We start from the raw sequence: 56834 nt of genomic DNA, 5'->3' as shown, positions 1-56834 counted from the left end.
GATGGGGATGACGTAGTCGAACCTGCCGTGGCGCAGGAACGCGGTGTCCAGGGCGCGGATGAAGTTGGTGGCACAGACCAGGAGCCGGCCCGGTTGTTCGCGGAACGCAGGGATGATCTTGAGGAGCTCGTTGGTGACGCCCTGCAACGGCGACGGCGGATCTCCTGCGCGCTGGGACGCAATTTCTTCCACCTCGTCGATGAACACCACGGCATGTTCCAGCTCGGCAATTTCCAGGAAGGTCTCCCGCAGCGCGCCCGCGAGTCCCTTGGGGTCGGCGGCCAAGCGGGACGGGAACACTTCCACGAACGGCCACTCCAGCCGCGACGCGATGGCCTTGGCAAACGTGGTCTTTCCCGTACCCGGAGGCCCGAACAGCACCACGGCGCGCGGGGGCACCACGCCATATTCGTCGGCGAGGTCGGCCTCGGCCAAGGGCAGGACCAGCCGGCGTTCCAGCAGTTCCTTCTCGCGGCGCATGCCGGCCACGTTCTCCCAGAGATCGCGGGCAAGGATGCGCCCGCCCAAGAGCCCCAATGCTCCGAGTTCCTGCCGCTGCACGGGGATGGTCCGTTCGAAATACCGCAGGTTCTTCTTGACCACGAAACCCCGGCCAAGGAAAGCTTCCACGCGAGTTTCGGTCTCCGGCATGAGTGCCGAGAGTTTGTTGAGGCCATGCGGTGCCATGCGGTTCTCGACGGCGGACAGCAGCGAGGTGCCGATGCCGCGGCCCCGGAACTCGGTGAGCGTGGCAAGGAAGACGATCCAGCCTTGGTCGTGTGCGGCCCGTCCGACGGCGGCACCCACCACTTGCTCGCCCTGGACCGCAACCACCGCATGGTCCTTCTCGCAGGACGCCAGGACTTCGGACAACGCGTAGACCGGTTCCACGCCGTCGGCTTTGAGTGACTCCCAGAGGTGCAGGATGCCGTCGAGGTCGGACGAATGGAAGTCCCTGATGCGCCAGTTGCTCATGGGTGATGCTCCTGAGGTTGCTAAGTGAGTCGCCGTTGATCTCTAGGAGTGAGCATAGGCGAAGCACCGCTGCAGGAGGTTGCGGGTCCGTTGCGTTACGAAACGTCCTACTGAACGGCGCCCTACTGAACGGGACGCAGCCGCAGGCCCTGCATGCCGCCGTCGACCGCCAGTGAGGTTCCCGAGGTCGAACCGGACAGAGGGCTGGCAAGGTACGCGACGGCGCCGGCCACCTCTGCGGCATCCACCAGCCTGCCGTGGGGCTGCCGGGCGTTGAGGGCGGCGCGCTCGGCGGCAGGGTCGGCAGCGGAGTCCAACAACCGTCCCACCCACGGCGTGTCCGCGGTGCCGGGGTTCACGCAGTTGACTCGGATGCCTTCACGGATGTGGTCGGCCGCCATTGCGAGCGTCAGGGACAGCACCGCACCTTTCGACGCTGAGTACAGCGCACGCTGCGGCAATCCCGCCGTTGCCGCAATGGAGCAGGTGTTCACGATCGCGGCTGCCGGCGACTCACGCAGGTAGGGCAACGCGGCGCGGCTGACCCGGGCGATTCCCACTACGTTGACGTTGAGGACACGCAGCCACTCGGCGTCGTCGTTCGCAGCGATGTCACCTTGGGCGCCGACGCCGGCGTTGTTGACCACGATGTCCAGACGGCCGAAATGCTTAACGGCAGTTTCGACGGCGGCGCGCACCGACGCGTCATCGGCCACGTCGCACTGGACAGCCAAGTGGGGGCTGGTTTCCGGTGCGAGGTCCAGGACGGCCACCTTCGCACCGCCGGATGCGAGGCGGTCCGCGATGGCCGCCCCGATTCCGGAGTCACCGCCGGTTACCAAGGCTGCGAGGCCCTCAAATTCGTTGCCCACGTCCATGTACCTAGGCGTTGGTTCCGGCGAAGGAAGCGGCCTCGGCAGCGCCGCCCTGGACTGCCGTTCGCGTTGTGGCCCGGAAGTACTCCTGGCGCTGGCGTCCCAAGCCGTCAATTTCCAGTTCCACCACGTCACCAGGCTGGATGAAGGGGAACCGCCCGGACATTGCCACTCCTTCGGGCGTGCCGGTGATGATGACGTCGCCGGGTTCCAGGACCATGTACTGGCTGAGGTGATGAACGATCGTGGCGGGGTCGAAAATCATGTCCGAGGTACTGGAATCCTGGCGCGGCGCACCGTTGACCAAGGTCTGGAGGCGCAGGTTGCCGGCATCGATGTCAGAGGCCGGAACCAGCCACGGGCCAAGGGGAGTGGATCCGGGGAGGGATTTTCCCTTGGTCCACTGTCCCGCGGCTCCGGGGATTTGGTATTCGCGCTCGGAGAGGTCGTTGGCCACTGCGTAGCCGGCGATGCAGCCTCGGGCTTCTTCGGCGGAGGAAAGGTATGACGCTTCCCGGCCGATCACGATCGCCAATTCCACTTCCCAGTCGTACTTTTCCGACGACGGCGGGATGGGCGCGGCGTCGAAAGGTCCGGCGATGGTGTTGGTGGGCTTGAGGAAGACCACGGGAACCTCGGGTGGCGTCGCGCCGGATTCGGCGGCGTGGGCGGTGTAGTTCAGGCCGACGGCCACCACTGCGCCCGGGCGGGCAACCGGGGCACCGACGCGCAGGCCCCCGGGGGAGATTTCGGGAAGATCGCCGTTTTCAAGGGCTTGGCGGGTGCGCTCGATACCGTCCGAGGCGAGGAAAGCGCCGTCGATGTCCTGCGTCAAAGGCGTGAGGCTGAAGTACTTTTCAGCACCCTGGGCGTCCTGGGCGATGACGGCCGGTTGTTCGTTTCCGGCCGTGCCCAGCCTGGCGAATTTCAAGGTCATGGCTTCCTCCGTGTTCGGGACTAACATCCGAGCTCTAGTGTGGTGTTTTCCCCCATAATACGGAAATGTGACCCATTGACAAGGGAGACATCGGATGTTTAGGCTCGGTGAAGAATCGTGACGCACTTTCAGGAGCCGCATGAGCACCATTACCGCCGTGGATACGTTCGATATCCGCTTCCCCACATCCCTTGAGCTGGACGGCTCTGACGCCATGAATCCGGACCCTGATTACTCCGCGGCCTATCTGATCATTGGCACGGACGCAGAGGACGGGCATGAGGGCCACGGCTTCGTGTTCACCATTGGACGCGGCAACGAGGTCGAAACGGCGGCAATCAACGCCCTTCGGGATCACCTCCTCGGCGCTGATGTTGAGGATCTGCTCGCTGACATGGGCGCCACGTGGAAGCTGCTGGCCCACGATTCGCAGCTGCGTTGGCTGGGGCCGGAGAAGGGTGTGATGCACATGGCGATCGGCGCCGTGGTCAATGCCCTCTGGGATCTGAAGGCCAAACGTGCCGGGCTGCCCCTCTGGGAGTTACTCGCCGGAATGAGCCCGGAGGAGCTCGTGGCACTGGTGGACTTCCGCTACCTCACCGACGCCCTCACCCCAGGGGAAGCGCTGGACATTCTTCGCGCCGCCGAACCCGGAAGGGAAGCGCGGAAGGCGGCACTTCGGGCCGAGGGTTACCCTGCGTACACCACGACGCCGGGCTGGCTGGGATACAGCGACGCGAAACTGACGCGGCTGGCCAAGGAAGCTGTGGCCGACGGTTTCACCCAGATCAAGTTGAAGGTGGGGGCCTCCCTGGATGACGACGTCCGCCGCGTCAAGGCTGCCCGCGCAGCCGTTGGCCCGGATATCAAGATCGCAGTGGACGCCAACCAACGCTGGGATGTCCAGGAAGCCATCGACTGGATGGCCCACTTGGCCCCCTATGACATTGCCTGGATCGAGGAGCCCACCAGCCCGGACGACATCCTGGGCCACGCCGCCATCGCCCGCGGGGTAGCCCCGATTCCCGTGGCCACCGGAGAGCACGTCCAGAACCGGGTGGTATTCAAGCAGATGTTGCAGGCAGGGTCCCTCCAGGTCCTGCAGATCGACGCCGCCCGCGTAGCAGGAGTCAACGAGAACATCGCCATCCTCCTGCTCGCCGCAAAATTCGGGGTCAGGGTGTGTCCGCACGCCGGGGGTGTTGGACTGTGCGAGGCTGTGCAGCACCTGTCGATGTTCGACTTCGTTGCGCTGTCCGGCAGCAAGGAAGGCAGGACCATCGAGTTCGTGGACCACCTCCATGAACACTTCCTCACACCCGTGGACGTCCACGACGGCGCCTACTGGCCGCCGTCGAGCCCTGGCGCCGGAAACGAAATGCTCCGTGAAACACTGGCCGCGTACAGCTTTCCGAACGGCCCCGTATGGAAGGAATCCCGTTGATCCAGCACGCACCCTGGTTCGAGGAGGCACGCTTTGGCATGTTCGTGCATTGGGGCATCTATGCCCTGCCGGCACGCCACGAGTGGGTGATGAACAAGGAGGAAACAACGGTGGAGGAGTACGCCAAGTACTTCCGCCGTTTTGATCCGGACCTCTACGACCCCCGGGAATGGGCCCGGGCTGCACGTAACGCCGGGATGAAATACGTGGTCCTCACCACCAAGCACCACGACGGCTTCTGCCTGTGGGATTCCGCCCTGACGGACTACAAAGCCACCAATACGCCCGCGGGCCGGGATTTGATCGCCCCTTATGTGGAGGCACTCCGGGACGAAGGGCTCAAGGTTGGTTTCTACCACTCCCTCATCGACTGGCACCACCCCGACTTCACTGTGGACGGGGTGCATCCCCAACGGAACGCGGCCGACGTCGAAAGCTTGAATGCAGGCAGGGATATGGACCGCTACCGCGAGTACCTGCATGGCCAGGTGCGCGAGCTCCTGAGTAACTACGGCACCATCGACTACCTGTTCTTCGACTTCTCCTACACAGGCGGACACCACGAAGAATATTGGGGTGGGAAAGGACGGAAAGACTGGGACTCCGAGGCCCTGCTTGCCATGGTGCGGGAACTCCAACCCACCATTGTGGTCAACGACCGGTTGGAAATCCCCGGAGACCTCGTCACGCCCGAGCAGTACCAGCCCGCCGGCCCCATGATGGTCGACGGCGAACCCGTCACCTGGGAGGCCTGCCAGACGTTGAACGGCAGCTGGGGCTATGACAGGGACAACCTGAACTACAAGCCCGTTGACCTGCTGATCCGCATGCTGGTGGATGGTGTCTCCAAGGGCGGCAACCTGTTGCTCAACGTAGGCCCCACTGGGAGGGGGAACCTGGACCCGAGGGCGCTGGATTCGCTGGAGGGCATTGGCGAATGGATGAAGCTGCACTCGCGCGCCATCGACGGTGCCGGTGCCTCGACCTTCACAGCGCCAACGGACACCCGCTACACGCAGCGCGGCGACAGGCTGTACGTCCACCTCTTTGCCTGGCCGTTCGAATACGTCCACCTGCCCGGCCTCGCCGGCAAGGTGGAATATGCCCAGCTGCTCAATGACGCCTCGGAGGTGTTCCTGCGGGAACTGGACCCCGCGCAGCAGGCCATGAACATGACACCCGGCGGCCAGCCGCTCGGGACGCTGACCATCAAGCTGCCCGTCCAAAAACCCGACGTCGCCGTGCCCGTGCTGGAACTGTTCCTCAAGCCATCTGCCGGTGGGGCAGAGGCCGTCCATGGCTGAAAGCATTGCCCTTCACACCAAGCTCAAGCCGGGAACTGAAGCGGAGTACGCCGACGCACACGCGCACATCCCGCCCGAGCTGGTGGCGGCCCTCAAAGAAGCCGGTGTGACGAACTGGCGGATCTGGCGCAGCGGACTCGATCTCTTCCATGTGGTGGATGTAGAAAACTACCAAGCCATGCGGCATGCGCTCGCCGAGCACCCCGCCAACGTGCCGTGGCAGGCCCGGATGGCTGAACTTTTGGAGGTCCAGGACGATTACTCAGGGGAGGATGCGGGTATCCAGAAGGTATGGGAGCTGCCATGAACTCACTTGACCCCCGCACACCGCCGTTGAGCCTCGGCAGGCTTGGCTTCGGCGGAGCAGGCATAGGAAACCTGTACCGGGCCATCCCGGACGGGCAAGCGCTCGCCACGGTTCTCGCCGCATGGGATGCCGGCATCCGCTACTTCGACACCGCGCCGCACTATGGGCTGGGACTTTCCGAACAAAGGCTTGGCGCGGTCCTCCGGGATAAGCCGCGGGATGAATTTGTCATCTCCACCAAAGTGGGCCGTGTGTTGGAACCGGACTCCGGCGGCGGCCAGGACCCCGAGGGCTTCGACGTTCCGGCTACCAGCCGACGGGTATGGGACTTCTCCGAGGGCGGCATCCGGCGCAGCATCGAGGACTCCCTGGAACGGCTGGGCCTGGACCACGTTGACATCGCCTACCTGCACGACCCCGATGTCCACGATCTCCAAGCCGGCATCTCCGAAGCCTTGCCTGTGCTCGAAAAGCTGCGGGCCGAAGGGCTGGTCAAGGCCATAGGTGTGGGCATCAACTCCGCCGAAGCGGCCCTGGAATGCGTCGAAGCTGCCGATCTGGACCTCGTGATGCTGGCAGGCCGCTACACCTTGCTTGAGCAGCCCGACGTTCCGCTGCTTGACCGCTGCCTGGAGCGAAGCACCGGCGTCGTCAGCGTTGGCGCCTACAACTCCGGCCTCCTGGCCCGGCCCGACGTCCCCGAAGACGCCCACTACAACTACGATCAGGCGCCGCCGGAGGTGCTGGAGCGGGCGCGGGCGCTCGCGGCCCTCTGCCGCGACTTCGGTGTGGAACTTCCGACGGCGGCCCTCCAGTTTCCGCTGCGGCATCCCGCCGTGGTGAACGTGACAGCCGGTGCCACCTCCCCTGAACAGGTGGCCACCAACGCAGCACGCATGGAGGCGCCCGTGCCCGGGGAGCTCTGGGCAGCCTTGGAGGAACGCCGGGCGTGATTGACTCGCACCTGCACGTGTGGACCCTGGACACCTTTGTTACCGGGGGAGTGCGCCCCTATGGATGGCTGGGGCCGCAGCACGGTGCGCTCTTCCGGAGTTTCGGCGAAGACGAGGCGCGTGAGAGGTTGGAGGCAGCCGGGGTCCGGGGAGCGGTGCTGGTCCAGGCCGACGATACCGTTGCCGACACCGAGAGTATGTTGGCTGTGGCCTCGCGGAATCCCTGGGTTCTTGGCGTGGTGGGCTGGATCCGCCTGGACGCGCCTTCCGAAGCCGCAGCGCAGTTGCACCGCTTCACGGCCCACCCGGTTTTCAAGGGAGTGCGGCACCTGATCCACGATGATCCCCGAAGCGACTTCCTGGATCTTCCGAATGTTCGGGAGTCCCTGGCATTGCTGGCCCGGCGGGGGCTTACCTTCGACATTCCCGATGCCTTCCCACGGCATCTGGGTTCTGCGGTTCGCCTGGCCCGTGAGATGCCGGAATTGACGGTTGTGCTGGATCACTTGGGGAAGCCGCCGCTGGCTGATCCTGGGCTTATGGAGTCCTGGAGCGCCGATTTCCGGGCGCTGGGGCGGGAACCGAATTCGGTGGCCAAACTTTCCGGGCTGCATTTGCCGGGCGTTGAGTACACGGCGGATGCGTTGCGCCCGCTCTTCGAATCAGCGTTGGAGGTTTTCGGGCCCCAGCGTTTGATGATCGGCTGCGACTGGCCGGTCAGCATCCTCGGGGCTCCTTATGGCAGGACGCTGGAGGTGTTGCTGGAGCTGGTGTCTTCGCTGAGCCCGGCGGAGCAGGATGCCGTGCTGGAAGGGACTGCCATTCGAACCTACGGCTTGGCAGCAACGCCTTTGGCCGATGGTTAGAGGGCCTGCCGCAGCCAGTTCTCCACGCCGCTGATGTGTACCGTCACCAGTGCCCGGACCAGCTCAGCATCTCCCCGTTCCAAGGCGTCCGCAATTGCGTGGTGCTCGGCCAGTGTATGCGCCACGGCCTTTTCCTGTGTCAGCCCGCGCCAGATCCGTGCCCGGACCGTGCTGCTGGAAAGGGCCTCCAGGAGGCTTCCGAGGTAGTCGTTTCCGGCGGCTTCGGTGATGATGCTGTGGAACTCCAGGTCATGGGCGACGAGTTCCTCGACTTCGGTGTTCTCGTCGATGCCGTCCATGGTGCTTCGCAGGGCCAGGAGCTCGCCGGGGGTGATTTTTCCCGCCGCCAAATGTGCCGTGGCCGGTTCCAGGATTCGTCGGACCTCAAAGAGTTCCAGGATGGACCGGTCCTGGTGCAGGTCCACCACGAATGCCACGGCTTCATTGAGCAGCTTCGCGTCGAGGCTTGTCACGTAGGTGCCGTCGCCGCGGCGCACGTCCAGCACGCGGATCAGTTCGAGCGCCTTCACCGCCTCGCGCAGGGAACTCCGCGACAGGCCGAGCCGCTCGCTCAGTTCCTTCTCCGGCGGAAGACGATCGCCGGCTTTGAGTTCTCCGCGGATCAGCATGTCTTTGATCTTGCTGATCGCCTCGTCTGTGACAGCCATGGACCAATAGTAGCCACGAATGATCCGATGTCTGCCTCCGCCGCGACCCCACCCACCTGAGCCGCAGTTGAGGCGGTTTTCAGCGCTGGGAACTACGTCATCTGGTACTGGGTTGGGGTCGTTAACGCACGACGGCGGCACCTGGGTTCCGATTGTTACGGAACCGGCGGTGCCGCCGTCGTGCGCTGTCTGGTACGGCTGTTACTTGTCGCCGCCGGGAAGCGGGCGGTTGGCGATGACCGGCGCGCTGCCGGTGTAGCCGTCGCGGGTGGCTGCAAGCTCATGGATCTGCTTGCGGCACAGGAACCAACCCCAGACCATGAGCCCGCAGGCGATGGCGGTGACCAGCATGGTCAGCGGGGATTCAATGAACACCATAATCAGCACGCCGAGCAGGAAGACCAAGGACAGCCAACCTGTGTACGGAGCACCGAACAACCGGAAGGAGGGGCGTTTCACCCAGCCCTTGTCCGACCAGCGCTTCAGCTGCATCTGGCAGAGGACGATGGTGGCCCAGGTGACGATGATGCCCACGGATGCGACGTTGAGGACGATTTCGAAGGCGTCGGACGGGACCAGGTAGTTCAGCGGAACACCGAGCAGGGAAACGCCGGCGGTGATGGCGATGCCACCGTAAGGGACACCTGCCTTGTTCATGCGCTGGGCGAACTTGGGGGCAGAACCGGCTACGGACATGGAGCGGAGGATACGGCCGGTGGAGTAGAGGCCGGCGTTCAGTGACGACAACGCTGCGGTCAGCACCACGAGGTTCATGATCACATCCACGCCCTCCACGCCAATGGAACCGAAGAACGTCACGAACGGGCTGACGCCCTTCTCGTAAGAGGTGTAGGGGAGCAGCAGTGCCAGCAGGATGACCGAGCCAACGTAGAAGACGGCGATGCGGAAGACCACGGAGTTGATGGCCTTGGGCATGATCTTTTCCGGGTTGGCGGTTTCACCGGCAGCGGTACCCACGAGCTCGATCGAGGCGTAAGCGAAGAGCACGCCCTGCATCAGGATGATCATGGGCAGGATGCCGTTCGGGAAGATGCCGCCGTTATCGGAGATGAGGCTGAAGCCGACTTCCTGGCCTTCCACCGGGGTGCCGAAGATGACGAAGTAGGTGCCCACAAGGAGGAACGCCACCAGTGCGGCCACCTTGATCAAAGCAAACCAGAACTCCATTTCGCCGAAGACCTTCACGGAAACCAGGTTCAGGCAGAGGACCACTACCAGGGCAATGAGCGCCCAGGCCCACTGCGGAACGGCGCCCATCCAAGCGATGTACTTGCCGAAGAAGTTCATGTACAGGGCCACTGCGGTGATATCGACAATGGTGGTGGTGGCCCAGTTGATCCAGTAGAACCAGCCGGAAATGAAGGCAGCCTTCTCGCCGTAGAACTCACGGGCGTAGGAGACGAACGATCCCGACGAGGGGCGGTGCAGCACCAGTTCGCCCAGTGCGCGGAGGATCAGGAAAGCGAAGAAGCCACAGACGGCGTAGGCGATGACGAGCGACGGACCGGCCGCGTTCAGCCGGCCACCGGCGCCCAGGAACAGGCCGGTACCGATTGCGCCGCCGATCGCGATCATCTGGATCTGGCGGGGCTTGAGGTCCTTGTGGTAGCCGGAGTCCTCTTTGTGGAGGGCTTTCTCGCTGGCGTGCGACTGGGCCGGGACCGTGTGGTCCGTGATGGGGTTGGTCATTGGAATCCTTAGGAGTGTCCTGTTGGGGGGTGTCCTTGGCGTGTCCGGCTCGGGGGATCCGGGCACACGGAACAGCGCCTCGTGGGGGTATGCCTCATCGGGCGGAACGGCTGACTGTAGCCGTTGGCTTACTGGCCAGTTTCGGCCTATTTGCTCAGATTTGCCAGACGTTCAGGGCTGAGCAGTTCCTCAAGCTGGGCGGCGGTCAAGAGACCATGTTCCAGCACGAGTTCTGCCACACCCTTGCCTGTTGCCAGCGCCTCCTGGGCGATAGCGGTGGCGGAGGCGTAACCGATATGGGGGTTCAATGCCGTGACAAGACCGATCGACTGCTCCACGGTAAGCCGTAGCCGTTCGGTGTTTGCGGTAATGCCCCGGACGCAGCGTGCCGTAAGGGTGCGGCACGCTGCTTCCAGGTGGGAGATGCTCTTGTGCAGGCTGTGCACAATGATCGGTTCGAAGGCGTTCAGCTGAAGCTGGCCCGCCTCCGCGGCCATGGTGACGGTGACATCGTTGCCGATGACTTCGTAGGCCACCTGGCTGACCACTTCCGGGATCACCGGATTGATCTTTCCGGGCATGATCGACGAACCGGACTGAACGGCCGGAAGGTTGATCTCGCCCAAACCCGCACGCGGTCCGGAGGACAGCAGGCGGAGGTCGTTGCAAATCTTGGAAAGCTTCACTGCCACGCGCTTCAGGACGCCGGACAGGTGCACGAAGGCGCCAACATCCTGGGTGGCCTCAATGAGGTCCGCGGCAGTGAGCAAGGGAAGGCCGGTGATCTCTGCCAAATGGCGGCAGGCGGCTTCGGCGTATCCGGCCGGGGCATTCAGTCCCGTGCCGATGGCTGTCGCGCCGAGGTTGATCTCGTGGATCAGCATGTGGGACTCGTCCAGGCGTGCCCGGTCCTCGCCAATGGTCACGGCGTAGCCGCCGAACTCCTGGCCCAAGGTCATCGGAACAGCGTCCTGGAGCTGGGTGCGTCCCATCTTCACGACGGTCCGGAACTCCCGGCCCTTCTCGGCAAAGGCCAGCTCGAGTTCCTCGAGGGCTTCAAGGAGTTCCTTTACGGAGAAGATCGTGGCGAGATTGACGGCGGTCGGGTAGACGTCGTTGGTGGACTGGCTCAGGTTCACGTGGTCATTGGGGTGCAACTTGGAGTAATCGCCCTTGGGGTGGCCAAGGATCTCCAGGGCGCGGTTGGCGATGACCTCGTTGGCGTTCATGTTGGAACTGGTTCCCGCGCCGCCCTGGATGACATCCACCATGAACTGCTCGTGGAGCATGCCGTCCATGACGTCCTGGCAAGCCTGCACAATGGCATCCGCCTTTTCGGCGTCAAGCAGGCCAAGCTCATGGTTGGTGCGGGCCGCAGCCTGCTTCACCGCGGCCAGGCCCCTGACCAGGTGCTTGTTGGTGGAGAGAGGCTGCCCTGTGATGGGGAAGTTCTCAATGGCACGGAGGGTATGGACGCCCCAGTAGGCATCCGCAGGTACATCGCGGTCGCCCAGAAGGTCGTGTTCGGAACGGAGGGGGATCGCCTGATCGACGGTGGTCATAGCTGTCCTTGGTTTAGTTGCTGAAAATGTGGGCTGCGCGGATCTCGCCGACCGGAAGGCCGCCGCCCAGCACAGGTGGGCTCTGAAGCGTGTCCAAGCTGCCGCCGTCGACGCCCAACCGGCGAAGGACCTCAACGGTGACGGGCATGCGGGCGCGATCGCCGCCGTCGGAAATCTTGACGGCCACACCGGTGCCGTCCGGGAGGCCCACCAGCTGGAGGCCTTCAAAGCCGTCCTTCGCGAGCAGGCCGGGAACGGCGCGCATGAGGGCGGTGACGTCGCGGCCCTCGCCGGCCACCATCTCCGGGAAGCGGCGCATGGCGTGGGCAACCTTGCCTTCGTTGGTGTTTTCGTCCGCGGCGGCGATGCGGCCATAGGCGCGGGCCATGCCATGCAGGGAGTGAGCGAAGAGCGGTGTCCCGCAGCCGTCCGTGCTGACCGCAGCGGCTTCCTCACCGGTAAGTTCCGTGATGGTTTCCCGCACCAGGACCTGCAACGGGTGCTCGGGGTGCAAGTATCCCTCCACAGGCCAGCCGTTGATGACGCAGACGGCCGTCATGGAAGCGTGCTTGCCGGAGCAATTCTGCGCAATCTGCGTGGGGCCGTTGCCGGCGCGGAGCCATTCTTCGCGTTCAGCCACGCCGTAAGGGAGGTCCGTGCTGTTGCCCAGGTTTGATTCGTTGAGGCCATGCAGCTTCAGGATTTCCTCAGCGCCGCTGCGGTGCATCTGCGCGCCGGAGTGGCTGGCCGCGGTGAGTGCCAGGAGATTTTGCGGGATATCCAGGCCGGCCTTGAGCAGGGCTACAGCCTGCAACGGCTTCAGGCTCGACCGCGGGTACATCGGGGCGTCCGGTTCGCCGGCTTCAAGCGCCGTGCTGTTATCTGCGGTGAGCGCGATCAGCGATCCGTAGTGGATGCTCTCCACCAGGCCGTCGCGGGTCAGTTCGACGAGGGGGACGTGGTGGGGCGTCTTTGCCGCCAGTTCCGGCTGGCTGGCGGTTGTTGCGGGGGCGGGCATGGTGTCCTTTGAGTGGGTCATTTGCTGAGGATCCTGTCCAGTGCAACGCTGACGGCCTGCAGGTGGGCGGCCATCGCATTGCTTGCGGCTTCGGAGTCGCCGGCCTCGATCGCGTTGAGTACGGCCACGTGTTCTTCGTCGGAGCGGTGTTGCCGGTCAGCGACGAGGTTAAGGGTTTCGGACTGGTGCGCCAGGGCCTCGCGGATGTCCGAAACGACGCTGGCGAATACCCGGTTTCCGCTGGCGCGGGCCACTGCGGAGTGGAAGCTCGCGTCCAGGTTCACCCAGGCTTCGGGATCGGTCTCGTTGAGCATTTCCTGAACGATGTCCTTGAGGTGCTCAAGTTCCTCGTCCGTCCTTCTTTGCGCGGCGAGCCCGGCTGCGGGGATTTCGATATGGGGACGTGCTTCGTTGAGGTCGCGTGCACTGTACTGACCCAAGGTAAGGTCATTAGCAACCTTGTTGGCCACAATGAACGTGCCCTTGCCCGTTTTGGTCACTGTGAGGCCCAAGGTGTTGCAGGATCGCAGTGCTTCCCGGATGACCGAGCGGCTCACGCCGTACTGGCCCGCGAGCGTAGCTTCCGAGCTCAGCTTGGTGCCGATATCGAACTGCCCGCCCTCGATGGCTCGCCGGAGTGCCGCGAAGACCGCTTCCGCTGCGGAAATGCGCGAGATGGGCATATGCCCACCCTGGGGATCTTGCTGTCCGGCTGTCCGGCTGTCTGACAGGTTCACGCTTCGAATATGGCACGGGTCACAAGGGGCTGTCAACGCTGAAAGGCTTGCTTCAGGGTTTGAACGTTCCCGTGCAGCGGTGCTAGTTCCTGTTGAGGCCGAATTTCCGGGTCATGAGGGCAGCTTTGTAGTGGGATTCCGCAGCATTGACCTCGAATGAGGGAGTACTCGGTCCGAAGACCCGGAGAAGACTGAAAACAAAATGACGTGCATGGTCCGTTCGCACGCTCTGGTTCCCGGCGCCGACACTTTCGTAGGCGAGTTCCCTGAGTGCCACATTGCCACCGTGGCCGTCACGGGCATATGTCTGCCAACGACCCAAAATTCGCTCTGAACCATCTGCCTTGCCGACGTACTGTTTGCCGTTACTCGAATCAGTGATCAAGTAGATGCCCTGAACTTCAGAAAGCGCGGCCTGCCAGTCCGCGTAGCGCCGGTCCTCCACCATTTCCTGCAGGAGGTGGTAACTCAGCAGGACGCCGTCAAAGCCTGGGAAAGGAACTTTGTCACGGTCTGCTATCTCCACCACCTGCATTCGGGCAGTGCTGGCCGAACTGCCGCTGCGGTGCCAACTGCGCGGATTGTCCCAGTCGATGACGAGGCGATCCCGGAGCGGAGACAGGAAGTCACTCACCGTGAGCTCGAAGTATCGGCATGACGCCGTACGCTCACCAGCGACCTCCCCGTGGTTTTCAAAAGTTCCCCAAAGCCTTGAGCGGTTTTTCCCATCCGCTATGAAGATGACCCAGAAGCGGGGAGGATCGGCCGGAAAACGACGTGGAGAGATGTCCTGTTCGCGGGTGTACCTGAGCACTTTGTCCAGCGTCAGGTCCTCCGGCCCACGAAGCGCCGTCCCGTCATTCGGCCTGAAAGAATGACGTATTACGTGGACATCGCTGAGGGAAACCGGCTGTTCCTGCTCAGCACCGACACCGGCCAAGACGTGGGCAAGTGTAAGTGAAAGGATCGTGTTCGGTTGGGATGCAGAAACCGCCGGTGCCCCTCCTGAGCCTATGAAATCCAGCGCCAGCTCCATGCTCAGCTCACCTTTGCGTGGTTCTCTATGGAGCGGAGGATGCTGACCAGCTGCCCGATCTTGTCATCACCGAACAGCGCATCCGGGCCGGACGGAGCCAGCTCGTTATATGGGGAGTGGAACAAGGCTTTAGGGCTGACCTTTCCATTTTCCATCAGGTGATTGGTCAGAACCTTAAGGAAGTTGAGCTGCTGGGCCGTGAGCGTAGTACCAGCCACAAACTCTGACAAGGCTTCCTCGACGGCTTCGCGGTCCAAACCAATCAAGGAACGGACAAAGAGACCGAGCCCATCATTGGCGGCACGGTTCAAGTCTTCGAGTGAACCCAGCCCGCTTTCGAGGAGAATGCGTTCAAGCTCGGCCAGGTCCAAGGCCGTGAGTTGTTTGTTACGTCGGAGCCGTTGGATGGTTGCGTGCTCCTCGTATTGCGCCAAGTACGAGCGCATCTTCTCTTTGTAACGAGGAAGGTCCACGAAGCCATTTGTTGCCCCCACCAGTTCGACTTCTTCAAGCACGCCGAGCTCGTCCTGGAAATTCGTGTAGACCACCTTGCGTTTCCGCTTCTCGATGAGATGGACCAAGCCCCGTAGCCGGCGTCGGATGTCTTCCAGCCATTCCAATGAAACGGATTCCCATTCCTCGTCGTGGAGGATGGTATCCAACAATGGCAATTGGGCGGCGATGGCCGGGATGCTCTGTTGGTCCTGCAGTGCGGACGCGATTGCCTGGATCTTTATCCGGAACGGTCCGACCGCCGATCCTTGCAGCGATGCCAACTCTGTTTGGAGCATGAGGTAGTCGAAGCGCTTGGCCTCTTCCGTGTCAGTGGGCGCACCGATGGAAGCGAGCCTGGCGATCTCTGTTTGCAAAGCTTGGTAGTCCTCCGCAGCCAAGGATTTCCACGTAGCTTCCTCGGTGAACCGGTCCACCCATTTGCGAGCCGGCTTAACGAGGAAGTTGTCGAGCGGAAGCCGGTCAACTGTGTGCTTCAGGGTTTGCCGGAGATCGGCAACGACAGGCGCTTGAGGATCCCATTGGAGGTCGGTGAAAGTCCGCAGGAGCTGCACGCGCGCCGCAAAAGTGGTCTCTGCGAGTGACTTGCCCAAGGACCCCTCGTTGCTGGGCATACCTGCATTGAAAAACTCGGCATTGCGGCAGAGGTCGAAGATGAAGAAGTCGTTTTTGTCCTCACCCGGCCCGTACAGTTCCGGGCGAAGACGGGTACCGCGTCCCACCATCTGCCAGAACTTGGTCTTGGACCTGACCATTTTGAAGAAGACCAGATTGACGACATCCGGCACGTCCACGCCGGTGTCCAGCATGTCCACCGAGATGGCGATATGTGGGTCGCTCTCGGTAGTCGAAAACTGGTCAATGAGATTCTGGGCGTAGTTCACTTGATATGTGATCACGCGAGCGAACTGGCCTTTGTAGGCCGGGTAATTCTTGTCGAAGCGTTCGGCGATGTACTCGGCATGCCGGTTGTTCTTTGCGAAGATGATGGTTTTACCCAGTCTGTCCCCGCCGGCAACCTTGTGGCCACGCGTCATGAGGACTTCCAAGGCCTTGTCCACTGTGTCTGCGTTGAAGAGCCAGGTGTTGATCGCGGTGGCGTCCACGGAATCCGGGATTTCGCCGTCTTCATCCCACTCGAGCTCGTCCCACTCTTCTTTGGCAGCTTCAGAAAGGTCCTCGTACGAGATGCCTTGGTCGGGAAACTTCAGCGGAACCGGCACGACCCGCGGCGGAACGAGATATCCGGCCTCGATGGCCTCACTGAGCTCATAGGCGAACGTGGGAACGTTGTCCTCGATGCCGAAAAGGCTGTAGGTGTTACGGTCTACCTCTGATTGTGGCGTGGCCGTCAGCCCGATGAGGAATGAATCAAAGTACTGGAAGATGGCCCGGTACTTCTGGTAGACCGACCGGTGGGCTTCGTCGACGATGATGAGGTCATAGTGGCCAATGCCAAAGGTCCGCTGGCCCAGTTTTCCCTCAGTCCTGTTGATGAGGTTCAACATGGTCGGATACGTAGCCAGATGGATGCGGCTGTCCGCCTCTTCGCCCGAGCCCAGGATGACAGGGCTTGAGCCCGGCAGGTGGGACTTGAATGCATTGGCCGCTTGCTTGACCAAGGCAACGCGGTCGGCCAGGAACAGAACGCGCTTGGCCCAGTTGGCTTCCTGCAGGAGCTTTGCGAGTGCGACGACGGTACGCGTCTTGCCCGTGCCGGTCGCCATGACTACAAGCGCCTTGCGTTCGAAGTCCTTCTCGTAGGCTTCCGTGACGGCCCGAATGGCGTTGTGCTGGTAGGGGCGTTCGACGATTGAGTTGTCGATTGCCTCTTCAGCCAGTGGCTTTCGGCTCTGCCTGCGGTTGACGAGCAGTTGCAGTTGATCGCGCGTGTGGAAACCCTGCAGCGCGCGCTCCGGGTACATGGTGTCGTCCCAAATCCACGTCTCGTAACCGGAGGTGTAGTAGATGATGGGGCGCCGACCGTATCGACGTTCCAGGCAGTCGGCGTACAGCTTGGCTTGTTGCTTCCCTACGTGGGGATCCTTGGTGGTCCGCTTCGCTTCGACCACTGCGAGAGGCAGTCCGTCAGCGCCCCACAACACGTAGTCCGCGTAGCCGACACCGCTGAGCGTGCCGCTTGCCGTGGGCATTGTGTCTACCTTGAACTCGCGGTCTTCTGTGTTGCTGAGCGGCCAGCCTGCCTCGTTCAGCTCAAGATCGATGAGGTGCCTGCGAGTCAGGGCCTCGTCATAGTCGTGGTGGTCGGGGACCGTCTGATTCTGCTTCTTCGCCTCGGCGACTTCGGCTTGCAGAATTTCCAGCTGCGCCTTGAGGTCCGCGGAGTCGGCAGCTGCCTGTGCAAGGGCCTCATTCTTCGCTTTGAGCTGGCTCTCGAGTGTCTGGAGTTCCTCGGGCGACTGTTGCTGGACCGCGGTTTTCGGCTTTGGTGTCAGGGCCGCGGCATCGAAAACCAGCGACGGCGGCAGCTGGTGACCGGTTTTGGCGTAGTTTCTCGCGAGCCAATAGCAAACGTGGTGCAGCTCGCGAAGCACGAGTTCGGCACCTTGAATGGTTGGGCCGACGGAGTTGTGGACCGCGTTGTTGCCGGCCTTGCGAATGATGGTGAGCTTGTTGGCAATAGGACCGCCCACAAGGTTCTTGAAGGTGGGCTCGTTCAGGAGGGCGTTGAGGTCATCCTTATAGGGGGTCGCCAACCCTGGCTCCACTTGGTACAGCCACTCGACAATGCGTTCGATGGTGTAGCGGGCGTAGAACACGGAAGCGCGGGGATCCACCCGGGCGAATTGTTCGGCCCGTCGTGCTTGCTGGGCCAACTCGGGCCACTCGCCCAGCATGAACCCAAAGTTGCTGGTAACTGCCCCCATGCAGCCGTCTCCGATCCGTTGTTCCGATGTCCTGGAAGTAGTCAATCATGAGACTGCGACTGTTTAAGTTTCATTTCAGATTGGTGGCCTCGACCAACGGCAGCAATCGTATTTTTGCGACGGTGTCATTGGCTATTTTCGGCAGGGATCCCAGTTGGGATTTCAGCTCTTCACTGGCAGCTTCGAATGCTTCTACGATGCCCCCACAATAGTGTTCAATTATTTCTCTGGCAGCTTCTGCGTCGACGCCGAATTGTGTGCTTGTTGATGCCAGCATCTGCTTGCTGATTTTCTGAAGCCTGTATTCGCCCTTCACACTCATGGCCAAGTCGATGTTCGACTCCCCATCCCAATACGGGGCGTAGGTGGCGAGGTCGTAGAGCGGGGACAACTGGGCCCTGCTGCCGTTAAGGAGCACGGAGTAGTTTTTCGCATGCGCGTCGGTACAACCCGCCACTGTGTTGAAAACGAGGGCCCGGTATAGTCCTTCTCCTGCTGCCCGGCGGTCTGGTTCAAAAGGAAGTGACCGGACAAGGGCGGCCATATCGCTTGCCCCCGGCCCGCCGTCACGGTGCTGGTACTTCCTGGCTGGAGAAACACTCAACGCCTGGCAGAAGTCTTCTTGATGGATGCGGCGCCAGGTTCCGTCCACTTCCTGCCGGTCATAGCGACGTGTCACAAAAACGTCCCAGTCACCGATGCGGCTGAGTTCGGAGTTGGCCACTTCGAGCCCTAGAAAAGCTGCAGCCCTCATGGTCATCTGCTCCACAACATCCAAGCGACTGAAGGTGCCAGCTGCCGGTTTGAGGATGTGCGTCGTGGGAGTAGCGTCTTGGGGTACCGCCCAAGAGCCGTTCGAAAGCTGGTGCAGCGCGATTTTCGGCTGCGCCCCGGCAAGGCTGAAACGTCCTGCCGAATCATCGTAGGGCGTTCCGTCGTTGTATTCAGTCACAACATGATCCAGCATCTCTGCCACGTCTGAGTCCGAAACCGGCTTCACAGTTGTTCTGGAGAGGGCACCATCTGAAGAACCGGTGCCGGGCGCCATGAATTGCAGCGCGCCCGCGACGTCGGCCCCGATATGTTCAAGGATTGCGAAGGGGTTCGAGGGGGACACCCTGAACCGTCGGGCGATAGTCTGGAGGGCACCTTCACTGTCGGGCAGGAGCCCTTGCAGAAAGGGGAGCACACTGCGTTTCTTGTGCAGAGTGGCTGCCAGCGGCATGGACAGCGAAAGCGGCGTCGCGTTCTGGACGGCCTGGTATTCCGGATCGTAGCGGAATGTCAGATTTCCCGACGGCGACTGTTCAACGCGGCCGCAGAGCGTCCCATCCATAAAGACATCAAGAGCGCGGGCATTCACCAACGTACCGCGCCCGTTTCGCTCTCGCGTATGGCGATCTCGAAACCGAGGGCTTGGAAAACGTCCATGAACTTCGACGTCTCCACCGACGCTTTACCGGATTCAAGATCGATGACAAAGGTGCGTGAGACGCTGGCTCGACGGGCCAATTCTGCCTGGGACCACGCTCGCTCTTCACGCAGCTCACGTACAAGGGGTGCAGCCTCGCGGACTGTGCGCACTAGAAGCTCCTGTCGCCGTACGGCAACTTCTGTAAATGTCGCCGTACGCCGACTTTAGCATTTGTTGCCGTACGGCGACAGATCTGTGTGGGCGCTGGGCTCCGGCTTAAAGTTCGCCCTTGAACGCGCGGCTCTGCAGCGAAGAAAACAGCGCGTCCAGTTCCACCAAGTGCTTGCGGTGGGTCTCCTTCAAGCGCTCGACGGCGGCGACTCGCGTTGCGAAGGTCTGCTGCAGTTCCAAAGAAGGGACAGGAATTCGGACCGTTGCGAGCTTGCTCTTAGAAATGTTCGACATTGAGGCCGCGGATCCCCCGGCCAAACGCTGAACGGATGCTCTTTTAGTTGGGTAAGCCATCACGGCCCCAAGGTACTCAGGATCCAGCACCGTCCGATCTCGAATGTTCAACCTGAACACAAGATCCGGAAGCAGGAGCTTAGGTCGCGTGTGACGAACGATGGCCACCGCAGCAATCAATTTGGGCGTGTTCTTTCTAGTAAACAGCACATCACCCGCATGAACCTCGTTATTTGCATTCGGTTCTGAATTGACTAGAGCTTTATTTTCGGAGGCGATATATGTCTGAGTAGTGACAGCGCTGACCTTGAGAATGCCCCATTCGTCGGGTGCCGCGGGACGATCCTCCGAGACCGGACTGGTTCCGCTGTCGATCGATGCCAAAAGTTCTTCTAGGCGGCGACCGCCTTCAGCTTTGCTGGGATCACCAAACATTGAGTGGAAGATCGACTGGGTGAGCGCGTCGAGGTGGGCGACGGCTTGGCGGCGCTTGGCGCGCAGCTCGTCGGCCTTGTCCAGAATCGCCGCAATCCGCCGCTGCTCCAACAAGGACAACATTGGGATTTGGATCGTTGCCAAAGAAGTGGGGCTGACTCGGGGCAAGTTGGCGCCGGCAGCCAAGCCGTTCGCCTGCTCGACAACATGTGACTGGCGCAGGTAGTGGGCAACGAACATCTTGTCCATGTCTTGACCCACTCGGATCGGAAGGATATCGGTGCTGCAGACACCATCGAAATCTGGCACAGCGATTTTTGCCAGATATGGGCGTAATTTCCCATAGAGAATGTGGTCCTGACTGAAAACAAACTTGCTGCTGGCCAAGTCGCCGTTGGCTACAGTGCCAACCGAAGTCAGATCCCCGCCAGAAACGATGTTTTCCAAACCGACGTAAATCGTTCCATCGCAGATATCTTCGGGACGGACGCTCCTGCGTTCGATTGTTGCGATTTCCCCGAGGCTTGCAAACTTCACTTCAGCAGCTCCCGCAGCTCGTTCATGCCCTCCGTGATCTCAGCTTCGAGCTCGTCGAGCGCAGCCAAGATTTCCTCCGGGGCAGAATGCTCGACCTCTTCGTACTCAATCTCCTTGTACCGGTTCAGTGAAAGGTCGTAGTCGTTTGCCTCGATCTCGGAAAATGGAACACAGAACGACTGATCCGTGCGCGCCCGCTCAAGTTCCGTCGTCGTGCGCTGATTCCAACGCGAGAGGACGTCCTCAAGGTCGGAAGAGCCGAGTGGCGTGCGCTTGTCGTCGAGGCTGAAGCCGTCCGACTTTACGTCGTAGAACCAGACGTTGTCCGTGCCGCCGGAGTTCGTCTTCGTGAAGAAGAGGATGGCGGTGGAGACGCCGGCGTAGGGCTTGAAGACGCCCGACGGGAGTTTGACGACGGCGTCGAGCTTGTGCCCTTCGACCAGTGTCTTGCGGAGGGATTTGTGGGCTCCGGTGGAGCCGAAGAGAACGCCATCGGGCACGATAACTGCAGCTCGGCCACCCGGCTTGAGCAACTTGATAAACAGTGCCAGGAAAAGGAGTTCGGTCTTCTTCGTCTTGACGACGTTAAGGAGCTCCTTCGACACGTTCTCGTAGTCCAAGCTGCCCGCAAACGGAGGATTGGCGAGGATGACGTTGTACTTTTCTTCCTCGACGGAGTGCAAGTCGGCAAGTGAATCCCGGTAGGAGACGTCCGGGTTCTCGACACCGTGGAGGAGCATGTTCATAGAACCGATCCGAAGCATGGTGGAGTCGAAGTCGAAGCCATGGAACTGCTCGTGGTGGAAGAACTTACTGGTCTCGTCATTGGTGAGGAGATTGCTGTTGTTCTTACGGAGGTATTCCCCGGCCTGAACTAGGAAGCCGCAGGTGCCGGCCGCCGGGTCGCAGATGGCTTCGAGCGGCTGGGGTGCTGTCATCGCGACCATGAGGTCGATGATGTGCCGCGGGGTTCGGAACTGTCCGTTGGTACCGGCCGAGGCCAGCTTGGAGAGCATGTACTCGTAGAGATCGCCCTTGGTGTCGCGTCCCTCCATATTGATGGAGTCGATGACATCCACCACCTGCTTCAAGACACCCGCGTTCGGGATCTTGAACTGCGCATCCTTCATGTGGTGGCTATACGTGGAATCTTCACCGTTGGACTGCTTGGTCAGTTCAGTGCGGAGGAACGGGAAGATGCTCTGCTGGAAGACCGTAAACATCTCTGTTTGGCCGAAGTCCCTGAACTTCGACCAGCGGAGGTCCGAGTAGGGGCGGCCCTGAGGGTCAAGACCTTCGGGGAACACTGCGTTCTCAATCGGCTCGCCCAAGAGATTGGCCTGTGCCTCAGCCCGAGTGTGGTTCTCGTCCAGGCGCTTGAGAAACAGAAGGTAAGTGATCTGTTCGATGACTTCCAGAGGGTTGGAGATACCGCCGCTCCAGAACGTATTCCAGACTTTGTCTACTTGGGACTTGATTTCACCTGTGATCACTCATGCGAGTTTAGTAGGTCGTCAACTGGGGCCGGCCCACCGACAAGAAAACCTGGTACCCCTCTGCGGGGGTACCAGGCCTTCAGGCAAGCTGATTGTCAGCAGGGACGCCAGGACTTGCCGCCGGGAGCGTAGCAGCGGGGACCCGTGTACCCGGGGTAGGGATTCGATTGGACGGGCGGCGCCGGCGGTACGTAATTTTGGGCAGGGGGAACGTACTGCTGGGCCGGCGGCACATAGGGTGCCGGCACGGGGAGGTTTCGTATCCGCTCAGCTTCGGCTGCTGCCGCGGCCTGTTCTGCTGCTGCGGCCTCATCAGCAGCCTTTTTTGCAGCGGCAGCGGCTTCCTCAGCTGCCTTCTTCTCAGCCGCCGCACGCGCAGCGGCGGCCACCCGTTCCTCCTCAGCCTTCTTCTCGGCTGCGGCGAGCGACTTTTCTTGATCCTTGAGCTGGTTGTGGGCAGACTCAGCCTTGGATATCACTGCTGTCAAAGCGGTCAACTTGGCTGCTGATTCGCTGGCAGAGTAGGCCGCCCACAGGATCGAGTTCTCTGTGTCCCTCGCAGCGGATAGCAGGTCCTTGGCGGTCTTCGCAGAGGCGATGGCAGTCGCAAGCCCAGCGGCCGATGCTCCTGCACCCGCCGATGTCGTGGCCGGCGCCGCGCTTTGGGCTGCTGCTAACGCTTCTGTAGCAGCTGTCAGTTGCGCGGGGAGGGTGCATTCGATGTCCTCTGCGAAAAGCCCCGCCTTGGCAGTACGCGCTTCTTCGTAGGCAGCCTCGACCGGCGGCAGGAACTTTCGGTTCTCGCCTACAACCATCGGAACCCCCAGCCCGCGGCGGGCGATCTCGGCGTTGACGAGCTGGTTCTTGGCATTGAAGACACCAGCCAGAGTGCGCCCGTATTTGTCGTGGCGTTCGACGTCGAACTCCAACCGAACCTTGCTGCCCACCGGTAGCACTTCCTCCAAGTGGTTCGTCGCTTCCGGGCCGAGGCATTCGGTGGGTTTATTCGGATCCTTCGTTTCCGGCGTGTTGATGTTCAGCAGTCGGATCGTCTGATCGTTGTTGTTGATGGAAACCACCACGGTGTCTCCGTCAACCACGCGAACGACGGTGCCCGAGTCAGCGTTCGCGGCGGCGGCCGCAATTAGCGAGCCGGTCACGACGGCCAAAGCGGCCGTAGCACCAATAACTAGTTTCCGCATGGTGCCGCACCTCTCGCGACCGAGAAGGTGAGTGGACAGTGGCTGTGGGGCAGCCGGATTTGGGCGCGCAAATAGTCCCCCTATTATGCGATTGGAGTGATGAAGTGGCCGCTGGGCAGCCGAGAAACACTTTAAGCTACAACGCACAATTCCGATGCTTCCCCTGCAGTGCGGCGATATTGTGACTTCTGATTGACACAATGGACCATGCTCTTCACCAAAAAGTCACTCATGCAGGACGGGTTCACCGGCTTCCGGCCGCTCGACGAACTCGATCCCATGAGGATTCCCCAAGGCCCCGGCATCTTCGCCATCCTGTGCCCCGCGGATTTTGACCCCGTGTTCCTCAGCAAGAGCACCGCAGGCACGTTCAAGAAAAAGGACCCTTCGCTCAAGCGTGAAGCGTTGGAAACCGAGTGGATAGCGGAAGCTTCCGTACTTTACCTGGGCAAAGCCAGCGCCGGCAGCCAAGGTAACCGGGGGCTGCGCAAACAGATCCAGGAGTTCATGGATTACGGCCGCGGACGTCCCACTGTTGTCTGGGACGCGCGGTTCATCTGGCAGCTGCGTGATGCTTTGGACTTGGTGGTTGCGTGGAAGGAACTCCCCGCCTCCGAGCTGAACGCGGCCGAGGCTGCCTACCACTCCGACTTCGTGGCGGCCCACGGGCGGCTTCCGTTCGCCAACCTCGTCCAGGCCCGTCCCAAGAAGTAGCGAACAAGGCTCGACGGCGTCAGGCGAGTACCGCCGTCGGCCTCCCACTCGCTGGGCGTTCGGCGCATAATGGCAACCATGACGGCCAGCAACCCCACTGGAAGCAAACCGCATGGACCTCGCATCACGGTTGAGGTACCCGTTCTGCGCATCGGCGCGGGACCTGCTGACTATGACGGCTTATCCCGGTATGTGGATTCGCTCCGAAATCCGCCGGGACTGCACCTGACCCTGCTCCACGTTGGAATACTCGATGAACTTGGCAAGGACATCGCAGCCTGGACCAAGGGATTGTCGTCACCTGCACAGACGCTTCCGGAGATCGCCAGTTGGTTGACCGAGCTGCCGGTGTTGCAGGGCTTTCTGGGGAAGGCGGAAAAGTTGATTCCTTTGGGCGGTGGCCGCCTGATGGGGCTCGAGGTGGATGTGCCACAGGAAGTGCACGACTATCAGGCACTTTTGGTGCAAGGGCTCCACACACTTCTGGACGACCTGGGCCTGGACAACATTGACGACTTCATCCTGAGCTCACCTGCGCTGGGCTACAGGTCGCCCCGCTGGTTGCCTCACGTCGCCGTCGGCAAAGCCCGGACACGGCACGAACCTGAGATGGAGATCGCGCCCGTTGCCATCGAGTTTGGCGATTCCCGTATCCGGAACCGGCAGGCACTGCCCTCGGCAAAGTGAAGTGTTGTTGGTAGGTGACGCACGGGAAGTTCTACAGCCGGTAAAATACGAGGTGTCTCCCGTTTCCTACCTGAGGACTTCCATGCAGCCCCGCACTTTGTTCCGCACCGTAGCTTTTGCCGAGGCCGTGACTTGGACGCTGCTGCTGATCGGGTTGTTCCTTAAGTACGTCACGCGCACCACCGACGTCGGAGTGAGCATCGCTGGAGGTATTCACGGCTTCGTGTTCCTTTGCTACGCCGCGACGGCCGCCTTCACCTGGATCAACCAGAGGTGGTCAACACGAACCGGTCTCCTTGCCATCGGTTCAGCCGTGATCCCGTACGCCACCATTCCCATGGAGAAGTCGCTGGACCGCCGTGGCCTCCTCGCAGGTGACTGGCGCTTGGCCGCTGGGGGAGATTCGCCTCAAGGTGGGTTCGAGAAAGCCCAGGCGTGGGTCCTGCGAAACCCCATTCTGGCCGTCGTCGTCACGTTGGTGGCTGTGGGTGCCGTGTTCAGCTTCCTGTTGTTCATGGGTCCTCCAGGTACCTGGTTCTCCTAGAATTCAGCCATCGGAAAGCACCGTTCTTCGGAACTGGTGCTTTCTTCTTTTTGGCGTGCCCGTTCCGCGGGCCGCCGCCACCGACTTTTCCGCGGGCCGCCGCCACCCACTTTGAGTCTTGAATGGCACGACGCGCCATCTGCACGGTAAATCGATGGGTTGTTCGCCTTCGAAGTGGGTGTTTGCGGTTCGTGATGCGGGCGAAGGCCCAAGGTGAGTCGCCACCTATTTCGGTTTTGCGCCGGGGCAGCCCCAGGAGTTGGGGTTTTCCTGGCAGGTGTCGGCGACGAGTGCTCTTTGTGTTTTCCAGACTTGGATGGTTTGGGCTGGTGTGGTGAGGTTCAGGGTTCCGTTGATGGGTAGGGGTGGGCCGTTGTTGACGGAGTAGGTGCCGGTGAAGCTGGTGGTGAGGGTGGCCTGGTAGTTGCCGGTTTCTGTGTAGCTGTGGCTGGTGCGCGTTTGGGTGTTGAGCCATTCGGTTTCCGGGATGGGGTAGCCGGCTGCTGGTGTTGGTCCGAGGCTGGTGCCGTCACCGAAGGCGTAGGTGTAGTTTGCCGGTGTTGCGGTGAGGTGGACTGCTTGGCCGAGGATGCTGACGTCGAAGTCTTGCTCGCTGGCGGTGGTGTAGAAGTTGGTGGGTGCGCCTTTGAGGGTGTGGGGGAAGGGTTGGGCTTGGAGGGTTCCGGGGTTGATGGGTAGTTGTTGGAAGTCGTTGAGGATCCGGGCTGCGATGTTGTCCAGGACGTTCTCGGGTTGGGGGTCGTAGAGGCAGGTGGGTCCGGTGACGGGGATCCAGTCGGTCCAGCCTGGGTTGGTGATGGCTTTGGGGGCTTCCTTCCAGATGACCGGGGTGCCTGCTTCGGTGTTGGTTTCGGTGGCGGGGCATTCGAGGGCATCGCAACCGGGGTCCTTGGTGTCGGGCCCATCGGCGCGGCAGTGCGTGTCGGCCATGTACTGGTTGGGATCGGCGGCGGCGGTGGACGAGCTGTTGACGTTGGGAATGAACTCGCCAGTGACTGGGTCCCTGGTCCACTGAGTGCCAGTAAGTTGCAGCCCGTTCTCGACGTAGCCGATGTCAATTCTCGGCTCCTTCGCGTGGGCAGGTACGCATTGAAGCGCGACCATCAAGCAGGCAGTACTTACGAGAACGCTGACGCTCTGGGTGAATTTCTGCATGAACTAACGAATCAGACCAAGGTCGACGAGCAGCCAGCGCTGATCATCAAAGGTCATAGCCGCACGACTCGCGGAGTTCGTTGCGCCTGTTGGGTCTTGATATAGGGAACCGTCTCTATCCCTAATTTCGATTGGTTCCTGGATAACCTGAATGGCGGCGACCTGCGTAGACGCGGATGGATCAAAAGTAGCTTCAACTGTCGCCGACCTGATTGTGGCTCCGGCGATCCACTTCCCGTCTTTCCAGCTGGCCTCGATACCTTTGCGGAGAGAAGTACATAACGCGCAGGTGGGACTACTAAGGGGAAGCAATTTTTCAGTTGTCCCAGTTTCGTAGGCATAGCTCAACGTCGCGTAGTAGTACCCAATAAACGCCTCCAACCCCGCCTTCGAGTTTTCCTTCGCCAGCTCGGGCATCACGGGAACGGGCACATTTTCAGCCTTCCCCTTCGCATCCGCGGGCTTGTACACGGCGGGCGCTGAAGGAGTAGCCGAAGCGGTCGGGACCGGAGCGCTGGTGGCGGGCGACGCCGTCGTCGAGCTTGATTCGGACGGTTGCGTGCTGGGTGCGGGGCCGCCCTGACAGCCACTCAGAAGCACCGCCATAGTGAGAGCCATGACCGCCGTCCAAGGCCGGACAGAAGAAAAAGTGGCAGACGAAAGGCATGACATGACAGGCTCCCCAGCAGCTGTTTGGCGTTGTGCCGGTCAGTCTAGGTCGGGAGGGAAGCCAGATTCACGTCAGAAATTGCGGCTTGTGGATAAGTGCCCCGCCGCGTCCGAATATCCCCCTACCCGCGCAGCTTGTCCATATCCCTGCGGTCCTTCTTGGTGGGCCGTCCGGCGCCGCGGTCGCGCTGGGGGAGGCCGAGCTTAGGTGCAACGGGGCGTGGGGGAGTGTGGTCGGTGAAGCAGTGTGAGGCGGCTTCGGCGCCGACACGCTTCGCGATGAGTCGCCGCACTTCGAGTATCCGTTCCCAGCCCGATTCACGGACCCGGATGGTGTCGCCGATGATCACGCTCTGTGATGCCTTGACCGGGTTTCCGTTGATGCGGATGTGGCCGGCACGGCAGGCAGCGGTGGCGGCCGAGCGGGTCTTGTAGGCACGAATCGCCCAAAGCCAGGCGTCGACTCGGACGTTTGCCGGTGAAGATGACGGGATACTCATGATTGGGAAGAGTCTAACCGGGCCTCGCAAGCCCTGCGGGAACGCAAGAAGCAGCGAGGTCGTGGGAGGCCAGCCAAAACCCCCGGAAAGTTCCGGCGATCCCGCAGCATTCCCGCGATCTCGACGATCTCGGCGGGAGGACGGGCGGCAGCCAGGAGGGGCGCAGCCTGGAGACCCAACTACCGCACCGTCACCTCAACCACCTGCGCCATGTTGTTTCCGATGCCCTGGTAATTCCACACCTGCTCCGTGGGCTGCAGCGCGCCGGACGTATCCATCGCCCGGCACCGCAGTACGTGCTCACCCGGGCCCGCGACCCACACCATGGACCACGACCTCCACGCGAAATCACCCAAGGGCGGATCCACATGGGCAGGCATCCACTCGCCGTCGATCCCCACCTCCACCCGTTCAACCTCGCCGTGCCCGGACCACGCGCGGCCGTGCAGCATGACCGGACCGGCGTCCACAATCCGGCGTCGCGTGAAGAATTCCGGAATCCCGGGGGGAATCATGAGCGAACGGACACGGATGTGCGTCACGGGCAGCCCGGGACCGTCGGGACCTTGCAGGTAGTGATAGGCAACAGCCTGTTGGAATCCCATGAACCGCGACGTCACGGCCTCGATCGACGTCAACCATTTCACGCTCGCCATGCCGTACCAACCGGGCACCAACAGCCGCAGGGGGAATCCGTGTTGCAACGGTAAGGGACTGCCGTTCATGGCGTAGGCCAGCATGACTTCCGGATGCATGGCTTCCGCCACGGACAGGCTGCGCGCGTAGGGCTCTTCGACGCCGCCCTGGACTCCGGCGTCCGCACCCGTAAAGACAAGTTCGACGGCGTCACTCGCCAAACCTGCCTCCTCCAGCAGGGGTGCCAAGGGAGTCCCGGTCCACTCGGCCGTACCCACTGCACCCATGACCCAAGGCTGGCTTAGCGGACGCGGTTGCAGGAGGGAGCGGCCATTTCCGGCGCACTCAAGCGTTACGGGCATGGTGACGGAGGGTCTGGCCTTGATTTCGTCCAGGCTCAGCTCAAAGCTGCGGTCAACAGCCCCACCCAGCCGCAGTCGCCATGTATCAGCAGGGACGTGGGGGATGTCGAAATGGATGAGCAGGTAGTGGAGCCCGGCCGGCGTGATGTCGTCGTGCAGGGCCTCCAACGGCATGGAATGGTTGCGGCCGGAGAGCTGCAGTTCCTCATGGGTCAGGGGACCCTCGGTCGGCTGACCGGCGGTGGCGGCTTTCGCAGCCCTTTGCTTTACATGGTGCTTGGACATGGGACGGCGGCGTTCTACTGGAAGCTAAACGCTGCGGAGTGCCGCAGCACTTAGGACAAGGATCACGCCCCTGCCCAAGCCCGTCAATAGCCAGTTGTGAGGCCCGCTCTGCGCCATTAGGGAAGACCAAAGCGCGCAAAGCGGGCCTCGCAACGCAAGGGTGGCTACCGGCGTCGCAGTTCCGGGTACTCAAGGTGTGGGGCAACAGTGCCGGCGTCGCGCTCCAGGAAGTTGACCGCCGGGGCAACGATGTCGTCAATTTCGTCAAGGATCGACTCGCTCAACACCACGTCGGCAGCCTTCAGGTAGTCCGTCAGGTGGTCCTCGGTACGGGGCCCGATCACCACGCTCGTCACAGCCGGGTGGTTCAGGGCAAAGGCCACGGCAAGCTGGATGAGGGTCAGACCATGCCTGGCTGCGAGCTGAGCCAAGGCGTCCGCCGCATGCAGTTTGCCCTGGTTGAAAGGGGCGTTTACGTCGAAACGGCCCGGAAGTGCGCCCGATCGCGAGCTTTCGGGCTGTCCCGCACCCACCCGGTATCCGCCGGCCAGCCAGCCGCCGTCGAGCGGTCCGTAACTCAGAACCCCGACGCCGTACTGCTGGGTGATGGGGAAAACATCACGTTCGTTGGCACGCACCAAAAGCGAATAGGGAACCTGGTCAACCACGGGTGGGGTCAGATGGTTGGTGTTCGCGATCCACTGCGCCTCCACAAGCTGGGCCGGACTGAACACGGACGTGCCGTAGTAGAGGATCTTGCCTTGCCGGATGAGGTCGTTGAGCGCAGTGATGGTCTCCAGGAGATCGGTGTTGTAGTCCGGACGGTGCGCCTGGTAGAGATCGATCCGGTCCGTGTTCAACCGCCGCAAGCTGTCCTCCACAGCCCGGACGATCCACCGGCGGGAGTTGCCGGCATGTGCCGGGTTGGAACCCATCTGTCCGTGGAACTTGGTGGCGAGGAAGACGTCGTCACGCCGGCTGTGGATGGCTTGGCCAACCACGGTTTCTGCCTCTCCCTGGGAGTAGATGTCCGCGGTGTCGACGCTGGTGATGCCGGCATCCAGTGCCGCCTTGATGATACGGATGCTCTCTGCGGGACCCGTGGGTGCGGCGCCGGTACCGAAGTTCAGGGTGCCCAGCGTGAGCGGGCTGATCAGGGCGCCAGTGCGTCCAAGCGTTCGTAGCTCGTTGAGGCTCATGTCGGCTTCCTGTGGTGGGACTGTGCTGATGGGGCGGTCCTGATGTCCAGGGATTGGCCGTGGACCGGATGTTCAATCGAGGCTACACACGGCCGCCGGAGGCATAAACGCAAGCGGTAGAACTTCTTCGTTTTTCGTCTTGCGAGGTAATGGAAGAGGCCTTACTTCGCGATATTTCTTGACACGCGGCAACACAAATGTCTTTCGGATCAACAAATATTGCCGTTCCCGGAAGCAGGTGAATTATGGGAAAGGAACTCAGGCAACGCGATAGGGGATACCGGAATGACTCAGACCACAGTGGAAGAAACGGCGGCCATCAAGGCGGCCTTTGCGCAATTCCCGTCGGGAGTTGCGGCGTTCAGTGCGATGGTGGATTTCACTCCGGAAGCCCTGGTGGCATCGTCCTTCACTGTGGGGGTTTCCCTGGAGCCGCCGCTGGTGATGTTCGCCGTGCAGAACTCCTCCACCACGTGGCCCAAGCTGCGCCAGGCCAGACGCCTGGGTGTATCAGTACTCGCCGAGGGCCAGGAGGCTACGGCACTACAGTTGGCTTCGAAAACGCGGGACCGTTTCGCCGGGCTGGCCACAAGCGTGGGTGATTCAGGCGCCGTCCTGATTGATGGCGCCGTGCTGGGCTTTGAATGCGAAGTCGTTTCGGAGACGCCCGCCGGTGATCACGCGATCGTCGTCCTGGAGGTCAAGGCCACCACCATCAACCTCGAATCGAAGCCATTGATCTACCACGGCGCAACGTTCCGGCAGTTGGCGGCCTAGTACCTGGCTGCCTAGTACCTGGCGGCCCAGTATCGGGCTGCCAGGCTTCTGGCTGTCTGGCTTCCGCTAGGAGTTGCGGCTGGCGCTGCTGAGCGAACCTTTTCGGATCGGGCTCGGAGACTTCCCATTTTTGGAAGTGTTCGGGCCCGACTTCTTTGCGTCGCTGCCGGAGCCGTTGGACGCGCCGTTGCCGGCACCGTTCTTGGAGGCGCCGCCGCTGCCGGAGCTGTTGGACGCGCCGTTGCCGGAGGCGTTGGACGCGCCGTTGCCGGCACCGTTCTTGGACGTGCCGCCGGTCCCGCCGGAGCTTGTCCCGCCGCCGTTGTCGCCTACGCCGTTCCGGCTGTTGCCGCCGCCGTTCCCGCCACCCGGCTTTGCCGACGCATCCGGGCTGTTCGGGCCCTGTTTTGCGCTACTGGACGACGGCGTTGGCTCACCGATGTCCCGGACGGTCACCTTGATGGCCGGCGGCTGTCCTGCCTGCGCGCGGGCCGCTGCACGCCGGTCCGCCTCGGCCACAGCGTCAGCCCAGTCCTTGGCCAGAACAGGCGGTTCCTTGGTGGCTGCCACAACGATCGGATGGTGTGCGGTCTGGTGTTCGACCACTGACTTGACCTCTGCCGGTTTGGGCAGGTTGCGCGGGTCTACCTTGTCTTTCCACGCGCCGTCCTTAAGCCCAGCCGCCGTACCCGAGAGCCGGCGTCGAACGCCTCCAAGGAGGTCCCGCTTCGGGGCCGCTGGTTCGGGGGCCGCGGCGGGTTCTTTGGCTGGTTTTTCTGCCGATGCCGACGGCGCTTCAGCAGACCCAACCGGCGCTTCAGCAGGCCGAACCGGAGCTGAGGCAGACCCCGCAGGGACGGCAGTGGCCCGGGCCGGGGCGGCAGCCGGTGCGAGTGTTGCCGCAGCCTGCACCCGCTCTGTGGAACCTGTTTCCAAGTAGGCCAGGTCATCGAGCGGAGAATCAGCAACCGCCGGGGTATCGCCGCCGGTCACAGGATCGGGAACGCGGGCGGGTCGCGGGGGCAACTGAACGATGCGTGTGGTTTCCTTTTTCGGGAAAATACCCACCATCGCCAAGAGAATAATCGACAGCAGCCGCCCCACCCCGGCGACCACCAGAGTGATGATAATGATCAACCCGAGACCCAGGAACATCAGGACAGCGAGTCCCAGTGTTCCCAAATAGGTCAAGTTGATGGCGAGTGTTGTCGGATCCTCCACGTAGCCTCCCCTGGCTGTCGTTTTGTGATGCGCGCATTGCCCACCCAGCTTGCGTATCCAGCCTACGGTCCAGCACCGACGGAATCACGCGCCGCCCCCTACTCTGGCGGGGTTGTTTCAAAGCTGTTATACGGCGTGGGAAAATATGTTGCCCAGCTCTCATTTACTGCCTCAGATTGGGACCTTGTGACCCCTGATACCACCCGGCTCCGCAACGGCGCTTGTCCCTGCCTTTCCGGCGACCAGTACGACGATTGCTGTGCCCGTTTCCACCGCGGTGATGCCGATGCGCCCACAGCGGAGCAACTCATGCGTTCCAGGTATTCGGCGTTCGTGGTCCTTGATCCCGCTTACCTGCTGCGCACCTGGCATGCTTCAACCAGGCCGCAATCCATGGACCTCGATGAGGACATGCAGTGGCGGAGGCTGGACATTCTCTCTACAGACAAGGGCGGCCCCCTGGACAACTCCGGCACTGTGGAGTTCGCCGCTCATTACAGGCTCGACGGCGAACGCGGAGTCCAGCGCGAAGCCAGCCGTTTTGTTCGGGAAGGCAAGCGCTGGTTCTACGTGGATGGCGACGTCCGCTAGGAAGCTACCTGTAGTTGCGGTGCAGGTTCTCCTTGGTTGAAGCGCCGGGCGAGGCGTCGCCGATCCATGGCCCGGTGCCTTCGGACTGGTCCAAAACTCCGGCCTCCAGCCAGGCGTAGTCTCCGGCGAGGACTTTGCGCGAGAGCCCGTGGTCGCCGTCGTCAGTGTTCCTCCACAGCTGGTCAAAGTACTCATCCACCCGCACCCGCGCTTGTTCACAGAAGGCCTCGGCCAGTTCAAACGCCGTGGCACCCTGTTCCGGGTGCTTGCGCAGCAGCATTTCAGCCCGCGAGCAGCAGGCTGCCATTGCGAACAGCTCAGCGCCGATGTCCACAATCCGGCCCAGGAACGCCTGCTTGTGTTCAAGCTTCGCCTGCCACCGGCCCATGCCGTAGAAGGTTTGCCGCGCCAGCCGCCGGGAGGACCTCTCGACGAACCGCAACTGCTTGGCCAGGCGCCCAAACTCCGCGTAGGACCGCGGATCCATTCCAGCGCCGGCTACGAGCTTCGGCAGCCATTTCGCATAGAAACCTGAGGCCCCGACGGCGGCCCTCGCCTTGTCCTGCAAGCTCGCATCCGCTGAGGCGAGGTCGCCCGCGGCTGCAAGGTGTGCGTCAACTGCTTCGCGGGCGATCAGGAGTTTCATGATCTCGCTGGAACCTTCGAAGATCCGGTTGATGCGGAGGTCCCTGAGCAGCTGCTCGGCCGGGACGGCACGCTCGCCCCGGGCTTCCAGGGAGTCGGCGGTTTCGAAGCCCCGGCCGCCACGGATCTGGACCAGTTCATCGGCGATCCGGCAGCTCAGCTCGGTGGACCACAGCTTGGCCAGCGCTGCCTCGATCCGCACGTCTTTCTGCCCTGCGTCCGCCATCTCGGCTGACAGTTCAAAAACGGCTTCCAAGGCAAAAGTGGTGGCGGCGATGAAAGCGATCTTCTTGCCAACCGCTTCGTGTTGGCCAACCGGGCGTCCCCATTGGGTCCGTGCGTTGGACCATTCGCGGGAGATTTTCAGGCTCCACTTTCCCGCGGCAACGCAGAGTCCGGGGATGGAAAGCCGTCCCGTATTAAGGGTGGTGAGGGCGATCTTGAGTCCTTGGCCTTCGCGGCCGAGCCGGTTGGCGGCAGGGACCCGGACTTGGTGGAAGCGGGTTACCCCGTTCTCGATCCCGCGCAGCCCCATGAAGGCGTTGCGGTTCTCCACAGTGATCCCGGGGGAGTCCATCTCCACAACGAATGCCGAGATGCCGCCCTTATGCTCGGTGCCATCAGCATCGGTGTGCGCGGGGACCCTGGCCATGACCACCACCAGTTCGGCGATCACCCCGTTGGTGGTCCACAGTTTCACGCCGTCCAGAACGTAAGAGCCGCCGTCGTCGGACAATACGGCAGTGGCGCCCATCCGCGCGGGGTCGCTGCCGACGTCGGGCTCTGTCAGGAGGAAAGCGGTGATGGCGCCGGCGGCGCAACGCGGCAGGTATTCCTGCTTCTGTTCGCTCGTGCCGAATTCTTTGACCGGCTCCGGCACTCCGATGGACTGGTGGGCGGAAATCAGCGCGCCCAGGCTCGGATGCACGGATCCCAAAAGGGCCAAAGCGCGCCCGTAATAGACCAAGGACAGGCCCAGGCCCCCGTATTCGCGGGGGATCTTCATGCCGAAAACGCCCAGGTCCGCGAGCCCTTTGAGGTACTCGTCAGGAATTCTTGCGTCCCGTTCAATAACGCGGCCTGACATGGTTTTGGCGAACGTGAGCAACCGGCCCATGAATTCCTCGCCCCGCTCTACATCGTCCCCCTTGGCTTGTGGCCACGGGTGGATGAGGCTGAGGTCAAAGCTGCCCAGGTACAGGCCTTTGGCGAAGCTGGGCCGGTTCCATTCGGTTTCACGCGCGGCTTCGGCGACGGCGCGGGCTTCTTCTGCGGTGGCGTTGACGCTTGCTGCGGCGAGACTGTTGTCAGTGGCGGACGTCATGGGATAACTCCTCTAGCCGGTTATGCCGGATGGAGCCAGGGTCCGCCTCGGGTGGGAACCCTTCAGCTGTCCCTCAATGCTACCCGCGGGTAGCTACCCGTGCCAGTGGAAATTTGGGGCTGGAATTCGGCCGGAATTTCCACTTGTCCCGCGTGGTGGACCAAACGGTCCCACGCAAAATTAATGCCATGGACGAGGCCGCCGAGGACGCCTTTGACGGCGTACCAAACCATGCCCATTGCGCCGATAAGAACGATTGTTGCCATTGCTGCTGCAGCGATGAATGCCACCAAAAGCGCAGCGAAAAACAGTGTTCCAATAACTACGTATGTGCCTGTTTCCAGCGCAGTGAAATCGAAATCCATGGTTCCCCCCGGAGCGACGGTGCGTGGGTCGGCGCGGCGTGGCTGCGTCGATGCTCTGACACTAGGGGTGCCAGGTACGTTCCGGCCAGAGCGGAAACGTGCCGTGGCCGCGTTGATACGGGATCGAAACCATACCGCACGGTAGGTTACGAAATGGTTGCGGTGGGGAGGCTCCGACGCTCTGCGTTAACCTTGTACGGGGCAGTTTTCGCTGCCAGCCAGGTTTCGCAGCAGCTGAAGGAGAGTAGTTGTCCCGTTCAGCCATGTCTTCCGCCGATGCGATCAGCGCAAGGCTCCGTGACCTCGAACAGCTGACCAAGGGGCCGGCGTGGGCCCTGACGCGTTCGGCGCCGTGGGTGATCGCGGTGCTGCAGGCTTCCTTCACCCGCACCCGTCCGCAGCTTCCGCTCGAAGAGTTCCATGCCGACGTCGACGCTTTCCTTGAGCAGCTCCGGCGCCAGGACCCGGCGTTGGGCGGCCAACAGAACGGCAAGCTGTTCGGTGATGAATGGACCCGGAAGCAATTCCTGACCCGCCGGAACCAGTCGGGCCAGATCGTTTACGAAGTCACCGAGCCAGCGGCCCGTGTACTGGCGTTCCTCGACAGCCTGTCCAGCGAACGTTCAACCTTGAATGGATCACGGCTTGGCACTTTGCTGGGTGACGTGGAGAAGCTCGCCAACGAGACCAACCCGGACCAAAGCGCGCGGCTGGAGGCCTTGGAAGAAGAAATCCAAGAGCGGCAGCAGCTGGTGGAGGACATCAGCTCCGGCGAGTTCGATGGCCTCCTGGACGATGAAGAGGCGGTGGAAGCTGCCGGCAACATCCTTGACCTTGCCGCCAGCCTGCCCGCTGATTACAAGAAAATGCGCGACCGCATCGAAGAACTGGTGGGCGAACTCCGGAACCAGATCATCGAGGAATCCCTGAGCAAGGGCGCCACCATGGCCCAGGTCCTGGAAGCCGACAAGCGGCTGCGGCAAAGCCCTGAGGGACGTACCTTCCGGTCCTTCACCGCTTTCCTGGAGGACCCGCAGCAGCAGTTGCGGTTCCGTTCGGCGATCGGCGAGGTGCTGAGCCGGCAGTTTGCAGACGACCTCACCCCGGAAGACCGCGAAACCCTGAAGAACCTGGTGGCCGAACTGCGCACCCAGCACAGCCAGATCCAGCGGATCTACGGCAAGCTTTCCGAAAGCCTGAACACCTACATCCAAAGCGACGACGTCCGGCAATCGGTCAGCCTCCGCAAAGTACTTGCCGAAGCCGAGCAAGCGATCCGCTCCTTGCCGTACGAGCGCGACCGGCCCGGCCTGGTTCCCGGACCTGTGCTGTTCAACGCCGGATTCGAATCGCTGGCCATGGTCAAACTCTTCGATCCCGACGAATTTGCCACACCCCCGCGCCTTGCCGACCCCATCGCTTTCAGCGACTCGGACCGGGTCCGGTCCGCACGAACCGGAAAAGCCAAGCCTGCCGTGGTCCGGGCGGCAATGGCGGGATCCGCTACCTTGGCCGAGGCATGGGAGAACCTCCCCGCTGAGGAACGGCACATCAACACTGTGCGCACCCTGCTCTCCATGGCGCTCCAGACGGGTGCGGCCTTCGATCGCGCCGCCTGGGAACACATCGACTTCGAACAAATCGACGGCAGTACCCGCACTGCGTACCTGCCGGTCGTTACGCTGAATGAGGATTCTGATGACTGAGGAAATCACGACGCCGGAACCCGCCGTTGAGGAAACCACGACGCCGGAACCCGCCCAGGCGGTTGAGGTCACCACGGAGGGGACCAAGGACGCGGCGGAGGCTGGGGAGCCGACGACAGAAGCTGCTGAACCTGCGACGGAACCAGCTGCAGACATCAGTCACGCGGACCCATTCCGGGTCACGCCGCGGGACTCCTTTGTTGACGGGGCTGCCCTGTTCCCTGGTGACACCGGTGTGCTCCCCATGAAGGTCCGCCATGCTCTGGTGAAGCTCCTCAAAGGCCCTTACATCGACGGCGGCCGTGACGAAAAACTGTGGACCACGCTCTTGGACAACCAGCTGATCCTCCGCAGCCGGCTCTCCGAGCTGTTCCTCACTCTCCAGCTCGATCACGACCGCAAGATTGCAGTCCTCCGCCCAGTCGACCCCGAAATCATCGGTGCCGGTTCCCGGTCAAGCATCCTTCGGCAGCAGCGGGCCCTGAGCCGCGTGGAAACCATCGTCCTGCTGCGCCTGCGGCTCCTGCTGGACCGCCATGTCACAGCCCAGACAGATCCGACCATCACCCGTGAAGAGATCTCCGACCTCGTGGCCAACTACACCCCTGCAGGCCAACAAGATGCCCTCAGGGACTCCGACGTCGTAACCCGGACCATCACCAAACTCCTGGCTCGCCAACTTCTCCTCCCCACCCAGCTGGATGACAGCTACACCATCAGCAACGCCCTCCCACTGGCCCTTCCTTTCGAGAACATCGGCGACATCCCGGCCCAGATCGAGGCACTGATAGCAGTAGCAGCGGACGAGTCCGGAACAGAACCCCTCCTGGACCTCGACCCCGACTCCAGCCCCGCTTCCGAAGACGGGGACGACGACGCCGATGCCGCCCCCGCCCCTTCGCCGGGCGGCTCTGCTGCAAGCAGCGAGCCGCCCGGCTCCGACAGCGGCAGTGGCCTTCCCAACACTCGCAAGCTCGCGTCGGGTCCCTCGGCCAGTGCCTTGGATGCCACTCCCGGGGCGGCATCGGCGCCGTCTAACTCGAGCGCGCACCCCACCAACCAGATCGATCTCAATTCAAGCGATCGCTCCGCAGCGGACACCGGGCTTGAAGAAAAAGGTGACGGGCCCGCTGACGTGAGCGCCGACGTCGAGCGTTCTTCGGATGAAATCGGAGATGCCGATGAAGTCGGGAACGGCACGAGCGGCGATGCCGGAGACATGCGGCAGCATGCGTCTAAGCGAGGGACGAGCGAGCATGCAGAGAATGTGTCCGGTACCGCCGCGGACGCAACCACGACTGACGGGATCACCAAGTGACCATCGCAAGCATGCTCCCACTAGGCGAACTCACGAACCCGGGCCAGATGCGGTTGGCGCTCGTCCAGGTGGTCAACTGGGGCACGTTCCATGGCGCGCACACCATGCACGTGGACCGCAAGGGCACCCTGCTCACAGGCAACTCGGGCGTCGGTAAGTCGACTCTCTTTGATGCGATGCTCCGCGTTTTCGATGCCCGTCCGCGCTCGAATGAGGCTGCTGCCCAGCGGTCCGGCGGTGCTGTGGAGGACAAGAGGACCACGTTCACCTATATGCGCGGCAAGGTTGGCGACAAGGCCGTGGGGGACAGCTCGGCCAGTGCCTTCCAGCGCCCTGGTGCCACCTGGTCCGCCGTCGCGCTGACGTTTGATAACGCGGCCGGCACGAAGGTGACGGTGTCGGCGCTGTTCGACCTTCCCAAAAATGGCACTGAGTCCAGTGTCGGTCGGTTCTACGTGATCGACAGCAAGCCGTTGGATCTTGAGGCCATTGAGGGGATTGCGCAGAAGCGGTTTACCAAGGGCGCGCTGGAGTCGATTTTCCCTGAAGGCCAGGTCTTCGATGTGCATAAGGCGTTCGCCGAGCGCTTCCGCAGGCTGCTGGGCATCAACTCCGACCAGGCGCTGCCGCTGCTTCGCGTGATCCAGGCCGGCAAGGGCTTGGGCGGAAGCGTCAACACGTTCTTCCGTGACCAGGTGCTTGACGCCCCGGCGACTCTGGCCGCCGCCGATGACGTGGTGGAGGAGTTCAGCAACCTGATGTCCATCCGGCAGCGGCTGGAAGATGTCCGTCAGCAGCGGGACCAGCTTGCTCCGGTTCCCGGGCTGAACAAGGAATACGCGCAGGCATTGCTGGACGCGAACCGGCTCCGGGAGTTGGCGGGCGAGGAGTTTGAGGCTTACAAGCAGCAGCTCGCAGTGACTGTGCATGCAAAGACGCTGGCCCGGTTTAAGGAGCTCGCGCAGTCCAAGGCGCAGGAACTTGCCGCGGAGCGCACCGTCCGCGACGCCCTGGCCAAGGAGCTTCGCGATCTCGAGCTGGATTACAACAACCGCGGCGGCAACGCGATTTCGGCCATTGAACAGTCGCTGGAGAACGCCCGCGTTGGCCTTAAGCTGCGTCAGCAAGTTGAGGATTCGGCCCGGAAAGCGCTGGCCGAGGCCGGGTTGAACCTTGAGTGGTCCGCCGAGGGCTGGGACCAGGCCCATGAGCAGGCAGCAGCTCGATCGGCAGAGTTGAAGGACGATTCGGAGGCCCTGAAGGAGCTCCGTTTCGAGGCCTTCGACGGCCATGCCACCAAGAAGCGGGAGCTTGCCGCGGCCCAGCAGGAACTCTTGTCGCTCCGCTCGCGCAAGTCCTTGCTGCCGCCGTCGAGCATCGAAAACCGTGCCGCCATCGCCGCCGCAACAGGCGTCCCGGAAGAGCGGATGCCGTTTGGCGGTGAGCTGATCGACCTCGCCGAGGGGCAGGACCAGTGGCGCCCGGCGGCTGAGCGTGCCCTCCGCAACCTTGCCACCACGTTGCTGGTTCCGGGCGAGCACTTCGCCGCAGTTACCCGCTACTTGAACGACAACTCCGTCCGTGGCGCTCTCCGCGCAGTGGATGTGTCCAAGCCGCTCGCCGGTGGCGCGCTGGCTGTGGAGGACGTTTTCGACGGCGACCTCCTGACCAAGTTGAGCATCCTCACCTCGGGCGCCAATGCCGACGCCGGGGAATGGATCCGCGAGCGGATCGCCGTGGACTTCGCGTACCCGTGCGTCGAGGATCCCGACCAGCTGGCCGGGATGGACAAGGGCCTGAGCCTGGGTGGCGTGGTCAAGCGCAACCGGCACACCGTGGAGAAAGACGACCGTTTCACCAGCCGCCAGGACTACGTCCTCGGGTTCGATAACGCCTCCAAACTCGAGCTGGTGGCCGCACGGGTGGGCGAGCTGGAAAACGAGCTGGTGAAGGCTGCCGAACTGGCCCAGAGCCGCGAGGATTCGCATCAGGGCATGGCCCGCCAGCTCGAGGCGTTGCGTCGGGTGGCCGAAGACGAACGGCCATGGGAGCAGGTCTCCGCAGCGGTGGCCGCGGACGAACTGGCCCGCATTGAGCAGCGGCTGACGGACGCCTTGGCCGCGCAGGCCGACCTGGAGCCACTCCGTGCAAACATCGAGGCCGTGCGGGAAAAGCACCAGTCCTCCACAGGGTCGGCCGCCGTGTTGCAGAGCGAATACAAAGCGCTGGACCACAAAATGACCACAGCAGACGGCCTGCTCGATGCCGCGAGGTTGAAGCTGGAGCAAGCACCGCCGTCGGCCTCCACCATCACCGCGCTGGAACCCTACTTTGACGGCGTCGCTGATGTCTCCGAGCTTTATGAGCTCGACAACCTGGCCAACAGCGTCCGCAACAAGTTGCTCGACGAGCTTCATGCCGCTGAATCGCGCGGGCAGGCAACCGCCGAGCGGCTGACACGCATGTTCGAGGCGTTCGTCCGCGACTGGGGAAGTGCCATCAGCGCCGACCACGGTACATCGATCGGAGCAGCCGGCGACTTCGAGTCCCGGTATCATGCGATCGTCAGCGACGGACTGCCCGCCCAAGAGGCCGAGTTCCGGTTGTTCTTCAACCAGCGCACCCACGAGTCGTTCAGTACGCTCCTGCACTTGCTGGATGAGGAACGGCGCAGTATCACCAGCCGCATCCTGCCCCTGAACGGCATCCTGTCCCAGGTCAATTTCCACGAGGGCAGCTTCCTGGAACTGGACATCAAGCAGACGCTTCCGGCCACGGCCAAGCAGTTCAAGGACGCGATCCAGAATGCGCTGAAGGCAAAGCACACCCGGCCGTCCCGGGGAGCTGCTCCAGCGACGGAAGTGGACGACGACGCCGAGCTCACCGCCCGCTACAAGTCCTTGGAAACCCTGGTGAAGCGCCTCGGATCGCAAACGCCCGAGGACCGCCGCTGGCGGGCCGAGGTGCTGGACGTTCGTGGGCACCTGTTTATCCAGTGCAAGGAGCACCGCGAAGTAGCTTCGAAGGCGGGCAAGGCCCCCGGTAAAGCCGGCACCGGCAAGGCAACCAAAAAGAAGACCGAAGTGTTCATGCACGCCGACACCGGCTCCATGTCCGGCGGGGAGCGCCAGCGTTTCACGGCGTTCATCATGGCCGCTGCCCTGAGCTACCAGTTGGGCATCGCCGAGCAAGGGTTCACCACCTACGGAACCGTGATGATGGACGAAGCGTTCGTGTTGGCCTCGGAGGAATTCGCGGGCGCCGGCATCAAGGCGCTTCACGAGTTCGGGTTCCAGTTGTTGCTTGCCGCGCCGGAAAACGTGATCGACCTGTCCCGGCACCTTGGATCCGTTACCGAGATCCTCCGGGACAAGCGCACCAACCGCTCGGGCGTGCTGACGGCTCCCGTCATCGCCGGTCCGGGCGAACCGGGCGCGTGGCGCTCCGAAGCCAACCCTGTGGACATCGTCCTCCGGTAACAGCAACGCGGGGTCACTTGTCGCCCCCTCGGGGAGTGCGAAAGGGCCATTAGTGACCCCGCGTTGCTTCAGGTCCTACTTCGCGCGGACGCGGTCCAGGAACTGTTCGGTCCGGGCTTCCAGCCCTGCGATTTGTCGAACAACGACGGCGGCCGGGTCCGGGTTGATCTCGTTGGCGGGCGGTTCCTTGCGCACGTTGGCGCTGCAACCGAACTCGGCGCAGATCAGTGTCCCCACTGTGTTCCCGTCTTTGCCGGATTGTCCGGCCTTCTTGGCAACCCACAGGTAGACGTCATCCTTGGAGAAGACATCGCGGCACAGTTCGCACAGCACCACGCGCCTCTTTCCGGATCCACCTTCGGGGGCACGGAGCATGATCCCGGTGAGCTTTCCCCGGTGCTGAACCACAAGGTACCCGCGCTGGGGCATCTTTTCGTCCCGCCATCCCAGGAACTCCAGGTTGTCCCAATTGATGGTTTCAAAGTCACGGGGGAGATTGAGTTTGGCCGCCTCGGAGCGACTTGCATTGATGAAGGATGAACGGATCTGTTGGGCAGTAATTTTCTGCATGGCAATGCTTCTTTCGGAAATGGTCGACGTCCGCGCGGAGTTCTGGCGCGCGGGAAATGGCAGAAGTCGTCGGTCATCCGGGAAGGCAGGCGCAACAAAGGGACCCCGAAATTCATGGTGTCCGGGAGATGAGCCTAGGAAGATACCGACGGGCGGGGGAGTGCCAAGCAGGCCAAAGCGGCCACCTCGCCAACCATGGCTGCGGCAACTGAAACAGTGCGCACGCTCATCCCCTCGTTCGATTCCTTTGGAAGCGGTAGTCCGCTGCCGCTATCTTCCCAAAACCCGAGGGGAGATGTCCACTGAGCGAGGGTTGGGCTGACGGGCGGGGGGGATGTGAGCGAGGGTTGGGCTGAAGGGCGGGGGATGTGAGCGAGGGTGTGATCTGCATCCCATTTTGCCCATGGGGTGGATTACGTGACGCAAACGTTTCTTAATTATCCGGAGGGTAGGCTAGCCTTACTTAGGTTCGCATCACTTACCTAAGGAGTACCGTGGCATCCCTTCTCCCACGCCGCGCCCTGCTGAAAACTGCAGGTACCGCGACGGCCGCCTTGGCCGCCGTCGCCCTTTCACTCACTGGCTGCTCCACAGGCCCGGCAACCACATCGCCGGCATCCGAGCAGGCTGAGTCCGCTGCTTTCCCGGTGACCATCAAGAACGTCTTTGGTGAGACCACCATCAAGGAACAGCCCAAGCGCGTAGTCACCGTCTCGTGGGTCAATGATGACGTCGCGATCGCCCTGGGCGTTGTCCCGGTTGGCGTTCCCAAGAACGAGTGGGGCAACAATGACAAGGGCTCCACCCCTTGGAAGGACGCTGCACTGGAGAAGCTCGACGCCGGCTTTGGTACCGACAAGGCTCCGGTCCAGTATTCCGAGGCAGACGGCATCAACTTCACCGAGATCGCGAAGCTCAGCCCCGACGTCATCCTGGCCGCGTACTCTGGCCTGGAAGAGGCTGACTACAAGAAGCTCAGCGAAATCGCCCCCGTTGTGGCGCAGCCGGAGTTGTCCTACGGTACGCCGTGGCAGGAAAGCACCACCATCATCGGCAAGGCACTGGGCAAGGAAGCCGAAGCCAAGAAGCTGGTGGAGGACACCGAAGCCACCATCAAGGACAAGGTCTCCAAGTACCCGCAGATCAAGGACAAGACCTTCATCTACGGCAACCTCGAGCCTGCCAAGGGTGACGGTGCCAACGTGTACACCGCCATCGACAACCGCCCCCGCTTCCTCTCCGAAATCGGCATGAAGCTGGCACCGGTCGTCACGGAAAACACCAAGTCGAAGACGGAATTCTTCATCCCGTGGTCCGCTGAGAAGGCCAACGAGCTCGAATCGGACATCTTCGTGACCTGGGTTCCGGACGCCACCACCGCCGACGCCGTCAAGGCCGATCCTCTGCTGGGCCAGATCCCGGCGATCAAGAAGGGCGGCCTGGTTGCCGATTCGGACCAGACCCTGACGCTCTCCATCTCCGCTTCTTCGCCGCTGAGCCTGCCGTGGGCACTGGATACCTTCCTGCCGAAGCTGGGTAGCGCAGCGGAAGCCGTGAGCAAGTAACACCATGAAAATGAGTACGACGACGGCACTCCAGGGGAGGGGCAGCGGCACTTTGGTGCCGGCTGTCCCTGGAGGCACCCCTGGCGCTTCGGCATCCGGAGGGGGGACCGGGACCCGCCGCAGCGAAAGCAACCGCAGCGCAGGCAAGCGCACCGCCTGGTTGCTGGTGGCCGTCGTCGTACTCGCCGCAGTCTGCGCCGCATCCCTGGCGATCGGCGCACGCGGCCTTCCCCTTAATACCGTGTGGGAAGCACTCACCAACTTCAATCCGGCCGACGGCAACCACGCTGTGGTGATCGCACGGATTCCTCGCACGATCCTGGGCCTCCTTGCCGGGGCAGCGCTCGGCCTGGCCGGGGCTGCCATGCAGGGCGTGGCCCGCAACCCGTTGGCTGATCCGGGCATCCTGGGCCTGAACGCCGGCGCGGCCCTGGCTGTGGTTGTGGGCATTTACGTCTTTGGCATCGGCTCCTTGACCGGCTACATCTGGTTTGCTTTCATCGGGGCCGCAGTGGCCGCCGTCGTGGTTTATGCCGTGGCGTCTTTGGGACGTGACGGTGCGACGCCGGTCAAGCTCGCCCTGGCGGGCGCAGCGCTGAGCGCCGGCCTGGTTTCCCTGACGAACGTGATTCTGGTTTCCAGCCAGGACACCCTGGACCGCTTCCGTTTCTGGCAGGTGGGCAGCATTGGTGGGCGTGACTGGTCCGTGCTGCTGCCTGCCCTGCCCTTCCTGGCCGTTGGCGCGATCATCGTCCTTGGCGGCGGGCGCATCCTGAACAGCCTGGCCCTGGGTGACGACATTGCCCGCGGCTTGGGCCAAAACGTTGTCCTGGCCCGTGCCGTCACGGCGCTGGGGATTGTGCTGTTGTGTGGCTCGGCCACTGCTTTGGCTGGCCCCATTGGCTTCGTGGGCTTGGTGGTTCCGCACGCCGTCCGCTTGTTGACCGGGCCGGATTACCGGTGGATCCTGCCGTTTTCCCTGGTGTCGGCTCCCATCCTGCTCATCACCGCCGACGTCATTGGCCGCGTGATCCTTCTTCCGGGCGAAGTTCCGGCCGGCATTATGACTGCGATCGTGGGGGCGCCGGTGTTTGTCTGGCTCATCCGCCGTGGAAAGGGGGCAGGGCTGTGACCGTCCTTAAATCCGCCCCCGAGCTGGCACTTAATGACAATGTTTCCCCCAAACACCCTCATAAAATGCCACTTTGGCGAGTGCTGAGCCCCACGTTCTTCCTCGCGCTGGCACTCGTGGCAATGTTCGCCGTCTACGTGCTCCTGGGCAGCTACACGGTGACCATCCCGGACTTCTTCACCATTGTGATCAACCACCTCACCGGTGGCGAAAAGATCCCCGGTGCCAGTTTCATCGTCATGGAGCACAAACTGCCCAGGGCGATGGTTGGCACCATGATCGGCGTGGCTTTCGGGCTCGCCGGTGCACTCTTCCAGACCATGCTGCGCAACCCCTTGGCCAGCCCGGACATCATCGGCATCAGCTCAGGTGCCAGCGCGGCAGCTGTGACGGCAATCGTGATTTTCGGCGCCTCCGGAGCCGTTGTTTCCGGTGCTGCGTTGATCGGAGCGCTTGGTGTCGCGGCCATCATCTACGCGATCTCCCGCAGCGGTTCGGGCGCGGGTGGAGGAAGCCGCGGAAACGCGGCAGGCAACCGCCTCATCCTTGCCGGCGTGGGCATCGCCGCCGCCCTTCACGCAGTGGTCAACTTCCTGATGACCCGGGCGGACGTCCGCACTGCCGCCGACGCCCTCATCTGGCTCAACGGCTCGCTGAATACCGCTACCTGGGACCGCGTGGGCGTCCTGACGGTCTCGCTGCTGGTCCTCATCCCCGCCGTGATCGCCCTGGCTGGCCCGTTGCGCATCCTCGAACTCGGTGACGACGCCGCCGCCGGCCTGGGAATCCGGGTCAACGCCACGCGGCTGGGACTGGTGCTGACCGCCGTCGGGCTTGCCGCCGTCGCAACCGCTGCCGCCGGCCCGGTAGCGTTCGTCGCATTCCTGGCCGGACCGATCGCCCGCCGCATCGTCCGCAAACCCAGCCTTCCGGCGTCGGCCCTTACCGGTGCGCTGATCGTGTTGCTCGCCGACTTCCTGGCCTCCAACATCGCCCCCGTCATCCTCGACGGAACCGTCCTCCCGGTCGGCGTCATCACCGGCGCCCTGGGTGCACCCTTCCTGCTGTGGCTGCTGGTCACATCGAACCGAAAGGAGGCCTGAGATGGCCGTCCTTAATGCCAAGGACCTCACGCTCCAATACGAGGCACGCAAGGTAGTAGAGGGACTCTCCACCGAGATCCCCGAAGGCAAAGTGACCATGATCGTAGGTGCAAACGCCTGCGGCAAGTCCACTCTCCTGCGGGGTTTGTCGCGGCTCCTCAAACCCGCCGGCGGCGCCGTGACCCTCGACGGCAAAGACATCCACACCCGCCCCGCCCGCGAACTTGCCCGGACGCTCGGCCTCCTTCCGCAGCACCCCACTGCCCCGGACGGCATTACCGTGCGGGACCTCGTGGGGCGTGGACGGTACCCGCACCAAGGCTTCTTCCGCAGCTGGTCAGCCGCCGACGACGCCGCGGTGCAGCGCGCGCTGGACGCAACGGACACGCTGGAACTCGCTGAGCGGAGCATCGACGAACTCTCCGGCGGACAACGCCAGCGCGTATGGATTGCCATGGCCCTTGCCCAGGAGACCGAGGTCCTGCTGCTGGACGAGCCCACCACCTACCTTGACCTTGCCCACCAAGTGGAAGTCCTGGACCTCATCACCGACCTCAACCGCAGCCGCGGCACCACAGTGGCGATCGTGCTCCACGACCTCAACCTCGCCGCCCGGTACGCCGATCACGTCATCGCCATGAAGGGCGGATGCATCGTTGCTGAAGGTCCGGCCCCCGTCGTGGTCACCGAGGAACTCGTTTTCAACGTGTTCGGCCTCGAATCCCGGGTGGTGATGGACCCCATCTCAGGCACACCTTTGATCGTCCCTATCGGACGCCACCACGCACGAACCGCTTCAACCAACGAACTGGAGATCGCTTCATGAGTGCACAACCCACGAAGGCAACAACGAGTGCCGTGGAGCCCATGACCCTCGCCTTCGACGTCACCGTAACGGCGGTGCAGGAGCTGAGCCCGAACTTCCGCCGCATCACCTTTGGCGGTTACTCGCTGCGGGGATTCGGCGTCGCCGGGGACACCCTGGACCTGCGCGTGAAGCTGATGATTCCCTCCTTCGACGCTTCCGGCAACGCCATCCCCTTGCCTCCCTTCAGGATGGAAGAAGCAGGCTGGTACCAGGAATGGTTGGCCATGGATCCCTCCATCCGAGGTGACATGCGTACCTACACCGTCCGCTCCGAACGCCTTGATGCTGTGTACCCGGAGATCGACATCGACTTCGTCATGCACTTCGACGACGCCGGAAACGGCGGACCCGCCGCCAACTGGGCCCTTGCGGCCAAGCCCGGGGACGCCCTGACCATCATCGGCCCCAACAACCGGGCTGCGCAGTGCACCACGGCCGGTGCCTACGGCGGCATCGAATGGCGTCCCGGCATGGCCCAGCGCGTGCTTCTCGCCGGCGATGAAACAGCTGTCCCCGCCATCAGTGCCATCCTCGAAAGCCTGCCCGCCGACATGACCGGCCATGCCTTCCTTGAAGTGCCGGAAGCCGGCGACTTCCAGGACATCTCCACGGCAGCCGACATCGAGATCACCTGGCTCGCCCGCGGCGCAGCCATCGGACGCTCGCGTCCCCACGGCGAACTCCTCAAAGAAGCCGTGGCCAAGGCCGTGCCCGTGCCAGGTTGGGTAGGCATCAAGGGCGCAGGCACCGCAGCCGGACCCGAGCCCGAAGACGTCAACGTGGACCAGGACATCCTCTGGGAAACCCCCCAGCGCATGGACGCAGCAGCCATCGAAGCGTCCAAGAATCCAACCCTGCCCGCTGGTGCCTTGCCGTTCTACGCGTGGATCGCCGGCGAAGCGTTCGTGATCAAGGAAATGCGGCGGTATTTGGTGCGCGACGTTGGTATCGACCGGAAGCAGGTTGCTTTCATGGGCTACTGGCGCCGAGGCAAAGCGGAGGGCTAAGCCGAGTCTGCATCCTCTGAGGGTTACAGGGGCGGGGTCACAGGGGCGGGTCCGTCGTGGCTGGTCCGTCGTGGGCGTGGCCGCCGAAGCGGCGGTTTTGCCGTCGCTTAGACACGCCCCAGAAGTGGCGATACGGTCGCTGGGCGACCTTCCCGCCACGATGGGGCGCGATGCGCTCCTTTGCAAAACCGTCGCTGCGGCTCGTGCGCACCTCACCTTGCGACGCTCTCTCACTTCCCCCTTGCTTGGGCCCGACGCTCTTTCACTTCCCCCGTGTTCGGGGCCGTCGCTCTTTCATGTCCCCCGTGTTTGGGGGTGACGCTCTATCACTTCCCCCGTGTTTGGGGGCGGCGACGCTCTATCTCTTCCCCCGTGTTTCGCACCGGCGCTCTATCACTTCTCCTGTGATAGCGGCCGTCGCTCTATCACTTCCCCCGTGGCTTGTTCACTTGGGGTTGGCTCTCGCGTAACCGGGGGCCGGTAGCTTCGGTGGGGTGCGGGAGGAATCCGGGGTTGGGAGCAGGGCTCGACGGCGGTTTGTCGCCATCGGGGACTCCTTCACCGAGGGCGTGGGGGACCCGAGCAAAGTCCTGCCGAACGGGGTGCGCGGATGGGCCGACCGGGTGGCCGAGAAGCTGGCTAAGGCGCAGCCCGGCTGGGAGTACGCCAATCTGGCTGTGCGCAGTAAACGGCTCCGGCACGTCATCGATGAACAACTCGAACCGGCGCTTGCCATGGAGCCAACGCTCATCACGCTCTACGCCGGAGGCAACGACATCCTCGATTTTGGCACCGACATGGACGCACTCCTCAGAGACTATGAGTCGCTGGTTGCCCGGTTGAGCGAAACCGGTGCCACCTTGGTCCTCTTCACGGGGTTCGACGTCAAGGTTTCGGCGGTCCTGGAGCCCTTCAAGAAGCGCAACACCCTGTACAACCAAAGGGTTCGTGAGATCGCCGCCACTTACGGCGCAGTCCTTGTGGACTATTGGTGCTTCGATGCCTACAAGGACTCGCGGATGTGGGCCCCGGACCGGCTCCACATGTCCAAGGCGGGCCACAAATATTTGGCCGCCCAGATTTTGGACCACCTCAACGTCCCACACAAGATCTCCCCAAAGGAGTGGGATCCGCCCACCCGCATTTCCGTCCGTGAATGGGAACGGAAGCAGCGACGCTGGGTCAACGACTGGGTGGTCCCGCTGTTCGGCCGGAAACTGCGCGGGGTCACCCTCGGCGACACACTGAGCCCGCGCTGGCCCCACCCCGTCGAGGTCCCGCGGAAGGGCGGCTTGAAAAAGCTCATGGAAGAGGCCACCAAGTGACGGAACAGACCAAATGACGGAGCAGGCCAAATGACGGAGCAAACCAAGTGACGGACCAGCTCAGGTTTGTCGCCCTCGGAGACTCGTTTACCGAAGGCGTAGGCGACCCCGACCCCAGGCTTCCCAACAACTGCCGGGGCTGGGCAGACAGGGTGGCCGAAGAAATGGCGCGGCAGGACCAATCCGTCCGATACGCCAACCTGGCCATCCGCGGCCGCCGGCTCCAACAGATTATTGACGAACAAATCGAGCCTGCGCTGGCCATGAACCCCACACTTGTCAGCTTCTATGCCGGCGGCAATGACCTGCTCATGGCAAGGCCAAACATGACCAGGCTCATCCGGACTTATGAGGATGCCGTGCAGAGGATCGTGGCCAGTGGAGCAACGGTCCTGCTGTTTACGGGTTACAACGTTCCTCTATCGCCCTTGCTGGAGCCGCTCAAGGTCCGCACGGCAATCTACAACCGCAGCATTCGGCGGATCGCGGCTGAATACGGAACGTTGCTGGTGGATTACTGGTGCTTTGAGAAGTTCCAGGATCAGCGGATGTGGGCCCCGGACCGACTGCATATGTCCACTCCGGGCCACAGCTATATGGCCAAAAAGGTCCTGGAGGTCCTTGGTTCGCCTCACTCGCTCGAATCACCGGTGCTCGGAGCTCCCCGTCCGCGGACCTTTACGGAAAACATCGCCGACGACGCCGCTTGGCTGAGGCGCGACGTCGGGCCTTGGTTGTCACGCAGGCTTCGCGGCGTATCCAGCGGCGATCACGTGGGCGCGCGGTGGCCTGACCTCATGCCGGTAGTGCTACCAGAGCGGCTGGGGATGGCCGGTGCGAAAGCGCAGGTCCCTCAGCTGTCCAGCAGGTTCTCGTAGCCTTCCGCCACGCTGGTTGCCGTGAATTCGATGATCTCAAATTCGGCTACACCGTTGCTGTAGAACGGGTCCTGCGCCAGGGAAGCATCCAGGGTTGCCCGGTCCACTTTGGACAGGAGCACACCGCCCGTGGCTGGGACGCGACGTCCGGACGCAAGGAAGACACCGGCGTCGAACGCTTCCTTAAGCCAGGCCATATGGCCCTGGCGGTGGAAGTCGACGATTTCGTCGGGAACTTTGTAGGTCAGTGAGACTACGAACATGCCGCCAGCCTATCGGTTGGGCCCGAGCGCGGACCTAAGGAAGCTGTGAATTCTCCTAAGATGGGTTCATGACTCAACCCCGCTGGCTGAACGCCGACGAACGCCGTGCCTGGCTGGCCCTGCTGAGCATCAACACCTTGCTTCCCTCGGCGTTGGACACCCAGCTTCAGTCGGCCGGCAAACTGTCCCTTTTTGACTACAACGTGTTGGCAATGCTCTCCGAAACGGAGGGCCGGTACCTTCCCATGAGCGAACTTGCCGCACGCACGAGTGCCTCCTTGTCGCGCCTGTCCCACGTAGTGACCAAGTTGCAGAAACGTGGCTGGGTGGAGCGGCAGGCGCATCCCGGTGACGCCCGGGTGACCGTTGCGCACCTCACCGAAGCCGGCATGGCAACGATCGTCGACCTCGCACCGGGACATGTGGAATCCGTGCGGACCCTGATGCTGGATTCCCTGACGCCGGACGACGTGGCCGACCTCGCCCGGATCGGTGAGAAAATTGTGGCCCGCCTGGACAACAACCACTGGATCCTCCGTGACTCGTGACCCGCTCAAGCGGTGCTTTGTAGCCCCGGTCGTTGAAGTGGCAGACTGACGGCATGGATTTTTCTGCCCGTTACGTTGCCCTGGGGGACTCGTTCACTGAGGGTGTCGGAGACGACGATCCCGGCCGTCCCAACGGTGTCCGCGGCTGGGCTGATGTCCTGGCCGGACAGTTGGCCCGCACCAACGAGGACTTCGGGTACGCCAACCTTGCTATTCGCGGCCGGAAACTCCGCCAGATCATGGCTGAACAGGTGGATGCCGCCGTCGCCTTGAAACCTACGTTGGTGACCCTGTACGCAGGGGCGAACGACATCCTTCGGCCCAAGATCGATATTGACTCGCTTCTTGAAGAGTACGACGCCGGTATCGCCAAGTTAAGCGCGACGGGCGCCACCGTGGTCCTCTTCACGGGCTTTGACGCGAAGGGCTCGAAAGTCTTCAGCGCCATGCGTGGCCGCACCGCGATCTACAACGAACTGGTCCGCGAAATCGCCGAGGACCACGGAGCCTTGCTGGTGGATTACTGGCGCTTTGACGAGTACGACGACTGGCGCCTCTGGGGAGACGACCGGATGCACATGTCCACGGCCGGCCACGTGAACATGGCAAGGCGGGTGCTCGATGTCCTGGAGCACGAGCACGCGATCGAGGTGCCGGAACTCGCGCCCATCCGTTTGGCCAACCGGGTGGAAACCTTGAAGGCCAATGCCCGGTGGGTCAAGGAATCTGCGGCTCCCTGGGTATCGCGCCGCCTGCGGGGAGTATCTTCCGGGGACAGCCTCAGCCCCAAGTATCCCGAACTCATCCGGCCACTTTAGGCCCCAGTGCTTTTGGCCTCGCTCCCTCAAGGCCGCGGACGCCTTACGCCGCGGCCCGAAACTCCGGCGTGGCCAGCAAGGTCCCGTCGGAGTTGACCGCAAGCACGCCCACGCCCCATCTTTCAACGGCTTGATCCAACGTCCGCGTGCCGCCGGCCACGATTGCAGTCGCCAACACGTCGGCTGTCACAATATCCACTGCCGCGACCGAAACCTGGATGAACCCGGACCTGTTCCCGCCGACGGCCCAAATGTGGTGGCCCCGCTCCGCCGAGCCCGAAGTAGCCAGGGCGTTTGCCGATTCCAACGGGAAGGCGCCCAGCAGAGCCCGTCGATCCAGCGGATCCACAATCCCGGTGAGCCATGGCTCCTGTGTGGCGTGTCCAGGGTGTCCGCTGACCAGCACATCCCCGCCGGCGTTCAAGCACCAGTTATGCAGCCCCAGCGCACCCAGGGATAGAGCCGCTTCGCGGGCAGCGTGGGCTTTCACGATTCCGGAGAGGTCCAAAATGCCGTCCGGACGTTCGGCGCTGAAAGCACCCTCTGTCGCCAACCGCCATTCCGACGCCTCGGCGTAAAGGTCCTGCATGCTCCCGGATGCGCAAGCCAATGTGAGTTCACCACGGGCCAGCCTGCTCGCTTCGGACGCGGGGCGGTACAGGCTGAATGTGCGGTCCAACTCGGTGAAAATTCCCTGAACAACCTCGACGGCGGACTCCAGTTCGTCCTGCGCGGCATCGGCCCAGGTGCTGCCCGCCACCGTCAGGCTCACCACAGTGCCCATGCTGCGGAACGTCCGCGCACGCAGCTGTTTTCCGCTAGAAGTTGGCTGCATCGAGGGCTGCCTGGAGGGAAGTGAGGTAGGCGTCGCTGGTCACTGTGGCCCCGCCGATGGTCTGGACATTGGCTGACTGGGCTTGAAGGACTTCGGACCGCAGCACCGGGGCTGCACGGCTGCTGATCTGAGCTGACTTCCGTTCCGCATCAGTGAGCTGCAACGCCGTGACCTCAGTGATCCTGCCGTCCTGGATTGTCACCTGAACCTGGACGGTACCGAAGCGGGTCTGGACTGACGCGCCGTCGTACGTGGCCGCCGTCGTGTTGGTTCCTTGATTGCCGGTGCCGCTGCTGCTTCCGCTGCCGCTGCCGTTGCCTGTGTTTCCGGAGCCGTTGCCGCTGGCGCCGCCTGTGATGGAACTGCTGCTCAGGCTGGTGGTGGTCGCCGTGCCGGTTTCGGCCACGTGCGCGCCGGACTGCCACCCGGCAAGGAGGATGCCCGCCGACGCAACCGCGGTTGCCAATGCTGCCCGTATTCTCACCAGTCAAACCTTTCGTAGTGGAGTTGCTCTGCGGGGACGCCGGCCGCTTGCACGTCCCGGATGAGGGAATCGGCCCAAAGGGTTGGACCACAGACGTACACATCGGCGTCCGCGATTCCGGGGACGTAGGAGGTGAGCGTGAACCCGGACTGGACGGCCGGTTCAGGAAGCCACGTGTGCTGCCCCGCGGATCGAGGACCGGTCAGATGGTGGAGCGTCGCGCCCCGTGCCTGGCAAAGGGCCATGATTTCGTGGCCGAGGAAGAGCTCGGATTCGTCGTGGCCGCGGAGCAGGACTGTCGCGTTGCCCGGTTCGAACGGGGTTGACTCCAGCAGAGACCGCAAGGGGGTGATGCCAATGCCTGCACCGATCATCACCACCTTGTTCCTGGACCGCGCGGCGGTGCTGAAGAGTCCGTAGGGTCCTTCAACAGCTACCTTGGTGCCGGGCTTGATATGGGCGAGCCGGGCAGAGCCGTCGCCGAGGTTTCGGACGGTGATCCGCAACTTCCCCGGAGCCGTGGCCGATCCGGGAAATGGTTCCGCGGACAGGCTGAACGGGTGCGGTTGCCACCAGTGGCCCGATGCCAGGAAGCGCCAGAAGAAAAAGCGACCACCTGTACCGGACAACCGCCCAAGGTTGCGTCCGGTCATCTCGATGCTGAAAACGTCCGCTGAAACGCGAACCACCCGGCTGACGGTGAGCTGATGCCGGAAACTGGAGGCCAGCGGTTGGTACACCCGGTAGAAGAGGAGGGCTGCGCCGGTAAAGACGCAGAGCGCCAGCCAATACCAGCGCTGCCAGGTGCCCTCGGCAAAGAGCCCGCCGACGCTGAACTGGTGGGGGATTGCCGTTCCCACTGCGGCGTAGGTCAACAGGTGAATCGCGTACCAGAACTCGTATGGGTACTTGCGGCGGACCGCAACCAGCGACGAAACCACCACTGCGATGAAGAGTGCCATGGAGACGAATGCAAGCCACATGTCTGGGACGCTGGTCCACAACGACACGGCTTCGCTGAGTGGGTCCAGTCCTTCAGCTGCGCCGTATCCGATCACCAGCAGCAGCCCGTGTGCCAACAGCAGATAAAGGGCGGGCTTGCCCAGCTTCTTATGCACTTCCAGCGCGCGATCGTGGCCTATGGCGTTGTCGACAAACGGGATCCGGGCCGCCAACAAGAGCATCAGCAACACAAGGTCCATGCCAATCAGGCCGGCCACGATGCCCAACCCGGTCATGGTTCCCGCGAACGAGGAGAACCCGTCGGCGCCGCCGTCGGCCAACCACAGTGCCACCGCCGCAGCACCTGAAAACCATGCAAGGAAACCCAGGATGTCGGCCCGGGCCAGCCGCCGACGTGCTTGGGGACGGAAGCGCTCGACGCCGGTCTGCGCCTTCCGCGGGACCGACACCTGGGTGCCTTCCGCCGTCGATTTAGGGGTCAGTAGCGAGGTCATGTCATAAGACTCGCCCCGCATCCTTTCGTTCTGCTGTGAAAGAGCTATAAGAGGCGTATGATGCCGGATTGGTCTTAATTTGGCCTGACCCGTAGAATAGTTAGGCGCTAGGTAGTGCGGTTCGTGTGCAATTGCTCCGGTTGGTGGTGACTGTCGGTTTTTCCGACATCCCGGTGGCCGGTAGTTAGGGGCTCAAGTTGCGTGCATTCCTGTATTCGCCCGGTATCCCAGGACCTGTTCCAGTGTTCATCACTGTCCGGCCCTGAGGCCAACCTTCTTCGCCGCACTTGCTGCGGAAACTACCGAAATGGTTTGGACCCGGATGCGGACGCTGCCTGTCGCACGGTAACGCAGGAACATCTGCACGCCGTTACATTCAATCTTTGGAGGAGAGTCATGGCAGCACACTGCCAAGTGACCGGAGCCGAGCCGGGCTTTGGACACAGCATTTCGCACTCGCACCGTCGCAACAAGCGCCGGTTCGATCCGAACATTCAGAAGAAGCGCTACTGGGTTCCGTCCCTGCGCCGTAATGTCACGCTGACCCTGTCAGCCCGTGGCATCAAGACCATCGACGTACGCGGCATCGACTCAGTCGTTGCTGACATCCTGGCACGAGGAGTAAAGCTCTAATGGCAAAGGACAAGGACGTACGTCCGATCATCAAGCTGAAGTCCACCGCGGGCACGGGTTACACCTACGTAACCCGCAAGAACCGTCGTAACGACCCGGACCGTCTGGTCCTGAAGAAGTACGACCCCAAGATCCGCCAGCACGTCGAATTCCGAGAGGAGCGCTAAACACATGGCAAAGAAGTCAAAGATTGCTCGCAACGAGCAGCGCAAGGTCATTGTTGAGCGTTACGCTGCCAAGCGTCTCGAACTGAAGAAGACCCTGGTTGACCCCAACGCGACTGACGAAGCACGCGAAGCTGCACGCCTCGGCCTGCAGAAGCTGCCCCGCAACGCCTCCCCGATCCGTCTGCGTAACCGCGACCAGATCGACGGCCGTCCCCGTGGCACGCTCCAGAAGTTCGGTATCTCCCGTGTTCGCTTCCGCGACATGGCTCACCGTGGTGAGCTCCCGGGCATCACCAAGTCTTCCTGGTAATCACGAAGCCCTGAAAAGGCCGGCAACCGTTATGGTTGCCGGCCTTTTTTGCGTTTAAGCGCGTGTTCGCGGGGGTTGGTTGCGGTTGTGGGTTGGGTGTTGTGGGTTGCGGGTTGGTGCGGCGGAGTGGCGAGTGGGTGTGGTTGCTGGTTGGGCGGGGGAGTTGTGGCTGGGCTGCTGGTTGCGGGTTGGTGCGGCGGTCGTCCTCGGCGCGCTGCTCCTTCGTCGCTTTGACGCGCGCTGCCGGACGACCGCCGCCCCTTCCGACGCTCTCGCACTTCCCCCGGGGTTGGGATTGATCGCTCTCTCACTTCCCCCTGGGTTGGGGCCGGATCCTCTCTCACGTCCCCCGGTGTTGGGGCCGGATCCTCTCTCACGTCCCCGGGGTTGGGGCCGGATGCCCGCTCACTTCCCAGGGGTTGGGTTGGCGGCTGGGCGGGGGTCTTCCTTGGTGCGCTTGGTCGTTCTTGTCTTGGGCGCGCGCTGCCGGATGCCGCCGCCCCTTCCCAACGCTCTCGCACTTCCCCCGGGGTTGGGATTGATCGCTCTCTCACTTCCCCCTGGGTTGGGGCCGGATCCTCTCTCACGTCCCCCGGGGTTGGGGGCGGATCCTCTCTCAGGTCCCCAGGGGTTGCGGGGCGGATCCTCTCTCACGTCCCCCGGGTTGCGGGAGTGGGGTTTGGGGTCGTTTGGGTTTGTGATGGGCTTCACTTGGGTTGTTTTGGGCGGATTATGCTTTGTTTGAGGGGTTTGTGCGTCCTTTTGGCCTGTGTTGGCGCGGGTTTTGGTTGGTGTTGGGGGTGATTTGTGCCGGTGCCCGTGGGCGTGTAATGTCTTCTGAGTCGCCGCGAGTGAGACAGCTTGGAGTTGGGAACCGCGGAGGCCGAACCCCTTTGATAACAGCCTGAAAAATGGTGCGCTTCCGGGCGTGCTTGTGTCGGGTGGGGCCGGAGACTGGACCGGAAATCGCGGAAACGTTGATTTGCGAAGTTCTGGTTGATCGGGTAAGTTTGAAAAGTTGCTCCGGAGCGATCCTGGACCCTGGTGGGTGTGGGTGGTGCCGGTAGTGTCTGTTGTTTGAGAACTCAATAGTGTGCCAAGTTTGTTGATGCCGATTGTTTTATTGATTGGTTGAAATTATGGCCGGGTTGCTGCGCACCCCCGTGTGTGGTGGTCTGGTTTTCAGCTGGTTTCGAATTTTGTGCAGCCGCGTCCTGTCGTTATTTCCGGTGGGTGTGGTTGTGTCTGTTTGATTTGTTTTACTTCAACGGAGAGTTTGATCCTGGCTCAGGATGAACGCTGGCGGCGTGCTTAACACATGCAAGTCGAAC

General features: G+C 62.6%; 52 protein-coding genes, 1 rRNA gene and 1 pseudogene (1 of these 54 running past the window's edge). 26 read left to right on the top strand and 28 right to left on the bottom strand.

What is annotated here, in order from left to right:
- From BLQ01_RS17400 to BLQ01_RS17390, 3 genes are all read right to left on the bottom strand, one after another.
- Positions 1–975, bottom strand: the 5' portion of a protein-coding gene (locus tag BLQ01_RS17400; protein WP_091553139.1) for an ATP-binding protein. 369 nt of this gene lie to the left of the window's left edge; the window shows 975 of its 1344 coding nt (coding positions 1–975); the start codon lies at positions 973–975; the stop codon falls past the left edge of the window.
- 122 nt (positions 976–1097) lie between these two features.
- A complete protein-coding gene (locus BLQ01_RS17395; RefSeq protein WP_091553136.1) occupies positions 1098–1853 on the bottom strand; it encodes an SDR family NAD(P)-dependent oxidoreductase in 756 nt (251 codons plus the stop codon).
- Between the two features lie 4 nt (positions 1854–1857).
- Entirely contained in the window at positions 1858–2787 is a 930-nt protein-coding gene (locus BLQ01_RS17390) for a fumarylacetoacetate hydrolase family protein (RefSeq protein WP_254779517.1), read from the bottom strand.
- A 139-nt stretch (positions 2788–2926) separates the two neighbouring features.
- Here BLQ01_RS17390 and BLQ01_RS17385 point away from each other — a divergent pair, with 139 nt between their 5' ends.
- Genes BLQ01_RS17385 through BLQ01_RS17365 form a run of 5 tightly spaced genes read left to right on the top strand, consistent with a single transcriptional unit; the run spans position 2927 to position 7661 of the window.
- Positions 2927–4231 carry an L-fuconate dehydratase gene (locus BLQ01_RS17385; protein ID WP_091553133.1) on the top strand — a complete coding sequence of 435 codons (1305 nt, stop codon included), beginning with the start codon at positions 2927–2929 and terminating at the stop codon, positions 4229–4231.
- The gene (locus BLQ01_RS17380) at positions 4228–5535 is read left to right on the top strand and encodes an alpha-L-fucosidase (RefSeq protein WP_091553131.1); all 1308 of its coding nucleotides are present in this window, start codon (positions 4228–4230) and stop codon (positions 5533–5535) included. The genes BLQ01_RS17385 and BLQ01_RS17380 overlap by 4 nt, the downstream gene beginning before the upstream one ends.
- On the top strand, positions 5528–5842 hold the full coding sequence (locus BLQ01_RS17375) for an L-rhamnose mutarotase (RefSeq protein WP_091553128.1): 315 nt from the start codon (positions 5528–5530) through the stop codon (positions 5840–5842). Before BLQ01_RS17380 ends, BLQ01_RS17375 begins: the two co-directional genes overlap by 8 nt.
- On the top strand, positions 5827–6795 hold the full coding sequence (locus tag BLQ01_RS17370) for an aldo/keto reductase (RefSeq protein ID WP_091553126.1): 969 nt from the start codon (positions 5827–5829) through the stop codon (positions 6793–6795). The genes BLQ01_RS17375 and BLQ01_RS17370 overlap by 16 nt, the downstream gene beginning before the upstream one ends.
- On the top strand, positions 6792–7661 hold the full coding sequence (locus BLQ01_RS17365; RefSeq protein WP_091553123.1) for an amidohydrolase family protein: 870 nt from the start codon (positions 6792–6794) through the stop codon (positions 7659–7661). Before BLQ01_RS17370 ends, BLQ01_RS17365 begins: the two co-directional genes overlap by 4 nt.
- On the opposite strand, the gene BLQ01_RS17360 is transcribed toward BLQ01_RS17365, so the two are convergent.
- The 12 genes from BLQ01_RS17360 to BLQ01_RS17305 all read right to left on the bottom strand — a co-directional run bounded on the left by BLQ01_RS17360 (position 7658) and on the right by BLQ01_RS17305 (position 23342).
- On the bottom strand, positions 7658–8329 hold the full coding sequence (locus tag BLQ01_RS17360) for a FadR/GntR family transcriptional regulator (RefSeq protein ID WP_026542679.1): 672 nt from the start codon (positions 8327–8329) through the stop codon (positions 7658–7660). The genes BLQ01_RS17365 and BLQ01_RS17360 overlap by 4 nt on opposite strands.
- A gap of 201 nt (positions 8330–8530) precedes the next feature.
- The gene (locus tag BLQ01_RS17355; RefSeq protein WP_026542680.1) at positions 8531–10039 is read right to left on the bottom strand and encodes an amino acid permease; all 1509 of its coding nucleotides are present in this window, start codon (positions 10037–10039) and stop codon (positions 8531–8533) included.
- Positions 10040–10185: 146 nt separating this feature from the next.
- The gene (aspA, locus tag BLQ01_RS17350) at positions 10186–11601 is read right to left on the bottom strand and encodes an aspartate ammonia-lyase (RefSeq protein WP_091553122.1); all 1416 of its coding nucleotides are present in this window, start codon (positions 11599–11601) and stop codon (positions 10186–10188) included.
- A 13-nt stretch (positions 11602–11614) separates the two neighbouring features.
- Complete coding sequence (locus BLQ01_RS17345; RefSeq protein WP_026542682.1) at positions 11615–12640, bottom strand: asparaginase; 1026 nt, start codon at positions 12638–12640, stop codon at positions 11615–11617.
- Positions 12637–13356 carry a FadR/GntR family transcriptional regulator gene (locus tag BLQ01_RS17340; protein WP_091553119.1) on the bottom strand — a complete coding sequence of 240 codons (720 nt, stop codon included), beginning with the start codon at positions 13354–13356 and terminating at the stop codon, positions 12637–12639. Before BLQ01_RS17340 ends, BLQ01_RS17345 begins: the two co-directional genes overlap by 4 nt.
- 82 nt (positions 13357–13438) lie before the next feature.
- Positions 13439–14296, bottom strand: coding sequence for a GIY-YIG nuclease family protein (locus BLQ01_RS17335; RefSeq protein WP_091553400.1), 858 nt, complete (start codon positions 14294–14296; stop codon positions 13439–13441).
- 98 nt (positions 14297–14394) lie between these two features.
- Positions 14395–17793: a DEAD/DEAH box helicase family protein gene (locus BLQ01_RS17330; RefSeq protein ID WP_091553117.1), complete on the bottom strand. Its 3399-nt coding sequence runs from the start codon at positions 17791–17793 to the stop codon at positions 14395–14397.
- 70 nt (positions 17794–17863) lie between these two features.
- Complete coding sequence (locus BLQ01_RS17325) at positions 17864–19156, bottom strand: type II toxin-antitoxin system HipA family toxin (RefSeq protein ID WP_139183512.1); 1293 nt, start codon at positions 19154–19156, stop codon at positions 17864–17866.
- Positions 19153–19377, bottom strand: coding sequence for a helix-turn-helix domain-containing protein (locus BLQ01_RS17320; RefSeq protein WP_091553112.1), 225 nt, complete (start codon positions 19375–19377; stop codon positions 19153–19155). The genes BLQ01_RS17325 and BLQ01_RS17320 overlap by 4 nt, the downstream gene beginning before the upstream one ends.
- 106 nt (positions 19378–19483) lie before the next feature.
- The gene (locus BLQ01_RS17315; protein WP_091553110.1) at positions 19484–20644 is read right to left on the bottom strand and encodes a restriction endonuclease subunit S; all 1161 of its coding nucleotides are present in this window, start codon (positions 20642–20644) and stop codon (positions 19484–19486) included.
- Complete coding sequence (locus tag BLQ01_RS17310) at positions 20641–22137, bottom strand: type I restriction-modification system subunit M (protein WP_091553107.1); 1497 nt, start codon at positions 22135–22137, stop codon at positions 20641–20643. Before BLQ01_RS17310 ends, BLQ01_RS17315 begins: the two co-directional genes overlap by 4 nt.
- Before the next feature lie 98 nt (positions 22138–22235).
- The gene (locus tag BLQ01_RS17305; RefSeq protein WP_091553106.1) at positions 22236–23342 is read right to left on the bottom strand and encodes a thermonuclease family protein; all 1107 of its coding nucleotides are present in this window, start codon (positions 23340–23342) and stop codon (positions 22236–22238) included.
- Positions 23343–23549: 207 nt separating this feature from the next.
- Here BLQ01_RS17305 and BLQ01_RS17300 point away from each other — a divergent pair, with 207 nt between their 5' ends.
- From BLQ01_RS17300 to BLQ01_RS17290, 3 genes are all read left to right on the top strand, one after another.
- Positions 23550–24056: a hypothetical protein gene (locus tag BLQ01_RS17300; protein ID WP_091553103.1), complete on the top strand. Its 507-nt coding sequence runs from the start codon at positions 23550–23552 to the stop codon at positions 24054–24056.
- 78 nt (positions 24057–24134) lie between these two features.
- Positions 24135–24743 (top strand): hypothetical protein, encoded by a 609-nt coding sequence (locus tag BLQ01_RS17295; protein WP_254779516.1) that lies wholly within the window; start codon positions 24135–24137, stop codon positions 24741–24743.
- A gap of 82 nt (positions 24744–24825) precedes the next feature.
- Positions 24826–25287 (top strand): DUF3817 domain-containing protein, encoded by a 462-nt coding sequence (locus tag BLQ01_RS17290; protein ID WP_254779515.1) that lies wholly within the window; start codon positions 24826–24828, stop codon positions 25285–25287.
- A 225-nt stretch (positions 25288–25512) separates the two neighbouring features.
- Here the strand turns inward: BLQ01_RS17290 and BLQ01_RS17285 are convergent, their stop codons facing one another.
- The 5 genes from BLQ01_RS17285 to BLQ01_RS17265 all read right to left on the bottom strand — a co-directional run bounded on the left by BLQ01_RS17285 (position 25513) and on the right by BLQ01_RS17265 (position 30114).
- Positions 25513–26463, bottom strand: a complete 951-nt coding sequence (locus tag BLQ01_RS17285) for a PKD domain-containing protein (protein ID WP_254779514.1) — start codon at positions 26461–26463, stop codon at positions 25513–25515.
- A 3-nt stretch (positions 26464–26466) separates the two neighbouring features.
- On the bottom strand, positions 26467–27081 hold the full coding sequence (locus BLQ01_RS17280; RefSeq protein ID WP_254779513.1) for a DUF6318 family protein: 615 nt from the start codon (positions 27079–27081) through the stop codon (positions 26467–26469).
- A gap of 173 nt (positions 27082–27254) precedes the next feature.
- A complete protein-coding gene (locus BLQ01_RS17275) occupies positions 27255–27632 on the bottom strand; it encodes an RNA-binding S4 domain-containing protein (protein ID WP_035761097.1) in 378 nt (125 codons plus the stop codon).
- A 179-nt stretch (positions 27633–27811) separates the two neighbouring features.
- Complete coding sequence (locus BLQ01_RS17270) at positions 27812–28915, bottom strand: sulfite oxidase (RefSeq protein ID WP_091553095.1); 1104 nt, start codon at positions 28913–28915, stop codon at positions 27812–27814.
- 164 nt (positions 28916–29079) lie between these two features.
- On the bottom strand, positions 29080–30114 hold the full coding sequence (locus BLQ01_RS17265) for an aldo/keto reductase (RefSeq protein WP_026542048.1): 1035 nt from the start codon (positions 30112–30114) through the stop codon (positions 29080–29082).
- A 285-nt stretch (positions 30115–30399) separates the two neighbouring features.
- Here BLQ01_RS17265 and BLQ01_RS17260 point away from each other — a divergent pair, with 285 nt between their 5' ends.
- Complete coding sequence (locus BLQ01_RS17260) at positions 30400–30891, top strand: flavin reductase family protein (RefSeq protein ID WP_091553093.1); 492 nt, start codon at positions 30400–30402, stop codon at positions 30889–30891.
- 66 nt (positions 30892–30957) lie between these two features.
- Here BLQ01_RS17260 and BLQ01_RS17255 read toward each other — a convergent pair whose 3' ends face one another.
- A complete protein-coding gene (locus BLQ01_RS17255; protein ID WP_254779512.1) occupies positions 30958–32112 on the bottom strand; it encodes a hypothetical protein in 1155 nt (384 codons plus the stop codon).
- Between the two features lie 186 nt (positions 32113–32298).
- Between BLQ01_RS17255 and BLQ01_RS17250 the strand changes: the two genes are divergently transcribed.
- Positions 32299–32703, top strand: a complete 405-nt coding sequence (locus BLQ01_RS17250; protein ID WP_245232970.1) for a YchJ family protein — start codon at positions 32299–32301, stop codon at positions 32701–32703.
- A 4-nt stretch (positions 32704–32707) separates the two neighbouring features.
- Here the strand turns inward: BLQ01_RS17250 and BLQ01_RS17245 are convergent, their stop codons facing one another.
- Positions 32708–34672, bottom strand: a complete 1965-nt coding sequence (locus BLQ01_RS17245; protein WP_026542044.1) for an acyl-CoA dehydrogenase family protein — start codon at positions 34670–34672, stop codon at positions 32708–32710.
- A 62-nt stretch (positions 34673–34734) separates the two neighbouring features.
- Positions 34735–35037, bottom strand: a complete 303-nt coding sequence (locus BLQ01_RS17240; RefSeq protein ID WP_026542043.1) for a hypothetical protein — start codon at positions 35035–35037, stop codon at positions 34735–34737.
- A gap of 248 nt (positions 35038–35285) precedes the next feature.
- Here BLQ01_RS17240 and BLQ01_RS17235 point away from each other — a divergent pair, with 248 nt between their 5' ends.
- The 3 genes and pseudogenes from BLQ01_RS17235 to BLQ01_RS17225 all read left to right on the top strand — a co-directional run bounded on the left by BLQ01_RS17235 (position 35286) and on the right by BLQ01_RS17225 (position 41540).
- A complete protein-coding gene (locus BLQ01_RS17235; RefSeq protein ID WP_026542042.1) occupies positions 35286–36743 on the top strand; it encodes a DUF3375 family protein in 1458 nt (485 codons plus the stop codon).
- Positions 36736–37623: pseudogene (locus BLQ01_RS17230) on the top strand (DUF4194 domain-containing protein); the annotation flags it as partial. The gene BLQ01_RS17235 and the pseudogene BLQ01_RS17230, both read left to right, overlap by 8 nt.
- A 434-nt stretch (positions 37624–38057) precedes the next feature.
- Positions 38058–41540: an ATP-binding protein gene (locus tag BLQ01_RS17225; protein ID WP_091553090.1), complete on the top strand. Its 3483-nt coding sequence runs from the start codon at positions 38058–38060 to the stop codon at positions 41538–41540.
- Between the two features lie 75 nt (positions 41541–41615).
- Here BLQ01_RS17225 and BLQ01_RS17220 read toward each other — a convergent pair whose 3' ends face one another.
- Complete coding sequence (locus tag BLQ01_RS17220) at positions 41616–42110, bottom strand: FBP domain-containing protein (protein ID WP_026542040.1); 495 nt, start codon at positions 42108–42110, stop codon at positions 41616–41618.
- Between the two features lie 494 nt (positions 42111–42604).
- Between BLQ01_RS17220 and BLQ01_RS17215 the strand changes: the two genes are divergently transcribed.
- From BLQ01_RS17215 to BLQ01_RS17185, 7 genes are all read left to right on the top strand, one after another.
- The gene (locus tag BLQ01_RS17215) at positions 42605–43675 is read left to right on the top strand and encodes an iron-siderophore ABC transporter substrate-binding protein (protein ID WP_091553088.1); all 1071 of its coding nucleotides are present in this window, start codon (positions 42605–42607) and stop codon (positions 43673–43675) included.
- A gap of 4 nt (positions 43676–43679) precedes the next feature.
- A complete protein-coding gene (locus tag BLQ01_RS17210) occupies positions 43680–44807 on the top strand; it encodes a FecCD family ABC transporter permease (RefSeq protein ID WP_091553085.1) in 1128 nt (375 codons plus the stop codon).
- A gap of 65 nt (positions 44808–44872) precedes the next feature.
- Entirely contained in the window at positions 44873–45910 is a 1038-nt protein-coding gene (locus BLQ01_RS17205) for a FecCD family ABC transporter permease (protein ID WP_245232969.1), read from the top strand.
- A 1-nt stretch (position 45911) separates the two neighbouring features.
- Positions 45912–46736 (top strand): ABC transporter ATP-binding protein, encoded by an 825-nt coding sequence (locus tag BLQ01_RS17200; RefSeq protein ID WP_091553081.1) that lies wholly within the window; start codon positions 45912–45914, stop codon positions 46734–46736.
- Entirely contained in the window at positions 46733–47785 is a 1053-nt protein-coding gene (locus tag BLQ01_RS17195) for a siderophore-interacting protein (RefSeq protein WP_026542712.1), read from the top strand. The genes BLQ01_RS17200 and BLQ01_RS17195 overlap by 4 nt, the downstream gene beginning before the upstream one ends.
- A gap of 494 nt (positions 47786–48279) precedes the next feature.
- Complete coding sequence (locus BLQ01_RS17190; RefSeq protein WP_091553078.1) at positions 48280–49110, top strand: SGNH/GDSL hydrolase family protein; 831 nt, start codon at positions 48280–48282, stop codon at positions 49108–49110.
- Between the two features lie 47 nt (positions 49111–49157).
- On the top strand, positions 49158–49988 hold the full coding sequence (locus BLQ01_RS17185) for an SGNH/GDSL hydrolase family protein (protein WP_091553076.1): 831 nt from the start codon (positions 49158–49160) through the stop codon (positions 49986–49988).
- On the opposite strand, the gene BLQ01_RS17180 is transcribed toward BLQ01_RS17185, so the two are convergent.
- Complete coding sequence (locus BLQ01_RS17180; protein WP_026542715.1) at positions 49964–50251, bottom strand: YciI family protein; 288 nt, start codon at positions 50249–50251, stop codon at positions 49964–49966. The genes BLQ01_RS17185 and BLQ01_RS17180 overlap by 25 nt on opposite strands.
- A gap of 68 nt (positions 50252–50319) precedes the next feature.
- Here BLQ01_RS17180 and BLQ01_RS17175 point away from each other — a divergent pair, with 68 nt between their 5' ends.
- Positions 50320–50799 (top strand): MarR family winged helix-turn-helix transcriptional regulator, encoded by a 480-nt coding sequence (locus BLQ01_RS17175; RefSeq protein ID WP_026542716.1) that lies wholly within the window; start codon positions 50320–50322, stop codon positions 50797–50799.
- A 53-nt stretch (positions 50800–50852) separates the two neighbouring features.
- Positions 50853–51617 carry an SGNH/GDSL hydrolase family protein gene (locus tag BLQ01_RS17170; RefSeq protein WP_091553073.1) on the top strand — a complete coding sequence of 255 codons (765 nt, stop codon included), beginning with the start codon at positions 50853–50855 and terminating at the stop codon, positions 51615–51617.
- Between the two features lie 43 nt (positions 51618–51660).
- Here BLQ01_RS17170 and BLQ01_RS17165 read toward each other — a convergent pair whose 3' ends face one another.
- Genes BLQ01_RS17165 through BLQ01_RS17155 form a run of 3 tightly spaced genes read right to left on the bottom strand, consistent with a single transcriptional unit; the run spans position 51661 to position 54393 of the window.
- Complete coding sequence (locus tag BLQ01_RS17165) at positions 51661–52452, bottom strand: FAD:protein FMN transferase (protein WP_091553071.1); 792 nt, start codon at positions 52450–52452, stop codon at positions 51661–51663.
- The gene (locus BLQ01_RS17160; RefSeq protein WP_175493475.1) at positions 52436–52936 is read right to left on the bottom strand and encodes an FMN-binding protein; all 501 of its coding nucleotides are present in this window, start codon (positions 52934–52936) and stop codon (positions 52436–52438) included. The genes BLQ01_RS17165 and BLQ01_RS17160 overlap by 17 nt, the downstream gene beginning before the upstream one ends.
- Entirely contained in the window at positions 52933–54393 is a 1461-nt protein-coding gene (locus tag BLQ01_RS17155; protein WP_091553067.1) for a ferredoxin reductase family protein, read from the bottom strand. Before BLQ01_RS17155 ends, BLQ01_RS17160 begins: the two co-directional genes overlap by 4 nt.
- A 396-nt stretch (positions 54394–54789) precedes the next feature.
- On the opposite strand from BLQ01_RS17155, the gene rpmB reads away from it, so the two are divergent.
- From rpmB to BLQ01_RS17135, 4 genes are all read left to right on the top strand, one after another.
- Positions 54790–55026 carry a 50S ribosomal protein L28 gene (rpmB, locus tag BLQ01_RS17150; RefSeq protein ID WP_011776361.1) on the top strand — a complete coding sequence of 79 codons (237 nt, stop codon included), beginning with the start codon at positions 54790–54792 and terminating at the stop codon, positions 55024–55026.
- Complete coding sequence (rpmG, locus tag BLQ01_RS17145) at positions 55026–55193, top strand: 50S ribosomal protein L33 (protein ID WP_003798558.1); 168 nt, start codon at positions 55026–55028, stop codon at positions 55191–55193. Before rpmB ends, rpmG begins: the two co-directional genes overlap by 1 nt.
- Positions 55194–55197: 4 nt before the next feature.
- On the top strand, positions 55198–55503 hold the full coding sequence (rpsN, locus tag BLQ01_RS17140) for a 30S ribosomal protein S14 (protein ID WP_011776360.1): 306 nt from the start codon (positions 55198–55200) through the stop codon (positions 55501–55503).
- A 1264-nt stretch (positions 55504–56767) separates the two neighbouring features.
- Positions 56768–56834 (top strand): 16S ribosomal RNA (locus BLQ01_RS17135); the annotation flags it as partial.

This window comes from Arthrobacter sp. UNCCL28, assembly GCF_900102805.1.
GTDB lineage: Bacteria > Actinomycetota > Actinomycetes > Actinomycetales > Micrococcaceae > Arthrobacter > Arthrobacter nicotinovorans_A.
Note: the sequence above shows the minus strand (reverse complement) of the source record. Positions and strands in the feature narration are given on the sequence as shown.

What these genes read in the sequence shown, in the direction of transcription:
- BLQ01_RS17395 (WP_091553136.1), bottom strand. Translation starts at nt 1,853, where the DNA reads ATGGACGTGGGCAACGAATTTGAGGGCCTCGCAGCCTTGGTAACCGGC.
- BLQ01_RS17390 (WP_254779517.1), bottom strand. Translation starts at nt 2,787, where the DNA reads ATGACCTTGAAATTCGCCAGGCTGGGCACGGCCGGAAACGAACAACCG.
- BLQ01_RS17385 (WP_091553133.1), top strand. Translation starts at nt 2,927, where the DNA reads ATGAGCACCATTACCGCCGTGGATACGTTCGATATCCGCTTCCCCACA.
- BLQ01_RS17375 (WP_091553128.1), top strand. Translation starts at nt 5,528, where the DNA reads ATGGCTGAAAGCATTGCCCTTCACACCAAGCTCAAGCCGGGAACTGAA.
- BLQ01_RS17370 (WP_091553126.1), top strand. Translation starts at nt 5,827, where the DNA reads ATGGGAGCTGCCATGAACTCACTTGACCCCCGCACACCGCCGTTGAGC.
- BLQ01_RS17360 (WP_026542679.1), bottom strand. Translation starts at nt 8,329, where the DNA reads ATGGCTGTCACAGACGAGGCGATCAGCAAGATCAAAGACATGCTGATC.
- BLQ01_RS17355 (WP_026542680.1), bottom strand. Translation starts at nt 10,039, where the DNA reads ATGACCAACCCCATCACGGACCACACGGTCCCGGCCCAGTCGCACGCC.
- aspA (WP_091553122.1), bottom strand. Translation starts at nt 11,601, where the DNA reads ATGACCACCGTCGATCAGGCGATCCCCCTCCGTTCCGAACACGACCTT.
- BLQ01_RS17345 (WP_026542682.1), bottom strand. Translation starts at nt 12,640, where the DNA reads ATGACCCACTCAAAGGACACCATGCCCGCCCCCGCAACAACCGCCAGC.
- BLQ01_RS17330 (WP_091553117.1), bottom strand. Translation starts at nt 17,793, where the DNA reads ATGGGGGCAGTTACCAGCAACTTTGGGTTCATGCTGGGCGAGTGGCCC.
- BLQ01_RS17305 (WP_091553106.1), bottom strand. Translation starts at nt 23,342, where the DNA reads ATGCGGAAACTAGTTATTGGTGCTACGGCCGCTTTGGCCGTCGTGACC.
- BLQ01_RS17300 (WP_091553103.1), top strand. Translation starts at nt 23,550, where the DNA reads ATGCTCTTCACCAAAAAGTCACTCATGCAGGACGGGTTCACCGGCTTC.
- BLQ01_RS17295 (WP_254779516.1), top strand. Translation starts at nt 24,135, where the DNA reads ATGACGGCCAGCAACCCCACTGGAAGCAAACCGCATGGACCTCGCATC.
- BLQ01_RS17290 (WP_254779515.1), top strand. Translation starts at nt 24,826, where the DNA reads ATGCAGCCCCGCACTTTGTTCCGCACCGTAGCTTTTGCCGAGGCCGTG.
- BLQ01_RS17285 (WP_254779514.1), bottom strand. Translation starts at nt 26,463, where the DNA reads ATGCAGAAATTCACCCAGAGCGTCAGCGTTCTCGTAAGTACTGCCTGC.
- BLQ01_RS17280 (WP_254779513.1), bottom strand. Translation starts at nt 27,081, where the DNA reads ATGGCTCTCACTATGGCGGTGCTTCTGAGTGGCTGTCAGGGCGGCCCC.
- BLQ01_RS17275 (WP_035761097.1), bottom strand. Translation starts at nt 27,632, where the DNA reads ATGAGTATCCCGTCATCTTCACCGGCAAACGTCCGAGTCGACGCCTGG.
- BLQ01_RS17270 (WP_091553095.1), bottom strand. Translation starts at nt 28,915, where the DNA reads ATGTCCAAGCACCATGTAAAGCAAAGGGCTGCGAAAGCCGCCACCGCC.
- BLQ01_RS17265 (WP_026542048.1), bottom strand. Translation starts at nt 30,114, where the DNA reads ATGAGCCTCAACGAGCTACGAACGCTTGGACGCACTGGCGCCCTGATC.
- BLQ01_RS17260 (WP_091553093.1), top strand. Translation starts at nt 30,400, where the DNA reads ATGACTCAGACCACAGTGGAAGAAACGGCGGCCATCAAGGCGGCCTTT.
- BLQ01_RS17245 (WP_026542044.1), bottom strand. Translation starts at nt 34,672, where the DNA reads ATGACGTCCGCCACTGACAACAGTCTCGCCGCAGCAAGCGTCAACGCC.
- BLQ01_RS17240 (WP_026542043.1), bottom strand. Translation starts at nt 35,037, where the DNA reads ATGGATTTCGATTTCACTGCGCTGGAAACAGGCACATACGTAGTTATT.
- BLQ01_RS17220 (WP_026542040.1), bottom strand. Translation starts at nt 42,110, where the DNA reads ATGCAGAAAATTACTGCCCAACAGATCCGTTCATCCTTCATCAATGCA.
- BLQ01_RS17210 (WP_091553085.1), top strand. Translation starts at nt 43,680, where the DNA reads ATGAAAATGAGTACGACGACGGCACTCCAGGGGAGGGGCAGCGGCACT.
- BLQ01_RS17205 (WP_245232969.1), top strand. Translation starts at nt 44,873, where the DNA reads ATGCCACTTTGGCGAGTGCTGAGCCCCACGTTCTTCCTCGCGCTGGCA.
- BLQ01_RS17200 (WP_091553081.1), top strand. Translation starts at nt 45,912, where the DNA reads ATGGCCGTCCTTAATGCCAAGGACCTCACGCTCCAATACGAGGCACGC.
- BLQ01_RS17195 (WP_026542712.1), top strand. Translation starts at nt 46,733, where the DNA reads ATGAGTGCACAACCCACGAAGGCAACAACGAGTGCCGTGGAGCCCATG.
- BLQ01_RS17180 (WP_026542715.1), bottom strand. Translation starts at nt 50,251, where the DNA reads ATGTTCGTAGTCTCACTGACCTACAAAGTTCCCGACGAAATCGTCGAC.
- BLQ01_RS17175 (WP_026542716.1), top strand. Translation starts at nt 50,320, where the DNA reads ATGACTCAACCCCGCTGGCTGAACGCCGACGAACGCCGTGCCTGGCTG.
- BLQ01_RS17170 (WP_091553073.1), top strand. Translation starts at nt 50,853, where the DNA reads ATGGATTTTTCTGCCCGTTACGTTGCCCTGGGGGACTCGTTCACTGAG.
- BLQ01_RS17165 (WP_091553071.1), bottom strand. Translation starts at nt 52,452, where the DNA reads ATGCAGCCAACTTCTAGCGGAAAACAGCTGCGTGCGCGGACGTTCCGC.
- BLQ01_RS17155 (WP_091553067.1), bottom strand. Translation starts at nt 54,393, where the DNA reads ATGACCTCGCTACTGACCCCTAAATCGACGGCGGAAGGCACCCAGGTG.
- rpmB (WP_011776361.1), top strand. Translation starts at nt 54,790, where the DNA reads ATGGCAGCACACTGCCAAGTGACCGGAGCCGAGCCGGGCTTTGGACAC.
- rpmG (WP_003798558.1), top strand. Translation starts at nt 55,026, where the DNA reads ATGGCAAAGGACAAGGACGTACGTCCGATCATCAAGCTGAAGTCCACC.
- rpsN (WP_011776360.1), top strand. Translation starts at nt 55,198, where the DNA reads ATGGCAAAGAAGTCAAAGATTGCTCGCAACGAGCAGCGCAAGGTCATT.